The following is a 57671-nucleotide window of genomic DNA, read 5'->3' on the forward strand; positions in this document are numbered from 1 at the left end:
GGGCTGCTGGAGCACTATATTGGCAAAGCGGTCATTGACGCGGTGGTCGTTGGGCCAAAAGTCGACGTTAGCCGCGTGCAGTGCAAAGTGGTTGTTCAACAGCCGCTGGAAGCCGACGATATTCCTTACCGTCACGACCGCGCCCTGTTGCGTGCCGCGCTTGAAGAAGCCCTTCAGGCCTTTAATTAATATCTTAAGGTTGTCTTAAAAAACGTCAGGCAGCATAGCAAGCATCATTATTGCCGGATCTATCGCTATGCTTCGCCTGTTACGCTTCCGTCCTACCGTTAGCCGCTTAACCTATATTATTCTGTTCTCGCTTTATATTGCCCTGGCGCTGAATATCGATTTTTATCGCCAGGCCTATGCCCTCCTGCCGGTCAACAGCCTGCATAACGCGCTGGTCTTTTTGTCGATGCCGGTCGTAGCGTTTGCCGTGATGGCGATATTTCTGACGCTGGCCTCGATTATTCGTCTGGAAAAATTGGCTACTACGCTGTTTATTTTACTCAGCGCCTGCGCACAATATTTCATGATGAACTTCGGCATCATTGTCGACCGCTCGATGGTCACTAATGTTCTCGACACTACCTCTGCGGAAAGTTACGCCCTGCTCTCCGGACAAATGATTGTCGTGCTTGGATTTACCGCACTGCTGTTTATCGCATTGGCGTGGTGGATAAAAATCAAACCGGCAGCAAATTTGTGGCGCGGAACGTTAACGCGAGCGGTAACGTTGGTTGTTTCAGCAGTATTAATCCTGCTGGTGGCCGCGCTGTTCTATAAAGATTACGCCTCGCTGTTTCGCAATAATAAAGAGCTGGTGAAATCCCTTAATCCGTCCAACAGTATTGTGGCGATGAACTCCTGGTATTTTCACCATCAGATGGGCAATTTACCGCTGGTCAAAATTGGCGAAGACGCGAAGCAAAAAGCGGTCATGAAAAAAGGCCCACGCAAGAATCTGACCATTTTAATCGTCGGTGAAACATCCCGTGCAGCCAATTTCTCGCTGGGTGGCTACGACCGCGAAACCAACCCATTACTCGCCAAAGATAACGTGGTCTATTTTCCGAAAACCAGTTCCTGCGGCACTGCCACTGCTGTTTCCGTCCCCTGCATGTTCTCCAATATGCCGCGTACCGGTTACGATGAATCACTGGCGCACCACCAGGAAGGGTTATTGGATATTATCCAGCGCGCAGGCATTCAGGTGCTGTGGAATGATAATGACGGCGGCTGTAAGGGTGCCTGTGATCGCGTGCCGCATCAGGATGTCACCGACTTGAAGCTGCCTGGCGAGTGTATTGACGGCGAATGCTACGACGACGTGCTGTTCCACGGCCTGGAGCAGACTATTGATAATATGCGCGGTGACGGCGTGATTGTCCTGCATACGATTGGCAGCCACGGACCAACCTATTACAACCGTTATCCACCAGCATTCCGTCGCTATACGCCGACCTGCGATACCAGCGAAATACAATCCTGTTCTCAGGAACAACTTAAAAATAGCTACGACAATACGATTTTGTATGTCGACTATATTGTCGATGAAGCGATTAAATTACTGCAATCAAAACAAGACAAATTCACCACTAGTCTGGTTTATCTTTCCGACCACGGGGAGTCATTGGGTGAGAACGGCGTTTATCTGCACGGGTTGCCGTATACCATTGCGCCAGAAACGCAGAAACACGTGCCGATGCTGGTATGGTTATCCGATGATTATCAAAAACGCTATGGCATAAATTACAGTTGCTTGCAAAAACAGGCCAAAGAAAATGACTACTCGCAGGATAATCTGTTCTCTACAATGCTCGGTATGACCGGCGTAGAAACGCAGGAATATCGCGCCGCAGACGATATCTTAGCCACGTGTAAACAGGGGCAAAACGGATGAAAATATTAGTCGTTGAAGATGATGCACTGTTATTACAGGGGCTGATTCTGGCAATGCAGAGCGAAGGGTATGCGTGTGATGGCGTTACCACGGCGCAACAGGCTGCGCTGAGTCTGGCGAACGGGCACTACAGCCTGGTGGTGCTTGATTTGGGTTTGCCGGATGAAGACGGGCTGCATTTTCTAAGCCGTATGCGCCAGGAAAAACTGAGCATTCCGGTGCTCATCCTCACCGCCCGCGACACTCTGGAGGATCGCATCAGCGGTCTGGATACCGGTGCCGATGATTATCTGGTGAAGCCGTTTGCGCTGGAGGAACTTAATGCCCGTATTCGTGCGCTGCTGCGACGCAATCTAAATCAGGGCGATAACGAAGTGACCGTGGAAAATCTGCGTCTCAACGTCACCCGCCGTCAGGTGTGGCTGGATGGCGAGATTCTGGAGCTGACGCCAAAAGAGTACGCCCTGCTGTCGCGTCTCATGTTAAAGGCGGGCAGCCCGGTACACCGTGAAATTCTCTACAACGATATCTACAACTGGGATAACGAACCGGCGACCAATACGCTGGAGGTGCATATTCACAACCTGCGCGATAAGGTGGGGAAAGCCCGTATCCGTACGGTACGCGGCTTTGGCTATCAGTTGGTTAACTCCAGTAAGGCAGAATAAGGAATGGCATTTTTTTCCGTTCGCAAATGGCCGATGCGCCATCAACTGCTGCTCGCCATTGGGGTAATTCTGGTGGTCTTCCAGCTAATCAGCGTGTTCTGGCTGTGGCATGAGAGCAAAGAGCAGATTGAGCTGGAAGTGGCGATGCTGATTAACAATCACAATAATGCAAAGCATATTCGCCACGAAGTGCGCGAGGCGATTGCCAGCCTGCTATTGCCGAGCCTTGTGATTATCAGCCTCGCATTGTACTTGTGTTTACAGGCGGTCAAACGTATTACCCGCCCGCTGGCCAATCTGCAAAAAGAACTTGATGCGCGAACCCCGGGAAATTTGCAGCCAATCTATCTGCAGCAGACCACGGTTGAGGTGGAGGCGGTGACCAACGCCATCAATCAACTGGTGCAAAATCTGACGCAGACGCTTGATCGCGAGCGCTTGTTTACCGCCGATGTTGCCCATGAACTGCGAACGCCGCTTGCAGGGTTAAAACTGCATCTGGAACTGCTGGAAAAGACGCAGAACCTGAATCTTGCGCCGCTGGTACAGCGTTTGGATCAGATGACTGAGAGCGTGGCGCAACTGCTGCTTTTAGCGCGGGTGGGCCAATCCTTTTCGGCAGGCAGTTACCAGCGGGTGGATCTGCTAAGTGATGTGATTGAGCCGATACACAGTGAGCTGGAAACCATGCTGGCGGCTCGGGCACAAAAGCTGGTTATTGACCATCCCCCATCGTCAGTGACCGTTTCCGGTGACGCGACCTTATTGAGGTTGCTGGTGCGTAATTTACTGGAGAATGCGCATCGATATAGTCCGGAAGCGTCAACGATTACCCTGTCGCTGGTCTCCACAACACGTCCGACGTTAGTGGTTGAGGATGAGGGGCCGGGGATTGATGAGTCGAAAGTCGGGGAGTTAAGTCAGGCATTTGTGCGAATGGACAGCCGTTATGGCGGAATTGGTCTTGGACTCAGCATCGTTACGCGCATCGCCCAGCTTCATGAAGCGGCATTCTTCTTGCAAAACCGCGAGACCGGCAACGGAACGCGAGCATGGGTAGAGTTTCAGCCACCGAAGAATTAACGCGAGTCAGAAGGTCATTATCCACTGACAGGCAAAACCGGCGACAATGGCAACGGAGATCATCACGGTAAACAGCTGCTGGGAATTCAGAGGAAACATGGCGCTATCCTTATTGATTTTACGGATAGTATGAGCGGGATTTATTAAGTGAACATTAAGGTTTGCGTCCGCGAGCGTGATGTTGCCCATATTTGGCACCGAGCCTTCCCGGGGGCGGCTTGCGCCTTGCCCGGGCTACAAATGACGTAGCCCGGCTGAACGAAGTGACGCCGGGGTTGGTACCGGCCGACTATCAGGATGTGGCGATAAACAATTCGCGTAGCTTGTGCAGGCGGTCGCGGGCTTCTGCTGCTTCTTCGAACTCGAGGTTCTGCGCATGTTTCATCATTTGCGCTTCCACGGCCTGGATTTGCTGCTGCAGCGCTTTCGGCGTCAGCACCGGTGCATCTGCCTCAACAACCGACGATGCGCCTCGTGACTTACCGCGGCCTTTGGCTTTGGTCTTCGCCAGCCCCTCACCCATCGACAGAATATCAACCACGTCTTTGACAAGACCCTGCGGCACGATGCCGTGTTCGACGTTGTACTGATGCTGTTTCTCACGACGACGTTCGGTCTCACTAATAGCTTTCGCCATCGACGCGGTGATTTTATCGCCGTAGAGAATTGCCTTACCGTTAATATTACGCGCTGCACGACCAATGGTCTGAATCAACGAACGTTCGGAACGCAGGAAACCTTCTTTGTCAGCGTCAAGGATTGCCACCAGCGAAACTTCCGGCATATCCAGCCCTTCTCGCAGCAAGTTGATACCCACCAGCACGTCGAATTCCCCCAAGCGCAGATCGCGGATGATCTCCATACGCTCGACGGTGTCGATATCAGAGTGCAGATAACGCACCCGCTCTCCATGTTCTTCGAGATAATCCGTCAGATCTTCCGCCATACGTTTGGTGAGCGTGGTGACCAGCACACGTTCGTTAATCACCGCACGTTTACGGATTTCTGATAACAGATCGTCAACCTGCGTGCCCACCGGACGTACTTCAATAATCGGGTCAAGCAGCCCGGTTGGGCGCACCACCTGATCAATGACGTCGCCACCGGATTTCTCCAGCTCATAGTTGCCCGGCGTCGCGGAAACATAGATGGTTTGCGGTGCCAGCGCTTCAAACTCTTCAAACTTTAATGGACGGTTATCGAGCGCAGACGGCAGGCGGAAACCATACTCGACCAGCGTCTCTTTACGCGCCCGGTCGCCTCGGTACATGCCGCCAATTTGCGGGATGGTGACGTGGGATTCATCTACCACCAGCAGACCGTCAGCCGGCAGGTAGTCAAACAGCGTCGGAGGTGGCTCGCCCGGCCCGCGCCCGGAGAGATAGCGAGAGTAGTTTTCAATGCCTGAGCAATAGCCCAACTCATTCATCATTTCGAGGTCAAACTGAGTTCGCTGGCTGATGCGTTGCTCTTCCAGCAGCTTGTTGTTTGCCAACAACACCTGACGTCGGTCAGCCAGTTCGACTTTGATTTCTTCCATCGCCTGCACGATACGCTCGCGTGGGGTTACGTAGTGGCTTTTCGGGTAAACCGTATAACGCTGGAGCGTTGACTCCACGTGCCCGGTCAGCGGGTCGAACAGCGACAGTCGCTCAACCTCTTCATCAAACAACTCGACGCGTAGCGCAAGATCGTCCGATTCAGCCGGGAAGATATCGATAACCTCGCCGCGCACGCGGAAAGTACCGCGCTGGAACGCCTGATCGTTGCGGGTGTACTGCAAATCCGCCAGTCGACGCAGAATGGAACGCTGATCGATAATGGTGCCCACCGTCAGATGCAGCATCATTTTCAGATACAGGTCGGGATCGCCCAGACCGTAGATGGCCGATACCGAAGCCACCACGATAACATCGCGACGCTCGAGCAGCGCCTTGGTGGCGGACAAACGCATCTGGTCGATGTGTTCATTCACCGCGGAATCTTTTTCGATAAAGGTATCGGAGCTGGGAACGTAGGCTTCCGGCTGGTAGTAATCGTAGTAGGAGACAAAGTACTCCACCGCGTTTTCCGGGAAGAACGCTTTCATTTCACCGTACAACTGCGCCGCCAGGGTTTTATTCGGTGCCAGTACCATGGTTGGACGCTGGAGGTCTGCAATGACGTTAGCCACGGTAAAGGTCTTCCCTGAACCGGTCACGCCGAGCAGCGTCTGGTGCGCCAGACCGTCTTCTAGCCCCTCTTTCAGACGTGAAATGGCCACCGGCTGATCGCCGGAAGGACTAAACGGGGAATGCAACTTAAAGGGTTTACTCATGGGCAACGCTACCTGATAACTGATGGCCGGGCTGGAGATTAATTCTACTCGCCGCTTGCACAATTGCCAATAAAAAATACTGGATATAAAACCAGTGATACATTATCGTATTTTGCATAATTGGGATGATGACCCGCAAGAATGGATGAAATTTATCCGCTGACCAGATAAAACACCAGCCGGATCAGGTTATCCCCAGAACATTTTCTCTTTTAACATTTGTCAATATAGGTCATGAAAGTTTTATGGCAACCACCGGCACTTTTTATGACACCATTGCTTTTATTTATCTTATTGATAATAAAGTAAAACTCACAAAAGACGCGTTTCACACCAATTCGGGCGAAAGCCGCATGCTCTCTCGTTCACCGCGAGTTTTCTAACCCTAATACACAGGGTTATCCACAGGAATAGTGGATAACTACCTCTAGCCCGTATCCCCCGCCACCCGGCGATTTGCGCAACATCGTGTCAATGCTGATGCAAAAAAATATTTTACTCTCGATATTGATGTGTATCAGCGAAATGTCACCTCTATTTTTAGGTACAACAGACATGATTCCCTTACGTTTTTTGCGGAGTATCACTTACGAATGAAGATAACCCGCTGAGAATACTCAACGGGTCAAAGGGGGATTTACAGGACGCGGAGATCGAGATACTGGCCGAGCGGTTGGTTAGTAATATCATCGCCTAACCATGGGATTTCACCCATCATCGGAGCCGGGATCATCCGTTGCAGCGTACTGAGGTACTCCGCATGCCGACGGCCCGGCGGGGTGACATCGTTCGCAATCCAGCCCGCCAGTTTTAAACCCGCTTGCTGCACTGCCTGAGCCGTCAACACCGCATGGTTGATACAACCAAGTTTCACGCCGACCACCAGAATGACCGGCAGTTGTTCCATCTTTACCCAGTCTGCTAGCGTCAGCGTCGGTGAGAGTGGCGTAAACCAGCCGCCAGCCCCTTCCACCAACACCCAGTCAGCCTGCGCCTCCAGTGCACGTAGTCCCGACGACAAGACGCTGGCCTCAATCGGACGTTGCTCATCAGCGCTGACGATATGCGGTGAGGTAGGTTCAGCGAAGGTATAAGGATTCACCGCGTCGTAGCTTAAGGGCACAACGCTGTTATGTTGCAGCGCCAGGGCGTCGCTGTTGCGCAACCCGTCGGTTGTCATTTCACTGCCGGACGCCACCGGCTTGTAGCCTGCGGTACGTCGTCCCTGTAAACGCGCGGCCTGCAACAATGCGGTACTGGCGACGGTTTTACCCACTTCCGTATCGGTTCCGGTAACATAGTAGCGTTCAATCACGAACGATCACTCCTGTAAAAAGATGGTAAGTCAAAGGACATTCGCCCCCCTGCGACGGCCATGCCAGCTGCAATTGTTGCAGTCTTCCGCGCGTCAGCGTCTGGTTACTGCGCCCCTGGTGAAGGTGCGTCGCCCCTATTCCCTTCAACGAGCGCATCGCGCTTAAGGCATCGGGGAAGTCCAATGTGTGCGTTGTGACCGTAGCGTGGTGACGATAATGCCCTACGGCGTCACGCAGCGTTTTTTCCGCCAGAAAACGGTTGGCGTGACTGTGATTGTCAATTGCCTGCCAGGCCTGGTTCAGTTCCGGTAACGACCCGGCGGTGAGGGTCGTAAACGCCAATACTCCGCCGGGGCTAAGCTGCCGATACAGACTGTCGAGGGCCACGCGGATATCGCTACACCACTGCACGGCCAGATTGCTCCACACCAGTTCAAAACCGTTTTCCAGTGGGGGGATATCTTCAATATCTGCCTGCAAATAGCGGTCTGCTGATTGTTGCGCACGCGCGTGTTGCAGCATCTCATCGGAGAGATCCAGCGCCGTGACGTGGCTTCCCTTATCACGCCAGTAACGGCTGTAGCTGCCCGGCCCACATCCCGCATCCAGCACCCGGGCAAACGCCTGGGATGGAAGTTGCGTCAGAAGATGCGCCGCACTCAAGCGTTGCAGCTCATCATGCTGATGATAGTGGGCCGCCGCGCGACCAAATGCGGCGGCGACGGCCTGTTTATCAACGCTCGCCATGTAACACCTCCAGCAGATGGGCAATATCCTCTGATTTGTGCGCCGCGGTTAGCGTCAGACGCAGACGCGCGGTACCTGCGGGAACGGTCGGCGGGCGGATGGCCGTCACCCAGCAACCCTGTTCGCGTAGCTGTTCCGCCAGTTGTAGGGTGTGCTGATTATCCCCCACAATCAGCGGCTGGATAGCGCTCTGCGAGTCGGTCAGGGGATATGCCAGACCACCAGCGCCGTGGCGAAAATCCGCCACATGCTGTGCCAGCGTTTCACGTCGTTGCTGTCCGTCATCGCTCTGAATAACCGCGAGCGCCGCCTGTAATGCCAGCGCCTGGGCGGGCGGCATGGCGGTGCTGTAAATCAGATGACGGGCGAATTGCAGGAAGTAGTCGGCAACATCGTGGCTGCACAGTACCGCCGCACCGCTCAGGCCAAAGGCTTTGCCAAAGGTGACAATCAGCAGTTCAGGATGAACGCCCTGCTGCTGACAGCTACCGCGCCCATTTTCGCCGTCAACGCCAATACCGTGGGCATCGTCAACCATCAACCAGCCATTGGCTTCCCGTGTGGCACGAGCGATATCAGCCAACGGTGCGCGGTCGCCGTCCATGCTAAACACCCCTTCCGTCACCACCAGTTGCTGGCCAGCAACGGGCGCGGCAAGCAGACGGGCAAGATGTTGGCTGTCGTTGTGCTGAAAACGACGGAGCTGGGCCGGGCTCTGCGCTGCGGCTTCCAGTAGCGACGCATGGCTCAGACGATCGGCAACAATCCGGTCCTCTCGCCCCGCCAGCGCGGCAATCACCGCCTGGTTGGCGGCAAAACCGGAGATAAACAGCAGTGCGCGGTCATAACCCAGCCAGTCGGAAAGCTGTTCTTCCAGGTGTTGATGCGCCTGGTGGTAGCCGGTGACGTGACCCGAACCGCCCGATCCCACGCCGTACAAATCAGCCCCCTGCTGCCAGGCGCGCACCACCTGCGGATGCTGACTCAGCCCCAGATAGTCGTTGCTGGAAAAGTTACGGTAGCGGCGGTCACCGCGTACCAGCCAACGTCCCGCGCCCTGCGCCAGTGGCTGACGCTGGCGAAACGCCTGTGCCTCACGACGCTCTGCTACAGCATGCTCAATTCGGCTTTGCCAACTCATACCGCCGCCGCGTTGTAATATTCCTCGGTATCTGGCGTCTTCAGTACCTGCTCCAGACGCTGCTGCTGTTCGTTGTCACCGACGCTCACCATCGTCTGCTGTGGGTTAAGCCCCAGCTTACGGAACAGTTGCAGGTCTTTGTCCTCTTCCGGGTTCGGGGTGGTCAGCAGTTTGCAGCCGTAGAATACCGAGTTGGCTCCGGCCATAAAGCACATCGCCTGAGTCTGTTCGTTCATCTGTTCGCGACCGGCGGAGAGACGCACGTGCGAGGTCGGCATCATGATGCGCGCTACCGCAATAGTACGAATAAAATCAAAGGCATCGACATCGTCGTTATCTGCAAGCGGCGTGCCTTTCACCTTCACCAGCATGTTGATCGGCACGCTTTCCGGCGGCGTTGGCAGGTTAGCTAATTGCAACAGCAGACCGGCGCGGTCAGTGACGGTTTCACCCAGCCCGACAATACCGCCAGAGCAGACTTTGATCCCGGCATCACGCACTTTGCCCAGCGTATCCAGACGCTCCTGATAGCTGCGGGTGGTGATGATATTGCCGTAGAATTCCGGCGAGGTATCGAGGTTGTGGTTGTAGTAATCCAGCCCCGCTGAAGCCAGACGTTCCGCCTGGGTGTCAGACAGCGTGCCCAGCGTCATACAGGCTTCCAGCCCCATTTCCTTCACGCCCTGTACCATCTGCTCAAGATAGGGCATATCGCGTTCGTGCGGGTTTTTCCACGCCGCACCCATACAGAATCGGGTTGAACCCGCAAGCTTAGCCTTTCGCGCAGAGTCCAGCACCTGCTCCACTTCCATCAGGCGTTCGCTTTCCAGACCGGTTTTGTAGCGCGAGCTTTGCGGGCAGTATTTGCAGTCTTCCGGGCAGGCGCCGGTTTTAATCGACAGCAGCGTGCTCACTTGCACTTGCTGTGGGTCGAAATGTTGACGGTGAACCTGCTGCGCTTCAAACAGTAAGTCCAGCAGCGGTTTTTCGAAAAGAGCGGTAACTTGCGACATTGTCCAGCGTAAAGGGTGAGCCATTGGCTTCTCCGGGGGTTTTGTTAATTTTCGGATCGGTTTATACTCGTAAACCTAAAACTTTTCAAAATGGTTTACAAGTCGATTATGACAACGGACGATCTCGCCTTCGATCAGCGCCACATATGGCACCCCTACACTTCCATGACCGCTCCGCTACCGGTGTATCCGGTGGTCTCCGCCGAGGGTTGCGAACTCCAACTTGCCAATGGCGACCGGCTGGTTGATGGCATGTCATCATGGTGGGCGACGATTCACGGCTACAATCACCCGCGTCTGAATGCGGCCATGAAAGCGCAAATTGACCAGATGTCGCACGTGATGTTTGGCGGTATTACCCATCCTTCCGCCGTGGCCCTGTGCCGTAAACTGGTGGCGATGACGCCTGAGCCGCTGGAGTGTGTGTTCCTCGCCGACTCGGGTTCCGTGGCGGTAGAAGTGGCAATGAAGATGGCGTTGCAGTACTGGCAGGCCAAAGGCGAGTCGCGTCAGCGTTTCCTGACCTTCCGCAACGGCTACCACGGCGATACCTTCGGCGCGATGTCGGTTTGCGATCCAGACAACTCGATGCACAGCCTGTGGAAAGGCTATTTGCCTGAGAACCTGTTTGCGCCGGCCCCGCACAGCCGCTTTGATGGCGAGTTTGAAGAGTACGACATGGTGACGTTTGCGCGGCTGATGGCGGCGCATCGCGGGGAAATTGCCGCGGTGATCCTTGAACCTATCGTGCAGGGTGCAGGCGGAATGCGCATGTACCATCCAGAGTGGTTAAAACGCATCCGTAAGATGTGTGACCGTGAAGGCATTCTGTTGATTGCCGATGAAATCGCCACCGGCTTTGGTCGTACCGGGAAGCTGTTCGCCTGCGAGCACGCGGGGATCAGCGCCGATATTCTGTGTTTAGGTAAAGCCCTGACCGGCGGCACCATGACGCTCTCAGCGACCATCACCACCCGTGAGGTGGCGGAAACGATCAGCAACGGCGAAGCAGGCTGCTTTATGCACGGGCCGACGTTTATGGGCAATCCGCTGGCCTGCGCCGTCGCCACCGAAAGCCTCGCCATTCTGGAAACCGGCGAGTGGCAAACCCAGGTCGCCGCCATTGAACATCAGCTCAAACGCGAGCTGGCACCTATCGGTGATTCGCCACTGGTTGCCGACGTCCGTGTGCTGGGCGCGATTGGCGTTGTCGAGACGCGTTACCCGGTGAACATGGCTCTGTTACAGCGTTTCTTCGTCGAACAAGGCGTATGGGTGCGTCCATTTGGTCGCCTGATTTACCTGATGCCGCCTTATCTCATCAGCAAAGCGCAACTCACCCGTTTGACCCGCGCCGTTTGTTTAGCTGTCGAACAGGAAACATTTTTTATCCAATAAGCAGCAGCCATATAGGATGATTAACGCTACACTCCTTTGTTAATCAGTAGATTAACAAAGGAGGCAGTCGATGAAATTAGTCAGCCATGACCTGCGTGACGGCGAAAAACTTCCACAGCAGCAGGTATTCAACGGGATGGGTTATGAGGGCGATAATATTTCTCCCCATCTGGCATGGGACGACGTGCCTGCCGGAACCAAAAGCTTTGTGGTGACCTGCTACGATCCGGATGCGCCAACCGGTTCCGGCTGGTGGCACTGGATTGTCGCCAATCTTCCCGCTGATACTCGCGAACTGCCCACTGGTAGCGGCTCGGGAATGGTGAATTTACCTGCTGGTGCACTGCAAACCCGCACCGATTTCGGTAAAGCCGGTTACGGTGGCGCGGCTCCGCCAAAAGGCGAAACTCACCGCTATATCTTTACGGTGCATGCACTGGATGTCGATAAAATCGACGTTGACGAAGGTGCCAGCGGAGCGATGGTCGGGTTCAACGTTCACTTCCACAGTCTGGCGAGTGCAACGATTACCGCGCTTTTTAGCTAATCACATTCACATCTTTAAGCCCTGCAAGGGAAACTTTGCGGGGCTTTTTTACATCTGTCGTGCAGCGAGTTGTAATTTTATGACGTAAACAGTGCCAGGAATGGGGAAAACGATGAGAAGTACGACGAGGAGAAAAACATCTTGTGAATACGATCACAATTCAAATACAAAGACGCAAAAAATAAAGGTGATATTAATCACAAAAAATCCGTCAACAGCGGCGATTTTTTAACTTTGTAGGCGAGTTACAAGCCTTTATGTGATCAAGGTCACTCAAAACAAGCTTTGACAGGGGGGCGAATAGTGATCTTAATCACAAATCCCCCTCGAGTACGCGAGATGAAAACGGCGTGATAGAGTCGATTTTGCATACAGAACGACTGGATGGTTTTTGGCGAAACCACCACAACTATGACGACGCGTAACGTCTTTACGCGCACCACGAGGGGTGTTTTATGTTATCACCAGATATCAAGGTCAAGGTACAGAATTTTGGCCGTTTTCTCAGCAATATGGTGATGCCCAATATTGGCGCATTCATTGCCTGGGGTTTGATTACCGCATTATTTATTCCAACAGGCTGGCTGCCTAATGAAACGTTAGCCAAGCTGGTTGGCCCAATGATCACCTATTTGCTGCCGCTGTTAATCGGCTATACCGGTGGTCGTCTTATCGGCGGCGAGCGCGGCGGCGTGGTCGGTGCTATCACCACCATGGGCGTTATCGTCGGCGCAGATATGCCGATGTTTATGGGCGCGATGATTGCCGGCCCGCTCGGCGGCTGGGCGATTAAGCGCTTCGACCGCTGGGTTGACGGTAAAATCAAAAGCGGCTTCGAGATGCTGGTGAACAACTTCTCTGCCGGTATTATCGGTATGCTGCTGGCGATGCTCGCCTTTATGGCGATTGGCCCAATGGTTGAAGTACTGTCGAAAGTGCTGGCATCGGGCGTTAACGTGATGGTGCAAAATAACCTGCTGCCGCTGACCTCGGTGTTTGTTGAACCGGCAAAAATTCTGTTCCTCAATAATGCGATTAACCACGGTATCTTCTCACCATTAGGTATCCAGCAGGCGACGGAAACCGGCAAGTCTATCTTCTTCCTGATTGAAGCCAACCCGGGCCCGGGTCTGGGCGTCCTGTTAGCGTATATGTTTGTTGGCAAGGGCAGCGCGAAGCAGTCTGCGGGCGGTGCGGCCATTATTCACTTCTTCGGCGGAATTCACGAAATCTACTTCCCGTACGTGCTGATGAACCCTCGCTTAATTCTGGCGGTGATTCTGGGCGGCATGACCGGCGTGTTCACGCTGACTTTATTCAACGCAGGTCTGGTCTCCCCTGCTTCGCCGGGCTCCATCTTTGCGGTGTTGTTGATGACGCCAAAAGCCTCATTGATTGGCGTAGCGCTGTCTATTTTGGCCTCAACGCTGGTTTCCTTCCTCACCGCTTCCATGTTGCTTAAACGCGTTCGTGTGGGTGATGAAGAGAGTAACGGTCTGTCTGAAGCCACTCGCCGCATGCAGGCCTTGAAGCAGCAGTCTAAATCCGGCGGCAAACCAACTGGTGAGCAGCCGCAGCCGGCACCGGCTCTTGATTTGTCTAAAGATTTGCAGCATGTGCGTAAGATCATTGTGGCCTGTGATGCGGGTATGGGATCGAGCGCCCTCGGTGCAGGCGTGCTGCGCAAAAAGGTGAAAGATGCAGGTCTGACCCATATTTCAGTCACCAACTGCGCGATCAACAGCCTGCCTGAAGATGTCGATCTGGTGATAACCCATCAGGATTTAACCGAACGCGCCATGCGCCATGCACCGCACGCCATGCATATTTCGCTGAGCAACTTCCTGGATAGCGGGCTGTACACCGATTTAACCACTCGCCTGATGGTGGCAAAACTGCCTCCTGCAGCGAACGATAATCGACTGATTAACCAAACAATCATCGCCGCCAATGACGAGGCATTTGATGCCAGTGAGCGCGATGAGAATCTGTTCAAACTGAGCGCTGACAACATCTTCCTCAACTTAACCGCCGACAATAAAGCGCAGGCCATTCGCTTTGCCGGTGAAATGCTGGTCGCTGGCGGCTACGTTGAGCCGGACTACATTGATGCCATGCTGGCGCGGGAAGCATTAACCACCACCTACCTGGGAGAGTCTATCGCCGTCCCACACGGCACCGTAGAGGCCAAAGACCGCGTGCTTCATACCGGGATTGTCATTTGCCAATATCCACAAGGCGTTCGATTCGGCGACGAGCCCGACGATATTGCCCGACTGGTTATCGGCATTGCCGCCCGCAATAACGAGCACGTTCAGGTTATCGCCCGCCTTGCCAACGCGCTGGATGATAAAGACGTTATCGAGCGTCTGACGCAGACCACCAGCGTCCAGGAAATCTTGCAGATCCTGTCAGGCGAGCAAGCAGCATAAGGTTGTGGGGGCCACCCGCCCCCGCTACGGATAGTCTTTTTTTGGAGTCCTATTTATGAAAGCAATTCATTTTGGTGCAGGGAATATTGGTCGCGGCTTTATTGGCAAACTGCTGGCAGATGCGCAGGCAGAAGTCACCTTTGCCGATGTTAACCAGCCGTTAGTCGATCAGTTAGCCCATCAGCAGCACTATCAGGTCAACGTCGTAGGCGAAAACGCCCGCATTGAGCAGGTTAGTCATATTCGCGCCATCAACAGCAACAGCCCGGACGCCATTCAACAAGTTGCCCAGGCCGATATGATAACCACCGCCGTCGGCCCACAGGTTCTGAGCAAAATTGCCAATACGCTGGCGCTTGGACTCATCGCACGTCACGCCAGCGGCAACGATCGACCGATGAATATCATTGCCTGCGAAAACATGGTGCGCGGCACCAGCCAGCTTAAAACGCATGTGCTGGAGGCCATTCCCGCAGAGCTTCATGCCTGGGTGGAAGAACACGTTGGTTTTGTGGATTCTGCCGTCGATCGCATTGTTCCTCCCAGCCTTGCGGCGAACGACGATCCACTGGAGGTGACGGTGGAGACTTTCAGCGAGTGGATTGTCGACAGTACCCAATTCAAAGGTCAGTTGCCGGACATTGCAGGAATGGAACCCACGTCCAATCTGATGGCCTACATTGAGCGTAAACTTTTTACGCTTAACACCGGTCATGCGATTACCGCTTATCTTGGGCAGTTGGCGGGACATAAAACCATTCGCGATGCCATTCTCGACCCGGCTATTCGTCAGGTAGTGCAACGCGCAATGACAGAAAGTGGCGACGTGCTGATAAAGCGCTATGGCTTCGATCCGGCGCAGCATGCGGCCTATATCGATAAAATACTGACCCGCTTTGAGAACCCGTATTTGCACGATGATGTCGAACGCGTGGGCCGTCAGCCGCTGCGCAAATTAAGCGAGGGCGATCGTTTAATTAAGCCACTGCGTGGGACGCTGGAGTATGGCCTCCCCCACGAAAACCTGCTGACAGGCATTGCGGCGGCATTAAGCTATCGCAGCGAGAATGACCCGCAGGCGCAAGAAATGACAACTTTATTACGCGAGAATGGCGTCGCCGATACCGTTGTTCAGGTTTGTGGCCTGAACGACCAGCCAAAACTTGTCGCAAAGATAGCGAATGTGTATAACGCCATGCAACGCAAGGCATGATGCCACCCATGTGGTTGGCGCTGCCGGTATTCGGCAGCGCCAGATAGGAAGGGTTAGATGAAACACAATCGCCTGCGCTTAGCCGCGCAAACAGAGATAAAAGAGCATCATCCGAAAGCTCCCGCACCAGGCAAGCCGCGGGCACCGGAATATGAAACCACGATGATGACCCCAATGGACGAATCTGATCTATATAAAAATCAGGCTGTTGAAAACCGAATTCTGGAGCGGTTAAACGCGCGCCAGACGCTCACCGGCTTTATTCAGACCGCCGTGGGGTTGCTCGCGGAAGCGGTGGATTTACTGATTCTGCAAGCCTTTCGCAAAGATGACTACGCCGTGAAATATGCGGTAGAACCGCTACTGGAAGGCACTGGGCCGTTAGCAAATTTGTCGGTGAGGCTCAAGCTTATTTATGCGCTGGGCGTCATCAGCCGCGATGAATACGAAGACGTTGAGCTTTTAGTCGCGCTGAATGGCGAATTGCTTAATGAAAACAAGATCTACAGCTTTACCGATGATGAGATTCTGGGGCCAATCAGCATGCTGCACTGCATGACGGCGCTCCCCCCGCAGCCGACGCTGCATCTGCCAGAAGATGTTGTGGATGATTCACTCATCACCATGCAAGAGCAACGCTATCAACAAATGGTGCGTTCTACGCTGGTGCTGAGCATCACCGATTTAGTCACCAGCTTAACGCATAAGAAAGCATTTTAATGGGCAACAGGATGGCGTAATGCAGTCCGGGGACAGACTGATTCTGCCGTTAAGATGACGCTATTCTTTGTCAGAAGTCACCTTGTCGTTTTCCGCACACCTAAGTCGCCAAAAAAACAGGCGATTTTTGTCAGTTTATCTTCCCGTTTCGCCCAACTTAGTATAAAAAGGCTGCTTTTACAGGATTCCCATTCACTTAATTAGCCTGGAGCAACATGAACATTTTATCGGTTTCTCGTCTGGCGCTGGCATTGGCTTTTGGCGTGACACTGACGGCGTGCAGCTCAACGCCTGCGGATCAGCGTCCATCTGACCAGTCCGCACCTGGAACGTCTTCCCGTCCGGTACTGTCAGCAGATGAAGCGCAGAATTTTACTGCCGCACGTTATTTCTCATCGCTTGATCCTAAGGCTGCCGCCTGGTCTCCATCCTCGATCTCCATTCCGGCAAAGGCTGACTTCGTTGTTGGGCCTGCGGGAACGCAGGGTGTGACGCATACCACCCTTCAGGCTGCGGTTGATGCCGCCATTACTCGCCACAGCAGCGCACGTCAGTACATTGAAGTTCTGCCGGGTGAATATCCGGGTACCGTGTATATTCCGGCAGCCCCTGGCAGCATTACCATTTACGGTACTGGCGAGAAAGCGTCTGACGTGAAAATCGGCCTGGCCATTGACTCTGAAATGGACACAACGACCTGGCGTCGTCTGGTGAACCCAGGCGGTAAATACATGCCAGGCAAACCGGCGTGGTACATGTTCGATAACTGCCAGAGCAAGCGTAGCGCCACCATCGGCGTGATGTGCTCCGCAGTCGTCTGGTCACAAAACAGCGGTCTGCAGATGCAGAACCTGACCATTGAAAACAACCTGGGTGACAGCGTGGATGCGGGTACGCACCAGGCCGTTGCGCTGCGTACCGATGGCGACAAAACTCAGTTGAACAAGGTCAATATTCTGGGTCGTCAGAATACCTTCTTCGTCACCAACAGCGGCGTTGATAACCGTCTGCAGAATAACCGCCAAACCCGTACGCTGGTCAGCAACAGCTACATTGAAGGCGATGTGGATATCGTTTCCGGTCGCGGCGCAGTAGTGTTTGATAACACCGACTTCCGCGTGGTGAATTCCCGCACTCAGCAGGAAGGTTACGTGTTCGCCCCGGCTACGCAGTCCAACATCTTCTACGGCTTCCTGGCCACCAACAGCCGCTTTACCGCAGCCGGTGACGGCGTGGCGCAGCTGGGACGTTCTCTGGACGTCGACAGCAATACCAACGGTCAGGTTGTGATTCGCGATAGCGTGATTAACGAAGGCTTTAACGGTGCAAAACCGTGGGCTGACGCCGCCATGTCAAAACGTCCATTCAGCGGCAATACCGGCGCGAAGGATGAGAAAGGCGAGATGAAACGCGATCTGAACGACCGTAACTTCAACCGCATGTGGGAGTACAACAACCGCGGCGTGGGAAGTCATGTGATGGCGGAAGCTAAGCAGTAATTTAGCGTCATTGATTAAGGGCTCATGGTTATCATGAGCCCTTTTTTTGGCCTGCGAAAATTGCCGAACAACACCGTCGCGTAGGCCTGATAAGCGTTGCGCCATCAGGTATTGCCAAATGGCGGCGTGTGCCTTATCCGGCCTACCTTATCAATGTGCGTTAATCACGACCCACATTGGGCCCTGACCTACCGCATAACGCCCTTTCTCCTGCAACAGTCCCTGCTCGCCGGTGATTTCATACACCGCGATATGGTGCGATTTCTGCCCAGCAGCCACCAGATATTTTCCGCTGTTGTCGATGTTAAAGCCGCGCGGCTGAGTTTCGGTTGGCTGGAAACCTTCTAATGACAGCACGCTACCATCAACTGATACGCTAAATACGGTAATCAGGCTAGAAGTACGGTCACAGGCGTACAGGTGACGACCATCCGGGGTAATATGGATATCCGCCGCCCAGCGCGTATCAGAGAAGTCGGCTGGCATCATATCCAGCGTTTGTACGCACTCAATTTTGCCGTGCGGATCTTTCAACTCCCAGACGTTAACGGTGCCGTTCAGTTCGTTTACGCAATAGGCGTACTGCTCATTCGGGTGGAACACCAGGTGGCGAGGGCCTGCACCTTCCACGGTGGTCACTTCCGCAGGAGTTTGCGCAGATAAGAAGCCATCGTCGCTTAAGGTAAACAGGCAAATACGATCTTGCTTCAACGCGGGAACCCACAGAGTACGGTTATCCGGGGAGATGTTCGCTGAGTGGCAACCATCGAGACCTTCCTGCACCGTTACGGTATCGCGCGGCAGACCGTCTTCCAGACGGATCACGCTCACGTTGGCCTGGTTATATGAGGCACTAAAGACGAAGTTGCCTTTGCGATCGGTGGAGATATGCGTCGGGCTGCCCGGCAGCGGGGCTTCGGCGGCAAAGGTCAGCGCACCATCGTCCGGGGCAATACGGTAAGCCAGTACGCGAAATTCCGGGCGCACGCCAACATACAAGAAACGTTTATCAGGGCTTACGACCATCGGCTGTACCTGACCTGGAACATCCACCACCTGAACCAGCTTAAGGCTACCGTCATGGTTCAGCGTCCAGACGTGGATCTGCTGACTTTCCGGGCTGGCGGTATAAACGGTCTGTTTCATGACTACTCCTTTTAGGAAAACGTAGAATTGCGGCGAAGTTTCGCAGCCTGCTTCACATCATTTTGCCGCACAGGTATCTCGGTGTACCATCCTGAACAGCGAATTTTCTCTTTAACTCGAGACATAACTATGACTGCACGTGTAATTGCCCTGGATCTAGACGGAACGCTCCTGACACCAAAGAAAACCCTGCTGCCTTCTTCTGTGGAAGCGCTGAATCGCGCCCGCGCCGCAGGGTATCAATTAATGATTGTGACCGGTCGTCACCACGTTGCTATTCATCCTTTTTATCAGGCACTGGCGTTAGATACACCTGCAATTTGTTGTAATGGCACTTATTTGTATGATTACCAAGCGAAAAAAGTACTGGATGCCGATCCGATGCCGGTAGAAAAAGCCCAGCAACTGATTACATTGCTGGATGAACACCAGGTTCACGGCCTGATGTATGTCGACGATACCATGATGTACCAGCATCCTACCGGCCACGTTATCCGCACCAGCAACTGGGCACAGACGCTGCCGGAAGATCAGCGTCCATCATTTACTCAGGTGGATTCTCTGGCTCAGGCCGCGCACGACGTCAAAAACGTGTGGAAATTCGCCCTCACCGATGAAGATGGCGAAAAATTGCAGAACTTTGCTAAACACGTTGAGCAGACGCTGCAACTGGAGTGCGAATGGTCATGGCACGATCAGGTGGATATTGCCCGCCAGGGTAACAGCAAGGGCAAACGCCTGACCCAGTTTGTCACGTCACAGGGCTGGTCCATGCAGGACGTGATTGCTTTTGGCGATAACTTTAACGATATCAGTATGCTGGAAGCTGCCGGAACCGGCGTGGCGATGGGTAATGCCGATGACGCAGTAAAAGCCCGCGCCAACGTGGTGATCGGCGAAAACACCACGGATGCTATCGCCGATTTTATCTATAAAAATCTGCTGTAATCAGGCGGTGATCGACACGCTTTTGACCTGTGCATAGAGCCACTGGCCTGGTTTCACCGCCAGGTCATCTCTGGCCCACGGGCTGATGCGTGCCCACAGCGTACGCCCACTGACATCGAGCTGAACTTCCACCTGACCGTTATTATCAAAGCACTGCATCACTTTGGCATGCAGTACGTTACGGATACTGGTGTGCTGCGAGGGCTGGAATACCAGCGACACATCGGTAGCCTGAATGCGCACGCGCACGGCGCTTTGCAGCGGCTTATCGAGTTTATTCACCCAAATATGCTGGTCACCCAATGCCAGCGCGGTCATCGCGTAGTGCGGATGATGCTCCAGCACCGTGACGCGAAGAATACTGCTTTGCTGATCCTGCGGCAGCCAGGGATGCATCACGCTGCTGCCCCACACATCTTCCAGATTACCAAAGGCTTTGACCTGTCCGCCTTCCAGCACCAGCACTTTATCGGCCAGATGCAGGATTTCGTCCAGCGAGTGGCTGACGTAAAGCATCGGGATATTAATCTCCCGCGCCAGCCGTTGCAGGTACGGCAGCAGCTCGCGTTTACGCGGAATATCGAGCGATGCCAGCGGTTCATCAAGCAACAGCAGTTCCGGCGCGGTCAATAACGCCCGACCAATCGCCACACGTTGCTTCTCACCGCCGGAAAGGCTACCGGGCAGACGGTCGAGCAACGACTCAATGCCGAGCAGTGCCACCAGCTTATCAAACTGTTCAGCCATGCTTTTCGCCATGCCATAGCGCAAATTGCCGCGTACCTTATAGTGCGGGAAGAGTCGCGCATCCTGAAAAACATAGCCGATACGCCGCTTCTCAGGGGCCAGACACACGCCCTGCTCGACATCATTCAGTACACGGTCGTTGAGAACAATGCGCCCCTTCTGCGGCTGGGTCAGCCCGCTAATCGCATTGATAAGCGAAGTTTTACCCGCCCCAGAAACGCCGAACACGGCAGTAATACCGGATGCAGGCAGAGATTCGTTAATTTGCAGGCAGTGCGTGCCCAACGTCTGGCTAAAGTTCAGTTCCAGCATCGGTTACGCTCCTATCCGTTGACGGCTAAGACGCGCGAGCCATTCAGAAATCATCAGGGAAATCAGTGCCAGAACAATAGAAATCAGACACAGACGCGCCGCTGCGCTTTCGCCACCGGGGGTCTGAATCAACGTATACATGGCAGAAGGAATGGTGCGGGTTTCGCCGGGAATATTGGACACAAAGGTAATCGTCGCTCCGAACTCGCCCAGCGAGCGGGCAAAGGCCAGCACCGTACCGACGATAATACCGGGCAGCATCAGCGGCAGCGTAATGGTACAAAACACTCGCCAGCGTCCGGCACCCAGCGTTCGTGCGGCCTGTTCAAGCTTGACGTCAACGCCTTCCAGCGCGAGGCGAATCGCCCTGACCATCAGCGGGAATGACATCACCGCCGCCGCCATCACCGCACCGCGCCAGCTAAAGGCAAAGGTGAGACCAAACCAGTCATACAACCAGCTACCGATAAAACCGCGTCGCCCCATCGCTATCAGCAACAGGTAACCCACCACCACCGGTGGCAGCACCAGCGGTAGATGGATAAGGCCGTCGAGCAACGCCTTTCCGGGGAAGTTGCGGCGCACCAATAGCCAGGCAAAGAAGATCCCAAACGGCAGGCTAAAAACCACGGCCAGGGATGACACTTTCAGGCTCAGCAGAACCGCTTGCCATTCGGGATCGGACAATATCATTAGCGAGTTGTGAATCCGTAACGTTTAAAGATTTCAGACGCCTGCGGCCCTTTCAGGTAGTCATAGAACGCCGAGACGGTTGCATTTTTATGGCCATCGGTAATGGCAATAGGATATTCGACCTTCTTATGTGAATCTTCCGGGAAGGTGCCGACAACTTTAACACCTTTGCTGGCAACTGCGTCAGAGCCGTAAACGATACCCAGCGGTGTTTCATTACGTTCCACCAGCGCCAGTGCGCCGCGCACATCTTCAGCTGGTGCCAGTTTTGGTGACAGGGTTTCCCATGCGCCCAGTTTTTGCAGCGCTTCTTTAGCGTAAATGCCCGCCGGGACATGTTCCGGGTCACCGACCGCCAGACGGCCATCTTTCAGCAGGCTGGTCCAGTTGGTTTTCGCATCGATGGTAATATCACTCTGCGCGCTGGCTTTTGGCGCAACGACTACCAGGCTGTTGCCCAGTAAAGTTTCGCGTGTGGCGGTATCAATCGCCTTTTTATCCACCGCGTAGTCCATCCATTTCTGGTCAGCGGAGATAAACAGGTCAGCCGGCGCACCCGCTTCAATCTGGCGGGCCAGCGTCGAAGAAGACGCAAAAGAAGAAACCACGTCGACGTTCTTCTCTTTTTTGTACTCTTTAGCAATATCCTGCATCGCGTTTGTTAACGACGCAGCGGCAAATACGGTAATTTTAGCGTCATCCGCCAGCGCCTGACCCGCAACACAAACCGTTAATGTCGCCCCAGCAAATAAGCGTAACCATGAACCTGTCATTTGAAACTCCTGTGAATACCGTTGTATACAAAAAAATACAGCGCTGAGTATAGGGGTTTTCTGACATTAATGCATTACAGATACATGAATGATGAGATTTATTACAGGAAGTTATCGGCAGAAGAAGGGAATGCTTAATAGCAAAACGCCCGACAAATGCGGGCGTTTTGGGGGAAATCAGTGAGTTTTCTGGTCGCGATCTTTGTGACCGACGCCGGAGAAGATGTTAAACACTTCACCCAGACCGTAAATCAACCCCAGGATGATAGCCATCACTACGGGCACCATGATTACGGCAAATACCAGACTTTTCAACAGCTCTAACATGGTTAACTCCAGACATTGTGATGCGGCTATTGTAACCGTATAACGCAGAAATACACTCCCTTTTGTGCGGTGTGCTTTGCGTGAGCGCCCATTTGGGTCAGAATACCCTTTTTCTTGCCAGGATACTCTTATGCAAGCCGAAATCCTTCTTACCCTCAAGCTCCAGCAGCGCCTGTTTGCCGATCCGCGCCGCATCTCGCTACTCAAACAAATAGCACAGACCGGCTCTATCAGCCAGGGGGCTAAAAATGCGGGAATCAGCTATAAGAGCGCCTGGGATGCGATTAATGAGATGAATCAACTCAGCGAGCAGTCGCTGGTTGACCGCGCCACCGGAGGCAAAGGCGGTGGCGGCGCGGTGTTGACCCGCTACGGCCAGCGCCTGATCCAGCTTTACGATCTGCTGGCGCAGATTCAGCAAAAAGCGTTCGATGTTTTAAGCGATGATGATGCTCTGCCGCTGGACAGCCTGCTGGCCGCCATCTCCCGCTTCTCCCTGCAAACCAGCGCCCGTAACCAATGGTTCGGTACAGTCACTCAACGCGACCACCAGCAGGTACAGCAGCACGTCGAAGTTCTATTGGCTGACGGCACGACCCGTCTGAAAGTCGCCATTACCGCCCAGAGCGGCGAGCGCCTGGGGCTGGATGAAGGTAAAGAGGTCCTGGTGCTACTGAAAGCACCGTGGGTCAACGTCACGCGTGACCCGACCGTTGCCGCCGAAGCCGACAATCAACTCGCCTGCCGAATCAGCCATATTCAGCGTGGTGGAGGCCAGTGTGAAGTCCTGATGGCGCTGCCAGATGGGCAAACCCTGTGCGCCACCCTGCCGCTCACCGAGGCCCAAACGCTGGAAGAAGGTGCTGACGTAATAGCATTCTTTAACGCCGATCGTATCATTGTTGCCACGTTATGCTGATGGCATTGACATTGTGAGCCTGAAGACGTATCCCTGATGTATAACGCTGCAAAAAACGGGATACATCATGTCATCATTGCAAATTTCGCAAGGCACGTTTCGTCTTAGCGACACAAAAACATTAAAAATTGAGCATCTGACACTGCGTGCCGGAGAAAGCTGGGCATTTGTTGGCAGTAACGGCAGTGGAAAATCTGCGCTCGCCCGCGCGCTGGCGGGCGAACTGCCACTGCTTTCCGGTAGCTGCGAAGGCCAATTTACCCGCATCACCCGCCTTTCCTTCGAACAGTTGCAAAAACTGGTCAGCGATGAGTGGCAACGCAACAATACCGACATGCTGAGCCCTGATGAAGACGATACCGGGCGCACGACTGCGCAGATTATTCAGGACGAAGTGAAAGACCCGGCACTGTGTGCCGCGCTCGCTGGGCAGTTTGGCATCAGTCATCTGCTTGAGCGCCGCTTCAAGTATCTTTCTACCGGCGAAACGCGCAAAACCCTGCTGTGTCAGGCACTGATGGCGCAGCCGGATCTGCTGATCCTCGATGAACCGTTTGATGGGCTGGACGTTGCGTCTCGCCGCCAGCTTGCTGATCACCTGGCAACGCTGCACGAGGCGGGCTACACGCTGGTACTGGTGCTTAACCGCTTTGATGATATCCCTGACTTTGTGCCCTTTGCTGGGGTACTGGCAGATTGTACGTTGACGGAAACGGGTGAAAAAAAGGCGCTACTGGCGCAAACGCTTATCGCCCAACTGGCACACAGTGAAAAACTCTCTGGCATGGCATTACCCGAGCCGGATTCCCCATCAGCCCGGCTTTCTCTGCCCGACGACCAGCCGCTTATCGTGCTCAATGATGGCGTAATTTCCTATAACGACAGGCCCATCATCAACCATCTGAGCTGGACGGTCGCCCCTGGCGAGCACTGGCAGATTGTCGGGCCAAACGGCGCAGGAAAATCAACGCTGTTAAGTCTGGTGACCGGCGATCATCCGCAGGGTTATAGCAACGATCTGACGCTGTTTGGCCGCCGTCGCGGCAGCGGTGAAACTATCTGGGACATCAAAAAACACATCGGCTATGTTAGCAGTAGCCTGCATCTGGATTACCGCGTGAGTACCAACGTGCGTAACGTCATCCTCTCCGGCTATTTCGACTCCATCGGGATTTATCAGGCCGTTTCCGACAAGCAGCGCAAGCTGGTTGATGAATGGCTGCATATCCTTGGCATGGACGCTCGCACCGCAGATGCCCCATTCCATAGCCTCTCCTGGGGACAACAACGCCTGGCGCTGATTGTTCGCGCTTTGGTAAAGCACCCGACGTTATTAATTCTTGATGAACCGCTGCAAGGGTTGGACCCACTCAATCGTCAAGTTGTACGCCGCTTTATTGATGTGCTGATTGGTGAGGGGAAAACGCAGCTGCTGTTTGTCTCGCACCATGCGGAAGACGCGCCAGAATGTATTACACATCGGTTGGAGTTTGTGGCCAACGCAGAGGGATATCGCTATGCGCTAGGCCCGATATAAGCGCTATCGAAGCCTGATGGCACTGCGCTTATCAGGCCTACTCCTGGAGTAGCCCGGCCAAGCGAAGGTACAAACCGGGAACATGGGTAACACTTTAGACCGGATACATGGGTAACAGTTATAACTGGCATAGAAGAGGAGACTCACTATGCCCTGGACTGAGACCCGACCCATGCAACGTCTTGATTTTATCCGTGCCAGCATCGCTGGTACGGAGCCCTTTTCATCCCTTTGCCGTCACTTTGGCATCAGCCGTAAAACCGGCTATAAGTGGCTCGAACGTTTCGACCCATCTGACCCCGCCTCCCTTTTTGACCGCTCCCGCGCGCCGCATTCTCATGCCCGGATGGTGACGACAGATATCATCACGCATCTGACTGAATTGCGGCAAAAACATCCCGACTGGGGACCCAAAAAGCTGCGCATGTGGCTTCTTAATCATCACGTAGATTTTCCGGTTCCGGCTGCCAGTACTATTGGTGATGTCCTCAAGCGCGAAGGACTGGTGCCGGACAGAAAGCGGAAACACAGAACGCCCGGTAACCGACAGCCTCTCACCACCATCCGGGAAATCAATCAGGTCTTGAGCGCTGATTTTAAAGGAAAATTCAGACTGCTGAGCCGGGAATATTGCCATCCGTTTACGCTGACAGATAACCACAGCCGTTACCTTCTGAGCTGTCAGAGCAGCAATCATGAGAACACCGCCTTTGCCCGACAGTGTCTCACCGGAGCGTTCCTGGAATATGGTCTGCCGGGTGTTCTGCGGACCGATAACGGACAACCTTTTGCAGGTGTTGGCGTGGCGGGGCTCAGCCGCCTGTCAGTCTGGCTGATTAAACTGGGCATCAGACCCGAGCGCATCAGGAAGGGGCATCCGGAGGAAAATGGTCGCCATGAGCGGATGCACCGTTCCCTGAAAAGTGCACTGAAGCACGGGAATATCTTCAGAACACAGGAAGAGCAGCAGGCCTGGTTCAGTCACTTCCGGGAAGAGTTCAATCATGAGCGACCGCATGAAGCGCTGGGAGGGAGTACGCCCGGTCAGGTATGGCGGCCTTCAGCGAGGGGCTCGGACGGAAAGGTACCGGAGTATGAGTGGCCGACAGGCGCACGGCTGTACAGGGTCATGTCAAAGGGTGTGATACATATCGGGAAAGAGGTGTTCCTGAGCGAAGCGCTACTCGGAGAATACATCATGCTGGAAGGAAAAGATGATGGAGTTGAGGCCATCATCTTTAACGGAATGACGCTTGCTTACTATGACCGGAAAACGCAGAGTATTATCCGGATAGACTAGGAAAGTGTTACCTATGTTCCCGGTCTGAAGTGTTACCTATGTATCCGGTCGTACAGAAGCGCCGCCGGGTTAACACGATACAACACAGCACATGTGCCCCCCCCCCTCTTTTTCAGACTATTTTCACCCTGCACCGCTTTCTCCTTTGATTTATAATGCAAACCGATGAGGTTGTTGTCCTGATTCCAGTAGTGTAAACGATTCCACTAATTTAGCCCATGTCACACTTTTGGCTTCTCTGTTATGCTAAGGTTCTTATATGCCATAAGCTTAACGGAGCTAAAAATGAAAGTATTGGTTACAGGTGGTAGCGGTTACATTGGAAGTCATACCTGCGTGCAACTGCTGCAACAAGGCCACGACGTGGTCATCCTCGACAACCTGTGCAACAGCAAACGCAGCGTCCTGCCAGTCATCACCCGTCTGGGCGGTAAGCAACCGTCATTCGTCGAAGGGGATATTCGCAACGAAGCATTGATGACCGAGATCCTGCGCGATCAGGCTATTGAAGCGGTGATCCACTTTGCAGGGCTTAAAGCCGTGGGCGAATCCGTACAGAAGCCGCTGGAATATTACGACAACAACGTCAACGGTACTCTGCGTCTGATTGCCGCCATGCGCGCAGCCAACGTGAAAAACTTCATTTTCAGCTCCTCCGCAACCGTCTATGGCGACCAGCCTAAAATCCCTTATGCCGAAAGCTTCCCAACCGGTACGCCGCAAAGCCCGTATGGCAAAAGCAAACTGATGGTGGAACAAATCCTCGCCGACCTGCAAAAGGCCCAGCCAGACTGGAGCATTGCGCTGCTGCGTTACTTTAACCCGGTTGGCGCACACCAATCTGGTGATATGGGCGAAGACCCGCAGGGCATCCCGAATAACCTGATGCCGTATATCGCGCAGGTTGCAGTAGGTCGCCGCGAATCGCTGGCTATTTTCGGCAACGACTACCCAACGCTTGATGGCACCGGCGTGCGTGACTACATTCACGTGATGGATTTGGCTGACGGCCACGTCGCGGCAATGGAAAAACTGGCAAACAAAGCTGGTGTACACATTTACAACCTCGGCGCAGGCGTCGGCAGCAGCGTGCTTGATGTGGTCAACGCATTCAGCAAAGCCTGCGGTAAACCGATTAACTACCACTTCGCTCCCCGTCGTGATGGCGATCTTCCAGCCTACTGGGCAGATGCGACAAAAGCGGATAACGAGCTGAACTGGCGTGTAACCCGTAACCTTGATGAAATGGCGCAGGACACCTGGCACTGGCAGTCCCGTCATCCACAGGGATATCCAGACTAAGGATTTTGTGATGACACAATTTAACCCCGTCGACCATCCACACCGCCGTTTTAATCCGTTAACCGGCCAGTGGATCCTTGTATCACCGCATCGTGCAAAGCGCCCATGGCAAGGGGCGCAAGAGATCCCAGCAAAACAAACGCTGCCCAAACACGATCCGGATTGCTTTTTATGCCCGGGTAATACCCGGGTGACGGGCGACAAAAACCCTGACTACACCAGCACCTACGTCTTTACTAACGATTTTGCAGCATTGATGACCGATACGCCGGATGCGCCGGAAAGTGATGATCCGCTGATGCGCTGCCAGAGCGCTCGCGGCACTAGCCGGGTTATCTGCTTCTCGCCGGATCACAGTAAAACGCTGCCGGAATTGAGCCTCGACGCCCTGCAATCGGTGGTGAAAACCTGGCAAGAACAGACGGCGGAACTGGGACAGAAATACCCGTGGGTACAGGTCTTTGAAAACAAAGGCGCGGCGATGGGTTGCTCGAACCCGCACCCGCACGGCCAGGTCTGGGCAAACAGCTTCTTGCCGAACGAGATCGACCGCGAAGACCGTCTGATGCGTGAATATTACGCGCAGCACAACGCGCCGATGCTGGTGGATTACGTCACCCGCGAGCTTGCCGACGGCAGCCGTACCGTGGTGGAAACTGAGCATTGGTTAGCGGTCGTACCTTATTGGGCTGCATGGCCGTTCGAAACACTGCTGTTGCCAAAAGCCCACGTGCTGCGCATCACCGAGTTAACCGATGCTCAGCGTGACGATTTGGCACTGGCGTTCAAAAAACTCACCAGCCGTTACGACAACCTGTTCCAATGCTCCTTCCCCTACTCAATGGGCTGGCACGGCGCACCGTTCAATGGCGAAGAGAATGCACACTGGCAGCTGCACGCGCACTTCTATCCGCCGCTGCTGCGTTCCGCCACCGTGCGTAAGTTTATGGTCGGGTACGAAATGCTGGCAGAGACCCAGCGTGACCTGACGGCAGAACAAGCCGCTGAGCGCCTGCGCGCTGTCAGCGACATCCACTTTCGCGAATCCGGAGAATAACAATGAGTCTGAAAGATAAAACACAAACCCTGTTTGCTGAAAAATTTGGCTACCCTGCTACTCACGTGATTCAGGCTCCGGGCCGCGTTAACCTGATTGGCGAGCACACTGACTATAACGACGGCTTCGTGCTGCCGTGCGCCATTGATTACCAGACCGTAATTAGCTGTTCACCGCGTGATGACCGTCTGGTCCGGGTGATTGCCGCCGACTACGACAATCAAATTGACGAGTTTTCTCTCGACGCGCCTATCGTCGCTCATGACACCCAGCAATGGTCAAACTACGTGCGCGGCGTGGTGAAGCACCTGCAAAAACGCAATAACGGGTTTGGCGGCGCCGACCTGGTCATCAGCGGTAACGTGCCACAGGGCGCGGGCCTAAGTTCTTCCGCATCTTTGGAAGTGGCGGTCGGTACCGTCTTCCAGCAGCTGTATCATCTGCCACTTGATGGCGCACAGATTGCGCTGAACGGCCAGGAAGCGGAAAACCAATTTGTCGGCTGTAACTGCGGCATCATGGATCAGTTGATTTCAGCGCTGGGCAAGAAAGACCACGCGCTGCTGATCGACTGCCGGACGCTGGGCACCAAAGCAGTCTCGATGCCAGAAGGCGTTGCGGTCGTCATCATCAACAGTAATTTCAAACGCACTTTGGTCGGTAGCGAGTACAACACTCGCCGCGAACAGTGTGAGATCGGCGCACGTTTCTTCCAGCAGCCAGCACTGCGTGATGTGACTATCAACGAATTTAACGCGGTAGCCCACGACCTTGATCCTATCGTAGCCAAACGCGTTCGCCACGTGCTGACTGAAAACGCGCGTACCGTGGAAGCGGCCTCAGCATTGGAAAAAGGCGATCTGTTACGTATGGGTCAGTTGATGGCTGAATCTCACGCCTCTATGCGTGATGATTTCGAAATCACCGTGCCGCAAATCGATACCCTAGTCGAAATTGTGAAAGCGACCATCGGCGATAAAGGCGGCGTGCGTATGACCGGCGGCGGTTTCGGCGGTTGTATCGTAGCTCTGATCCCTGAAGCACTGGTTTCAACCGTACAACAGGCGGTTGCCGAGCAATACGAAGCCAAAACCGGTATCAAAGAGACGTTCTATGTCTGTAAACCTTCACAAGGAGCAGGTCAGTGCTAACTCAATCCACTACGCTGGCTAAAGATGGCCAGCCGTATCAACTGATCACGTTACGTAACGCCAATCACGTTGTCGTGACCTTAATGGACTGGGGCGCGACGCTGTTGTCCGCGCAAATCCCTATGCAAGACGGCAGCGTACGCGAAGCGCTGTTAGGCTGCGCGACGCCTGAACAATACCCTGAACAGGCAGCTTTTCTGGGCGCATCTATTGGTCGCTACGCTAATCGTATCGCCAACAGCCGATTTCAGCTTGACGGAAAAACGGTCACCGTTTTACCCAGCCAGGGTGAGCACCAGCTGCACGGCGGGCCGGAAGGTTTTGATAAGCGCCGCTGGGCTATCGCCTCGCAAACAGCAACAGAGGTGGTATTTACCCTGACCTCAGCCGATGGTGATCAAGGTTATCCGGGTGAGCTCAAAGCGACGGCAACTTACCGCCTGACCGAGGATAACCGTATCTCAATTGAGTACCGCGCGACGGTCGATAAAGCCTGCCCGGTCAACCTGACCAACCATGTTTACTTCAACCTCGACGGCGCACAGACCGATGTTCGTCATCATACATTGCAGCTGTTGGCGGATGAGTATCTGCCGGTAGATGAGAGCGGAATTCCTCATGACGGGTTAAAAGCGGTTGCTAATACCAGCTTTGATTTCCGCCAGCCGAAAACCGTCGCGCAAGATTTCTTGAGTGATGACGACCAGAAAAAGGTCAACGGGTACGATCATGCATTCCTGCTGCAAGCGCAGGGTGATGCAAGTCTGCCCGTCGCCAATGTCTGGTCGCAGGATAAGAAGTTGCAGATGGCGGTCTACACCTCGGCGCCGGCAATCCAGTTTTACGCCGGTAACTTCCTGGAGGGCACCCTCTCCCGCACAGCACAGCCGTATGCCGCGTGGCAGGGTCTGGCGCTGGAAAGTGAGTTCCTGCCGGATAGCCCAAATCATCCTGAATGGCCACAACCAGACTGTGTGCTGCGCCCGGGTGAAGAGTACATCAGCCTGACGGAATATCAGTTTATCGCGTTGTAAGTTAGCGCATGAATAGCGCCGCACAGCCCGGGGGGCGGAATTAATGCCTCGCCCGGGCTTTCGCCTGTAGCCCGGCCAAGCGAAGCGCCGCCGGGAATCCCTCGTTCCACCGCTCCTTCTCGTCGATATTTTCGCCATTTCGCTGAAAGCATCGCCATACAAAGACAAAAAAATAACGCTGAGTTCACATGTGCCTTACACTGGGGCACTATTTTCGCTATGGTTATGCATAAGCGTTGCTGCCGAGCCAATCGCAGTAATATAATGAGAATTATTATCATTCAATAAAGCTTGAGGAGTGAAAGTATGGCTGTAACTAAGCTGGTACTGGTTCGTCACGGTGAAAGTCAGTGGAACAACGAAAACCGCTTTACCGGTTGGTACGACGTTGATCTGTCTGAGAAAGGCGTTAGCGAAGCAAAAGCGGCAGGTAAACTGCTGAAAGCAGAAGGCTTCAGTTTTGATTTTGCTTACACCTCCGTGCTGAAACGTGCCATCCACACTCTGTGGAACGTGCTGGACGAATTAGATCAGGCCTGGCTGCCGGTTGAGAAATCCTGGAAACTGAACGAGCGTCACTACGGGGCGTTGCAGGGTCTTAACAAAGCCGAAACCGCTGAAAAATACGGTGACGAGCAGGTAAAACAATGGCGTCGTGGCTTCGCTGTCACCCCACCAGAGCTGACCAAAGATGATGAGCGCTACCCGGGTCATGACCCACGTTACGCGAAACTGACCGATAAAGAGCTGCCAACCACAGAGAGCCTGGCGCTGACCATCGAACGTGTTGTGCCTTATTGGGACGAAACCATTCTGCCACGCCTGAAAAGCGGTGAGCGCGTGATTATCGCCGCTCACGGTAACTCCCTGCGTGCGCTGGTGAAATACCTGGACAACATGGGCGAAGATGAAATCCTCGAACTGAACATCCCAACCGGCGTACCGCTGGTGTATGAGTTTGACGAAAACTTCAAGCCGATTAAACGTTACTACCTGGGTAACGCTGATGAGATCGCAGCAAAAGCAGCTGCGGTAGCTAACCAGGGTAAAGCGAAGTAATTTTCGCTGTGGGTTAAATGAAAAAAGCGTGGGAAATCCCACGCTTTTTTATTTCGGTGCGTCCCCGGCGGCGCTTTGCCTGGCCGGGAAACATATCAGCTTCGACGCGCTTTTACCGCGTTTGCCAGTTGGCGCAGGATAGTGTCAGTGTCATCCCAGTTGATGCACGCATCGGTGATGCTCTTACCGTAAACCAGTGGTTCACCGCTATCCGGGTTCTGATTACCTTCCACCAGATGGCTTTCGATCATCACGCCCATAATCGCTTTCTCGCCGCTCGCCACCTGCTGGCAAACGTCCGCCCCCACTTCCATCTGCTTTTTGTACTGCTTGCTGGAGTTGGCATGGCTGAAGTCAATCATGATTTGCGCAGGCAGGCCCGCTTTCGCCAGCCCCTCTTTCACCGCTGCTACGTGGGAAGCACTGTAGTTTGGCTCTTTACCGCCACGCAGAATGATATGGCAATCACCGTTACCGCTGGTGTTCACGATCGCCGAATGACCCCATTTGGTCACCGACAGGAAGCAGTGCGGCGCACCGGCAGCATTAATCGCATCAATTGCGACCTTAATCGTGCCATCCGTACCATTTTTGAAGCCGACCGGACAAGAAAGACCGGAAGCTAGCTCGCGGTGAACCTGTGATTCAGTGGTACGTGCGCCAATCGCGCCCCAGCTCATCAAATCGGCCAGATATTGCGGGGTGATCATATCAAGGAACTCACCCGCCGCAGGCAGGCCGGTATCGTTGATGTCCAGCAGCAATTTACGGGCAATACGCAGGCCGTCATTAATCTGGAAGCTGTTATCCATATGCGGATCGTTAATCAGCCCTTTCCAGCCTACGGTGGTGCGCGGTTTTTCAAAATAGACGCGCATGACAATTTCAAGTTCGCCCTGCAATTCCTCGCGAATCTTCAGCAGACGCTGAGCGTACTCTTTTGCTGCAAGGGGGTCATGAATAGAGCATGGACCTATCACCACCAGTAGACGATCGTCTTCGCCTTTCAGGATCTGATGGATCGCCTTACGCGCATGAGAGACAGTGTTCGCGGCGTTTTCAGTGGCGGGAAATTTTTCAAGGAGTGCTACAGGAGGTAATAACTCGTTGATCTCTTTAATGCGTAAATCGTCGTTCAGATAATTCATGACTATTCCAGTGTTGCCATACTTATATTGATGAGTGCAATCCCTTCAATCTATATCGTCATTCAAAAAGTGTAAACAGGATTTTACACTTTTACCGGAGAATAACTAAAAAACCCCTACAAAATGGAGTTTAATTTCATTAAAAAGAAGGTTAAACGCCTAATATCAGAATAAGACGCTACCAACACACTAAAAAACAATATATTTCAATTAAACACCCACGCTCATGCACTATTTTCACCCCACGAACATCGTCAGCTATTTTTGTGCGCAGAAAGCAAAGATCTGCAATGATGTCAGATAGTCGCATTCGAAATTGGGAAGGATGAACTTCATGTCACATGGGCAGGATCCGCATTCACACGCAGCTGCAAAGGATGGTAATGCCCGTCGTTTGCAGCTGGCTTTTGGCGTTACCGCCGGATTTATGGTTATCGAAGCTATTGGCGGTGTCATTTCCGGTTCACTGGCGCTGCTGGCCGATGCCGGCCATATGTTGACGGACTCGGCCGCCCTGCTGTTTGCCCTGTTGGCGGTCCACTTCGCCCGCCGTCCTCCTGGCGGTCGCCATACTTTCGGCTGGCTTCGACTAACAACTATCGCCGCCTTCGTTAATGCCATTGCCCTGCTGTTTATTATTATTTTAATCGTCTGGGAAGCGGTGAAACGTTTCTACACCCCACAGCCGGTGGCGGGTGCCACCATGATGGTCATCGCTGTTGCTGGGCTATTAGCGAATATTCTGGCGTTCTGGATACTGCATCGTGGCAGTGAGGAAAAGAACCTGAACGTGCGTGCGGCGGCACTGCATGTGATGGGCGATCTATTGGGCTCGGTTGGCGCGATTATTGCCGCAGTCGTTATCATGACCACTGGCTGGACACCTATTGATCCGATTCTGTCAGTCCTGGTTTCATGCCTTGTGCTGCGCAGTGCATGGTCGCTGCTAAAAGAGAGTCTGAATGAACTGCTGGAGGGAGCTCCACGGACGATTGACGTGGCAGCATTAAAACGCAATATGCGCCGCTCACTACCGGAAGTGCGCGATGTCCATCATGTGCATGTCTGGTTAGTGGGCGAAAAACCGCTGATGACGTTGCACGTGCAGGTGGTGCCACCACACGATCATGATGGCCTGCTGGATAAAATTCATCATTTTCTCGAAGAACAATATCAGATAGAGCATGCGACCGTGCAGATGGAGTATCAGCCTTGTAGCGGCCCGGAATGCCGCCTTAACGAGGCGCATTCCGGACACGAACATCATCACCACCATTAATGGATTAACGCGCGAGAGCCTCGCTCACGCGCGCTTTTCATCCACATCCGGCTACCGTTAAGCGCAATAAAGGTCAGGATCAAATATTCCAGCGCCATGGCATAAACGCCCTGAAGGGCAAAGATAGCCACACTGATCACGTTAATCACGACCCACAGCAGCCAGTTCTCGACGTATTTGCGCGTCATCAATACCATCGCGGCAATCGACAATACCATCATGCATGAATCCCAGAATGGGAAAGCATCCGGTTGTAGCACCGGCATCGACACATTCATACCCATACTCTGCATAACGCCGACGGCGACTTGCGTTAAGACGGCAAAAACAGGATCGATATAGACGGTCATCAGGCCAATCGCAATGACACAGGCCGCAAGCCAGGCCATCGCTTTAGGCAACGGCAGCCAACGAATTTGCAGTTCAGCTTCATTCTGACTGGTTTGGCGTGACCAGGCGTACCAGCCATAAAGGTTGGCCGCAAAGAAGAAAAGCTGTAGTAGAAGGCTTGCGTACAGTTGGATCTGGAAAAAGATGATCGCAAACAGCGTGACGTTAATCAGCCCAAACAGGTAGTTAACGATCTTCTCAAGGCTTGCCAGCCAGATACACAGCAGGCCCGCAATCGTGCCGATGGCTTCAATCCATGACAGATCATAGCCTCCAGCCCCCAGCGGGATATGCACAAGAATATTTTGCGTACTTAAAAAATCCATTTTAACTCCAGCGTATTAGACGGTTACCCACGAAGTGTAGCCGCAAAATCCAGCATCCGGTTAAGCGGAATTAACGCCCCTTGTCGCAGCGCTTCATCCACATGAATTTCATGCGCAGCGCCGCCATTCTCCAGGCTTTCGGCAATAGCCTTAAGGCCATTCATCGCCATCCACGGACAGTGTGCGCAGGTACGGCAGGTCGCCCCTTCCCCGGCCGTCGGCGCTTCGAACAATTCCTTATCCGGAACGGCTTGCTGCATTTTATAGAAGATTCCGCGATCGGTAGCCACGATAAGCTGCTGGTGGGGTAACGTTTTCGCTGCATTGATGAGTTGGCTGGTGGAACCTACCGCGTCGGCCATATCGACAATCGCCTGCGGTGATTCTGGATGCACGAGCACCGCCGCCTGCGGATAAAGTGCTTTCATGCGTTCCAGCGCCTGGGTTTTAAACTCATCGTGAACGATACAGGCACCTTGCCAGCACAGGATGTCTGCACCCGTTTGTTTTTGCACGTAGTGGCCAAGATGACGATCCGGTGCCCAGATGATTTTCTCACCCAGGCTGTCGAGATGTTCAATCAGTTCAACGGCAATGCTGGATGTCACCACCCAGTCGGCACGCGCTTTCACCGCCGCTGAAGTATTGGCATAGACCACGACGGTGCGATCCGGGTGTGCGTCACAGAACTCATTGAACGCATCAATGGGACAGCCAAGGTCCAGTGAACACTCCGCATCCAGCGTTGGCATCAAGATCGTTTTTTCAGGACTGAGGATTTTCGCGGTTTCGCCCATAAAACGCACGCCCGCTACCAGCAGCGTTGAAGCAGGATGTTTTGCACCAAAACGCGCCATCTCCAGAGAATCAGATATACAGCCACCGGTCTCTTCCGCCAGCTGTTGAATTTCGGGATCGGTGTAGTAGTGCGCCACCATGACGGCATCACGTTCCTTGAGCAACCGCTTGATTTTCTCGCGATAAAATCGTTTTTCATCGAGACTTAGCGGAACAGGCTTAGGCGGGAATGGGTAAATTGCGGCTTCTGGGTCAAACATCACGCTCATCATGCTTCTCGTTTTACTGGCTTAACGAAATAAACGGTTATTCGGCGAAGATTCGCCGCTACCACGGCAATATGTTTTATATGCTAAACAAGATAGCCGATTACGTGAGAAAAGTCGTGGTGAATTTTGTGCCCTTCCCCTGGTGTCGATACTTCGCATCTCGTCCAGGCTACAGGTAAACGCAAAGGTAGCACGGTCGAGCGTCAGCGACGTCGGGGATGCTCTAAAGGTGGGTATCAAATCGCAGATAGCAAAAAGGCGCCTTTAGGGCGCCTTTCTACACTGGTGGGGCGTGCAGGATGACTCGACTTCGTCTCGCCCTACGGGCCGTTGCTAAAGCAACGTTATCCTTCACGTTTAACATCTACGTATGATGTTAGATTTGGTGGGGCGTGCAGGATTCGAACCTGCGACCAATTGATTAAAAGTCAACTGCTCTACCAACTGAGCTAACGCCCCCATTTGGGGTGTACTACTTTAATCTTTTCAGGATGGTGGGGCGTGCAGGATTCGAACCTGCGACCAATTGATTAAAAGTCAACTGCTCTACCAACTGAGCTAACGCCCCATTAGGGTGCCGCCTGAAAGATTTTTACTCGGAACCACCATTAAGATGGTGGGGCGTGCAGGATTCGAACCTGCGACCAATTGATTAAAAGTCAACTGCTCTACCAACTGAGCTAACGCCCCGAGTGGTGGGTGATGACGGGATCGAACCGCCGACCCCCTCCTTGTAAGGGAGGTGCTCTCCCAGCTGAGCTAATCACCCGATACTGCGCTGGATACTACATCTACTGCTTTCACCGTGCCCACCATAATGATGGTGGGGCGTGCAGGATTCGAACCTGCGACCAATTGATTAAAAGTCAACTGCTCTACCAACTGAGCTAACGCCCCGGTGGTGGGTGATGACGGGATCGAACCGCCGACCCCCTCCTTGTAAGGGAGGTGCTCTCCCAGCTGAGCTAATCACCCAATACGACGCTGGATACTGCTTTAAGTGGTGGGGCGTGCAGGATTCGAACCTGCGACCAATTGATTAAAAGTCAACTGCTCTACCAACTGAGCTAACGCCCCACTTTTTTCGTCACTTTCAGGCTGTTCGATATCCCTTGGCAACGGCGGCATATATTACTGAATTCAGAATTCTGCGCAACAAAAATTTCGACAAAGATCACTTAACTGCTTATGTTTCATGCGGGAAGACCAGAAATAACACGATTTCTGGTCTTACTTCACGCATTACAGCCCGCTAAGACGTTTTTGCGCTTGCTTCGCACCGTCGGTCCCCGGGTACTTGCTGACAACCTGCTGGTAAACCGCTTTCGCTTTTGCGGTATCCCCTTTGTCTTGCATGATCACCCCAACCTTAAACATTGCATCAGCCGCTTTAGGCGACTTCGGATAGTTTTTCACCACCGATGCAAAGTAGAACGCTGCGTCATCTTTTTTACCCTTGTTGTAATTCAACTGTCCTAGCCAATAATTCGCATTTGGCTGATAGGTTGAGTCAGGGTACTTCTTGATGAAGTTCTGAAATGCTGCAATCGCATCATCCTGGCGAGCACTATCCTTCACCAGCGCGATAGCCGCGTTGTAATCGGTATTGGCATCACCTGTCTGTGCAGGTGCGCCTGAAGCCGCTGTATTACCGCCAGCAGGTGCTGGTGCTGCCGTCGTATTGCTTTGGTCACCCGAAGCCGACTGCGTCTGCGCACCACCGCTGCTTAAGCTGTCAATTTGCAGCATGATCTGTTTTTGACGATCCACCACCTGATTCAACTGATACTGACTTTCCTGGATCTGACCACGAAGGGCGTCAATATCGGTCTGGTTATCGGAGAGTTGTTGCTGGAGTTGGGTCAAAAGCTGACTGTGAGCATTGGAAATACGCTCGAGTTGAGTGACACGGTCTTCGACCGAGCCTGAGCCGACACTACTGATTGGCGCCTGCGCAAAAGCGGCCCAGGGGGCCGCTATGCCAACCAGTAACGACAGACTCAACATGTGATGTCTGAAGTTACTGCTCATGCAATTCTCTTAGTAAACCAGTACGGCACGACGGTTTTTGGAATAAGCCGCTTCGTCGTGACCCAGTACTGCAGGTTTTTCTTTACCGTAAGAAACGATGGAGATCTGGTCAGCTGAAACGCCTTTACCCTGCAGGTACATTTTAACAGCGTTAGCACGACGTTCACCCAGGGAGATGTTGTACTCAGGAGTACCACGTTCGTCCGCGTGACCTTCTACGGTGACTTTGTAAGACGGGTTGCTACGCAGGAAGTTCGCGTGAGCATCCAGCATTGCAGCGAAGTCAGAACGGATATCGTACTTGTCGAGATCGAAGTAGACGATGTTGTTCTGCTGCAGCTGCTGCATCTGAAGACGCGCTTGCTCTTCAGAAGACATGTTGCCGTTACCGTTAGCATCCATACCAGTGCCGGCACCCAGCATGCCTTCGCCGCTCTGGTCATTGCTAGCGTTCTTGTTAGAAGAACATGCCGCGATTGCCATAACAGGCAGAGCGATCATCAGCCCTTTCAGCACTTTGTTCAGTTGCATTTCTATGATTCCTTTAGTAATCAATTGTTTAATTATTATTACAGATACGGCGACCAGGCAGGGAATTTGACCTGTCCATCAGTTGCCGGAAGACGCGCTTTGAAACGCCCATCTGTAGAAACCAGATTCAGCACGGATCCCATCCCCTGAGAAGAGCTGTAGATTACCATAGTGCCGTTAGGTGCCAGACTTGGCGTTTCGTCCAGGAACGTTGACGACAGTACTTGTACGCCACCCGCTACCAGATCCTGCTTAGCAATGTGCTGCTGGCCGTTAGCCGAGCTGACCATTACCATTAACTTACCGTCGCTGCTGACATCAGCATCCTGGTTCTGTGAACCTTCCCAGGTAATACGCTGCGGAGCACCGCCGTTAACATTAACTTTATACACCTGCGGACGACCGGCCTGGTCAGACGTAAAGGCCAGATTCTGGCTGTCCGGGAACCATGTTGGTTCGGTGTTGTTGCTGCGACCATCGGTCACCTGACGGATCTGACCGGAGCCGATATCCATCACGTACAGGTTCAGACTACCGGTTTTAGACAAAGCAAACGCCAGTTTACTGCCATCCGGAGAGAACGATGGTGCACCGTTGTGACGCGGGAATGACGCAACCTGACGAACAGCGCCGTTTGCCAGAGTCTGGATAACCAGCGCTGAACGACCGCTTTCGAAGGTAACGTAAGCCAGTTTAGAACCGTCTGGAGACCATGCCGGTGACATCAGCGGCTGTGGAGAACGGTGAACCACAAACTGGTTATAACCATCGTAATCAGAAACGCGCAGTTCATACGGGAACTGGCCGCCGTTGGTCTGAACGACATAAGCGATACGAGTACGGAATGCGCCTTTAATGCTGGTCAGCTTCTCGAACACTTCGTCACTCGCAGTATGACCTGCATAACGCAGCCACTGTTTGTTCACTTTGTAAGTGTTCTGTGCCAATACGGTACCTGGTGCGGCACCGGTATCAACCAGTTGATAAGACACACTATAGCTGCCGTCAGCGTTCGGGGTTACCTGACCGACAACAACGGTATCGATGCCCAGCGCAGACCAGGCCGCAGGCTGAACTTCCTGAGCGGAACCCGGCTGCTGTGGCAGACGAGATCTGTCTAATGGGTTAAATTTCCCGCTGTTACGCAGGTCAGCGCCAACAATGCCGCCAATATCTTCAGGCGCAGCCCCTGGCCCCGCCCACTTGAATGGAACAACACCAATCGGGCGTGCTGAGTCTACCCCTTGGGTAATCTCGATACGTACTTCTGCGTGCAGCACAGCTGCCCACAGCATCAGAAAACCAAATGCTACTCGTAATGCCTGCTTCATCATTTCTCCCTTATCCAGGCGGAAAGCCCACGATAATTTAGCAGAATGTTAACAAACTAAAATATACAAAACTACCAGAATACTGTCTCAACCTTAGACTGTTTTCCCCGAATATTCGGGGAATTCATTACAGTTTGAAATCCAGCTTGGCATCTTTAATTTTTTCATAAACAGCCTGGCTAGGCGGTTTAGGAATCTTGGCTGTTTTCGCAGCAGTCAGTGCAGCCTGGCACAAAGCAGGGTCTCCCCCCTCCTCCGTCACATCCAGCAATAAACCATCGGAAGCAAGCTTGATATGCAGTACGCAGGATTTACCCGCAAACATATCCGCGCCGTATAAACGGCTTTGGATTGCATTACGAATTTGAGTTGCATAAGCACTGATATCAGAGCCTGAAGCCCCACCATTCGCCCCACTTGTTCCACTATCTTTTGCTGGTTGCCCACTACCTTTTGCACCACCACCCGATTTCGGCGCATTCTTACCTGAGCTAAGATCGCCCAGCAGATCGTCAACTCCAGAAGCGGCAGCGGCTTTTTCGGCAGCGGCTTTCTTGGCTACGGCCTTATCAGCTGCTGCTTTATCTGCTGCAGCTTTCTTATCCGCAGCCGCTTTCTCGGAAGCCGCCTTTTTGTCTGCCGCCGCTTTCGCAGCAGCAGCGGCTTTAGCAGCTTCAGCTTTTTCTGCAGCGGCGGCGGCTTTGTCAGCAGCCGCTTTTTCTGCTGCAGCCTTTTTCTCAGCGGCAGCTGTCGCTTTCTTCTCAGCATCTGCAGCGGCTTTCGCAGCAGCAGCTTCAGCGACTTTTTTAGCATCTGCTGCAGCTTTCACCGCTTCAGCTTCCGCTTTTTTCTGTGCATCGGCAGCGGCTTTCTTCACAGCTTCCGCAGCAACCTTCGCCTGCGCATCTGCTTTTACTTTAGCATCCGCTGCGGCTTTAACAGCAGCTTCCGCCGCTTCTTTGGCCTGAGTATCCGCCTTCGCTTTAGCATCAGTAGCCGCTTTCGCTGCTGCTTCTTCAGCCTGTTTTTGCTGTTCCTGTGCCTGCTTCGCCGCATCCTGCGCCTGTAAACGCTCTTTCTCCAGCGCTTTTAGACGTTCCTGCTCAGCAGCTTGTTTTTCACGCAATTCTTCAGCCTGCTGCTGGGCCTGTTTCTCACGCTGCTCTTGCGCACGTTTAGAACTGGCCTGCTGCTGCTGTGTACGATTATAGTTCTCGACGACCGCACCGGGATCGACCATAACCGCATCGATCGACGAACCGCCGCCACCGCCGGCTGCAGCGTCTATGTGCTCATCGAACGAACTCCAGATCAGCGCTGCAAAAAGAATGACGTGCAGCACTGCTGAAATAATTATCGCTCGTTTAAGCTTGTCGTTTTGCTCGGTTGCCTTTGACACTCTCGGTTCCCAAAACTTTTCACCCATTACCCTACCGCACGCGACGTAGATTGTTCCCAACCCACGTCAGCCTGTGCGGCATGTCAGCGATTAAATCGGTTGGGTCATTAACCCGACCGATTTCACCCCAGCGCTGTGTAACAGGTTAAGCGCTTTAATTATTTCATCATAAGGCACGTCTTTCGCGCCCCCAATTAAGAAGACCGTTTTCGGATTCGCCTGCAAACGACGCTGCGCTTCAGCAACCACCTGTTCAGGCGGCAGCTGCGGCATCTTCTCTTGACCAACGTTCACGCTGTATTGTCCTACACCGGACACCTCAACAATGACCGGTGGTTCATCATTGCTGCTAACAGCCTGTGATTCGGTTGCATCAGGGAGATCCACTTCCACGCTCTGCGTAATGATCGGCGCTGTCGCCATAAAGATCAGCAGCAGCACCAACAACACATCCAGCAGCGGAACGATGTTAATTTCGGACTTCAGTTCGCGACGTCCGCGTCCACGTGCTCTGGCCATGGCTTACCCCTTGTTGCTCTCGCTGACGGTAAAAGCCTGACGGTGCAGAATGGCGGTGAACTCTTCCATAAAGTTGTCGTAGTTCAGCTCCAGCTTATTCACGCGCTGGTTTAGACGGTTGTACGCCATAACCGCAGGAATAGCCGCAAAGAGACCGATAGCCGTGGCGATCAACGCTTCCGCGATACCAGGAGCCACCATCTGCAACGTTGCCTGTTTTACCGCACCGAGTGCGATAAAGGCGTGCATGATCCCCCAAACAGTACCAAACAGACCGATATACGGGCTGATTGAACCCACGGTGCCGAGGAAGGGAATGTGTGTCTCCAGCGTTTCCAGTTCACGGTTCATGGAGATACGCATTGCACGTGACGCCCCTTCCACGACCGCTTCAGGTGCATGGTTGTTAGCACGATGCAAACGAGCAAACTCTTTAAACCCGCTATAGAAGATTTGTTCAGAGCCCGCTAAATTCTCACGGCGCCCCTGGCTCTCCTGATACAGGCGAGACAGTTCGATGCCGGACCAGAATTTATCTTCGAACGCTTCAGCCTCGCGGGTTGCCGTGTTAAGGATGCGCGTTCTCTGGATAATGATGGCCCAGGATGCGATTGAAAAACCAATCAAAATCAGCATGATAAGTTTAACCAGAAGGCTTGCCTTCAGGAACAAATCAAGGATGTTCATGTCAGTCACTGCTTAAACTCCGCGACAATAGACTTGGGAAGCGCACGAGGCTTCATGATGAGTGGATCAACACAGACAATCAGGACTTCAGCTTCGTTCAGTACCTTATTTTCCGCGTTGACTATTCGCTGCGTGAATACCATTGAGGTACCCCGCATTGATGTAATTTCTGTCTGGACTTCGAGCATATCGTCGAGTCGCGCCGCTGCAAAGTATTCCAGCGTCATTTTACGCACGACAAAGGCCACGCGTTCAGCCAGCAGAACCTGTTGGCTGAAGTGATGGTGACGCAGCATCTCTGTGCGTGCTCTTTCATAGAAAGCCACATAGCTGGCGTGGTAAACCACACCCCCAGCATCGGTATCTTCGTAGTAGACCCGTACTGGCCATCGAAACAGCGTTGTATTCACTTTACGTCCCGGTAATGCAAAATAATTTTTGGGTTTTTGAACTTCGCTACTATACGCGCGGGAATGATGGTTTGGAATGGGGAGAAGTAAACGGAGAGTAAATTTTTATGGGCTTGTGCAAGCCCATCATTATCAGGCGAGAATTTTCACTGGTAAAAGAAAAATATCAGCCCGGCAAATAATACCAAATCAGCGATGAGTGGACAGAAAATCCCCTGCCAGTGAATCGAGCGTGGGCGGAATCCCACCCCGTGAATCACCCCTGCGCACACCGACCACATCAGCAGAAAACCATGCCAGATTTCCAGCTCGCTGGTCTTCGCCGCAAAACGCGTCGGATCCCAGAAAATGCAGCCCGCCAGTGCGAGAGCCATAATAAGGGAAAGCGCCCGCAAGGGGCGCTTATCCATTATCGCGTACAACGTTGCGATAATTTTTTTCATCAGTGCTTTTCTTCACCCGCGTTGGTCGCTTCAACGTGCTCAAGCGCCAGGGCGGTGATCACGCCGAATGCACAGGCAAGAAGCGTTCCCAAAATCCATGCGAAATACCACATATTCAGCTCCTTACTTAGTACAGAGAGTGGGTGTTACGTTCGATATCTTCTTTGGTAATGCGACCGAACATTTTCCAGTAACACCAGCTGGTGTAGGCCAGAATAATCGGTACGAAGATAATCGCTACGTAGGTCATCAAGTTCAGCGTCAGCTGGCTAGATGTTGCATCCCACATGGTCAGGCTCGCATTCATCATTGTGCTAGAAGGCATGATGAACGGGAACATCGCAATGCCGGCAGTCAGAATGATGCACGCCAGGGTTAACGAGGAGAACAGGAATGCCCATGCACCCTTGTCTGCCTTGGTGAACACAATGGTCAGCAACGGCAGCACCACGCCCAGAGCAGGAATCGCCCACAGCGCTGGCATGTTGTTGAAGTTCACCATCCAGGCACCCGCTTCACGTGCAACTTCTTTAGTCATTGGGTTCGATGGGCCTGCGTGATCCATAACGGATTTCACGACATAACCATCAATACCGTAGTAGACCCAGACGCCAGCCAGAGCGAAGCACACCAGCGTCACCAGAGCCGCCACCATTGAGACATTACGAGTACGCAAGTGCAGTTCACCCACGGTACGCATCTGCAAATAGGTTGCGCCCTGCGTTAGGATCATCCCGACGCTCACGATACCCGCCAACAGACCAAACGGGTTCAGCAGTTGGAAGAAGTTACCGGTGTAGTACAGGCGCATATATTCGTCCATATGGAACGGTACGCCCTGCAACAAGTTACCAAACGCCACACCAATCACCAGCGGCGGCACGAAGCTACCGATGAAGATGCCCCAGTCCCACATGTTGCGCCAGCGGTTGTCTTCAATCTTCGAGCGGTAGTCAAAACCGACCGGACGGAAGAACAAGGATGCCAGCACAAGGATCATCGCCACATAGAAACCGGAGAACGCGGCGGCATACACCATCGGCCACGCTGCGAACAGCGCACCACCGGCGGTAATAAGCCACACCTGGTTACCGTCCCAGTGTGGGGCGATGGAGTTAATCATGATCCGACGCTCGGTGTCATTACGACCGAGGAAACGGGTGAGCATGCCCACCCCCATGTCGAACCCATCGGCGACGGCAAACCCAATCAGCAAGATGCCGATCAGTAGCCACCAGATAAAACGCAATACTTCATAATCGATCATTTGACGACTCCTGTCTTAGCGTGCCGGCTGAGTAGTCGCGGTAGACTGCTCATAGTGGTAACGACCGGTTTTCAGGCTGCTTGGTCCCTTACGGGCAAATTTGAACATCAGATACAGCTCTGCTACGAGGAACAGGGTGTACAGACCACAAATCAGCAGCATCGAGAAGATCAGGTCGCCTGCGGTCAGGCTGGAGTTAGCGACTGCCGTTGGCAGCACCTCACCAATCGCCCACGGCTGACGGCCGTATTCCGCAACGAACCAACCGGACTCAATCGCAATCCATGGCAGCGGAATCGCATACAGCGCAGTGCGCAGCAGCCATTTTTTGGTGCCAATCTGGTTACGAATAACAGTCCAGAAGGACGCGGCAATAATCGCCAGCATCAGAATGCCGCACGCCACCATGATACGGAAGGCGAAGTACAGTGGCGCAACGCGTGGAATAGAATCTTTGGTTGCCTGAGAAATCTGAGCTTCGGTCGCATCCGAAACATTTTCGGTATAGCGTTTGAGCAGCAGACCATAACCCAGGTCTTTCTTGATGTTGTTAAACTCATCGCGAACCGCCTGGTCTTTCGAGCCACCGCGCAGCTGTTCCAGCAGCGAGTAAGCCTTCATACCGTTACGGATACGCTCTTCGTGTTGCACCATCAGGTCTTTCAGACCGGTCACCTGCTTATCAACAGAGCGGGTGGCAATGATACCGAGCGCGTAAGGAATTTGAATGGCGAAATGGTTTTCCTGCGCATCCTGATCCGGAATACCAAACAGGGTAAAGGCCGCTGGTGCTGGCTGAGTTTCCCATTCGGCTTCAATCGCAGCCAGTTTGGTTTTCTGTACGTCACCCATTTCGTAACCGGATTCATCACCCAGAACGATAACAGAGAGAATAGCCGCCATACCGAAGCTTGCTGCAATGGCGAAAGAGCGCTTCGCAAATGCGAAGTCACGGCCGCGCAGCATATAGTAGGAGCTAATACCGAGGACGAACATGGCACCACAGACGTAGCCAGAAGCGACGGTGTGGACGAATTTAACCTGTGCGACCGGGTTTAAGACCAGCTCGGAGAAGCTGACCATTTCCATACGCATGGTTTCAAAGTTGAAGTCGGAGGCAATCGGGTTCTGCATCCAACCGTTCGCCACCAGAATCCACAGTGCGGAGAGGTTGGAGCCAAGCGCCACCAGCCAGGTGACAGCCATGTGCTGGACTTTACCCAGACGATCCCAACCGAAGAAGAACAGACCTACAAAGGTAGATTCGAGGAAGAAGGCCATTAAGCCTTCGATGGCCAGCGGCGCACCGAAGATATCGCCTACATAGTGGGAATAGTAAGACCAGTTAGTCCCGAACTGGAACTCCATGGTCAAACCGGTCGCCACACCCAGCGCAAAGTTGATACCAAACAACTTGCCCCAGAACTTGGTCATATCTTTATAAATCTGTTTGCCGGAAAGGACGTAGACCGTTTCCATGATTGCCAGCAGGAACGCCATACCTAGCGTCAGCGGAACAAACAGGAAGTGGTACATCGCGGTCAAGGCAAACTGCAAGCGCGACAGTTCGACTATATCTAACATCATGACTCCTTGCTCATCGCATGAAGACTCCGAGATTGAACCCTTAGCTGGATTCAAACACATGCCCCAATACAAATTGATTTGTCCCCTTCCCTACTGCCGCCCCATGCTGAGGACAGAAAACGGTAATAAGTGAAAGTTACAAACGTGTTAATAAAAAACTCAATTGATCCCTAAAATATATTACGCTGTAAAACCCTTACAATAAACAGGTTTTTATTGGAGAAGTTTTACGTTTTTCGACGGTGATCAATTTATAGCGAATCAAGTGACTTTCAGCCAATTTGATCCACGACAATTTAACGGTTTTACCCACTTATATCCAGTCATTACATATTGATTTAAATCAACTTAAACTGGATTTGTTAATTTTGTTTTTAATTGGGTGGCGTGATGAATAAATTGTTAACGATGTGTATTTAATTTGAGCGCATCAGTTGCCAAATAAGGTGCAATTGAGCCTAAAGGTAATTGGATTTAACGCAAACACGCAAGGATAGTCAGAAATACCCCGCATAGTTCAAAGTAGACCCTTCGTCATTTTTTTCCACCCCTGGCGAAACCCCAAATCAAAAATAACAATTTGTTCACTTTAAATATTAATGCATTAACATTCACCGTATTCATCAATCATCCAGCTCACTACCACTTTAGGAGCAAAAATGATTGTTCGCGCAAAAAACAGTCGATAAAAGTCAACATAAATGGGCTGCTGTACATCAATGCAACAACGCCCTCGAAAAAATACACAAAAAAAGGCCGCCCAGGGGCGGCCAACCATGTCGAAACTAACATATAAGGCCCCCTCTTTCCCTGTACAAAGCGGGAATTCAGTGAGGGAGCAGAGAGGATTACTTGATGACTGACTTCAGCGCTTCGCCAATATCGGCCAAGCTGCGAACCGTTTTCACACCAGCTGCTTCCAGTGCCGCAAACTTCTCGTCTGCAGTACCTTTACCGCCAGCGATGATCGCGCCTGCGTGGCCCATACGCTTGCCTTTCGGCGCGGTCACACCCGCGATGTAACCGACAACCGGTTTGGTGACGTGTTCTTTGATATACGCAGCCGCTTCTTCTTCAGCGCTACCGCCGATTTCGCCGATCATCACGATAGCTTCAGTCTGCGGATCTTCCTGGAACAGCTTCAGGATATCGATGAAGTTAGAGCCCGGGATCGGGTCGCCGCCGATACCCACACAGGTGGACTGGCCAAAACCGTAATCGGTAGTCTGTTTAACCGCTTCATAGGTCAGCGTACCGGAACGGGAAACGATACCCACTTTACCCGGCTTGTGAATATGGCCCGGCATGATGCCGATTTTGCATTCACCTGGGGTGATAACACCTGGGCAGTTCGGGCCGATCATACGCACGCCGGCTTCATCCAGTTTTACCTTCACGGTCAGCATATCCAGCGTTGGGATACCTTCGGTGATGGTGATAATCAGTTTGATGCCTGCATCGATAGCTTCCAGGATGGAGTCTTTGCAGAACGGTGCCGGAACGTAGATAACAGTCGCCGTTGCGCCCGTCGCTTCTACCGCTTCACGCACGGTGTTGAATACCGGCAGATTCAGGTGCGTGGTGCCGCCTTTACCTGGGGTGACGCCGCCAACCATCTGCGTGCCGTAAGCAATCGCCTGTTCGGAGTGGAAAGAACCCTGGCTACCGGTAAAGCCCTGACAGATAACCTTGGTGTTTTTATCGATTAAAATGGACATTATTTCCCCTCCACTGCGGCAACAACCTGCTGTGCTGCGTCCGTCAGACTTTTCGCTGCAATAATATTCAGGCCGCTGTCAGCCAATTTTTTCGCGCCGAGTTCGGCGTTGTTGCCTTCCAGACGAACGACAACCGGGACGTTAACGCCCACTTCAGCTACTGCGCCGATGATACCGTCGGCGATCAGATCACAACGGACGATACCGCCGAAGATGTTCACCAGAACCGCTTTCACGTTGTCATCAGAGAGGATGATTTTGAAGGCTTCGGTCACGCGCTCTTTGGTTGCGCCGCCGCCAACGTCAAGGAAGTTAGCCGGTTCGCCGCCGTGCAGTTTAACGATATCCATGGTGCCCATTGCCAGGCCCGCGCCGTTAACCATACAGCCGATGTTGCCGTCGAGTGCAACGTAGTTCAGTTCCCACTGTGCAGCCTGCGCTTCACGTGGATCTTCCTGAGACTGGTCGCGCATTTCGCGCAGGTCAGCCTGGCGGAACAGTGCGTTGCCGTCAGCGCCCAGTTTGCCGTCGAGGCAGATCAGGTCGCCCTGTTTGGTGACAACCAGTGGGTTGATTTCGATAAGCGCCAGGTCGCGCTCAAGGAAGATGTTTGCCAGACCCATAAAGATTTTGGTGAACTGCTGAACCTGTTTACCTTCCAGACCCATTTTGAACGCCAGTTCACGCCCCTGGTAAGGCATAGGGCCTGCCAGTGGATCCAGTGCAACTTTGTGGATCAGATGTGGGGTTTCTTCCGCCACTTTCTCAATTTCCACGCCGCCTTCGGTAGACGCCATGAACACCACGCGACGAGAGCTACGGTCAACAACCGCGCCCAGGTACAGTTCTTTACCGATATCAGTCGCAGCTTCTACCAGAATCTGGTTAACCGGCTGACCGTGTGCATCCGTCTGATAGGTCACCAGACGTTTGCCCAGCCAATGCTCAGCGAAAGCGCGGATGTCTTCTTTGGAGTTAACGACCTTCACACCGCCCGCTTTACCGCGGCCACCAGCGTGAACCTGACATTTCACTACCCACGGGCCAGCGCCGATTTTTGAAGCGGCTTCTTCTGCTTCGCGCGGAGTAGTACAGGCATAACCCACCGGAGCCGGTAAGCCATAGCGGGCAAAGAGTTGTTTTGCCTGATATTCATGTAAGTTCATGTGTTCTATCCATCCTTCAGGTAATCATTATCTTAAACCGTAGGCCTGATAAGACGCGCTAGCGCCGCCATCAGGCATTGCATCAACGCCGGATGGCGGCGTAAACGCCTTATCCGGCCTACGGGCAGGTGATACTCTTATTTACTACACGTCCAGCAGCAGACGGGTTGGATCTTCCAGCAACTCTTTAATGGCTACCAGGAAGCCTACCGATTCGCGTCCATCAATCAGACGGTGGTCGTAGGACAACGCCAGGTACATCATTGGCAGAATTTCCACTTTGCCATCTACAGCCATCGGACGGTCTTTAATGGCATGCATACCCAGAATCGCGCTCTGAGGCGGGTTGATAATCGGGGTAGACATCAGGGAACCGAACACACCGCCGTTGGTAATGGTGAAGTTACCGCCAGTCAAGTCTTCTACGGTCAGTTTGCCGTCGCGGCCTTTCAGGGCCAGCGTTTTGATGTTCTTTTCAATGTCAGCCATGCCCAGTGCATCAACGTCGCGCAGAACCGGGGTTACCAGGCCACGCGGCGTAGAAACGGCCATACTCACGTCGAAATAGTTGTGGTAAACGACATCTTCGCCATCGATAGATGCGTTCACTTCTGGGTAGCGCTTCAGCGCTTCAACGACGGCCTTCACGTAGAAGGACATAAAGCCCAGACGGATACCGTGACGTTTTTCAAATGCGTCACCGTACTGCTTACGCAGGTCCATGATTGGCTTCATGTTGACTTCGTTGAAGGTCGTCAGCATTGCGGTTGAGTTTTTCGCTTCCAGCAGACGCTCGGCAACGCGTTTGCGCAGACGGGTCATTGGAACACGTTTCTCAGAGCGACCCGCCAGTGGCGCAACCGGAGCAGTCGTTGCCGCTGCCGCTGGTGCCGCCTCAGCTTTCGCTGGTGCTTTCGCTGGTGCTTTTGCCAGATGTTTCTCAACATCTTCGCGAGTCAGACGTCCGCCGACACCAGAACCTTTGATCGCATTCGCATCAAGGCTATGTTCAGCCAACAGGCGACGAATCGCTGGGCTTAAGGCCTCATTGTTTTGCTCTTCCAGCGACGCCTGTTGGCGCTGGGCTGGAGTCGATTCTTTGCTTTCTGTCTTAGCACTGCTTTCTTTACCCGCGCTGTTACCTTCACGCAGGCGACCCAGGATCTGACGGGAGGTCACGGTTGTGCCTTCATCTTCCAGAACGGCATCCAGAATGCCATCCGCCGACGCCGGTACTTCCAGTACCACTTTGTCAGTTTCGATTTCTACCAGCACTTCATCACGCACTACCGCATCGCCAGGTTTTTTATGCCAGGTTGCCACGGTAGCATCCGCTACGGATTCAGGCAGGTCGGGAACCAGAATATCTACGCTACTCATTTTGTATCCTTAATTAATCGACGTTCAGCGCGTCATTGACCAGATCTTGTTGTTGCTTCTGGTGAACAGACATATACCCTACCGCCGGCGAGGCGGAGGCTGGGCGACCTGCGTAACGCAGAGCGGCCCCAAATGGAATCACATCACGGAAATGATGCTGACTGCAGTACCAAGCGCCCTGGTTAAGAGGCTCTTCCTGGCACCAGACAAAATCATGGACGTGAGCAAAGGGTTTCAATGCTTCTTGTACTGCCTGGTGCGGGAACGGATACAGCTGTTCGACACGCACGATGGCAACATCTTTTTGATCGTTTTTGCGACGTTGTTCCAGCAGGTCGTAGTACACCTTACCAGAGCACAGTACGACGCGTTTCACTGCCTGCGGATCCAGTTCGTCAATCTCACCAATGGCTGGCATAAAGGTTCCGTTCGCCAGTTCGTCAAGTGAGGAAACCGCCAGCGGATGGCGCAGCAGCGATTTCGGTGACATCACCACCAGCGGACGACGCATACCGCGCAGTGCCTGACGACGCAGCATGTGATAAACCTGAGCCGGGGTCGATGGTACGCAAACCTGCATGTTTTGCTGAGCGCAAAGTTGCAGATAACGTTCCAGACGCGCGGAGGAGTGCTCCGGTCCCTGACCTTCGTAGCCGTGCGGCAGCAGCATCACCAGACCGCACATACGGCCCCATTTCTGCTCACCGGAAGAGATGAACTGGTCAATAACAACCTGAGCACCGTTGGCGAAGTCGCCGAACTGCGCTTCCCAGATGGTCAGCGTGCGCGGTTCAGCCGTCGCATAACCGTATTCAAAGGCCAGCACCGCTTCTTCAGACAGCACAGAGTCCCAAACCTTAAAATCGCCCTGCCCGTTGTGGACATGTTGCAGCGGCGTATAGGTTGAACCGTTAGACTGGTTATGAATCACCGCGTGACGGTGGAAGAAGGTTCCGCGACCGGCATCTTCGCCTGACAGACGAACCGGTACGCCTTCATCAACCAGCGTGGCATACGCCAGGTTTTCCGCGCCGCCCCAGTCAAACAATTTATCGCCCGCAGCCATGGACTGACGATCACCGTAGATCTTCGCGACACGGGACTGCATTTCAATCGCTTCAGGGATCGTACTGATACGGTTAGCCAGCTCCTGTAGACGCTTCATGTCAACCTTGTTCGGGTAGCTTTCATCCCACTCGTGGTTGAGGTACGGCGACCAGGTAAAGGAGTGCATGTTCATAGGACGCCACTCTTTCACCACGCATTCGCCCGCGTCGAGCGCATCGCGATACAGGTTAACCATCTCGGTGGCATCTTCCAGCGTCGCGACTTTCTCCGCTTCCAGCTTGTCAGCGTAGATTTTGCGCGGGGTCGGATGCTTTTTGATTTTCTGGTACATCAGCGGCTGGGTTGCACTCGGCTCGTCGGCTTCGTTGTGGCCGTGACGGCGATAGCAAACCAGGTCGATGAACACATCGCGTTTGAAAGTATTACGGAAGTCCAGCGCCAGACGGGTAACGAAAGCCACCGCTTCCGGGTCATCTGCGTTGACGTGAAAAATTGGCGCCATCACCATCTTACCGATGTCGGTACAGTATGGCGTTGAGCGTGCATCCAACGGGTTCGAGGTGGTGAAGCCAACCTGGTTGTTGATAACGATGCGAACGGTACCGCCCACTTCGTAACCGCGCGCTTTGGACATGTTCAGGGTTTCCTGAACTACGCCCTGCCCAGCGACCGCCGCATCACCGTGAATGGTGATTGGCAGAACCTGATTAATGCTTGGCTGTTCCAGGCGGTCAAGTCGCGCACGAACGGAGCCGATAACCACAGGACTTACGATTTCCAGGTGCGACGGGTTAAACGCCAGCGCCAGGTGAACCAGACCGCCTTCAGTTTCTATATCGGAAGAGAAGCCCATGTGGTACTTCACGTCGCCGGTGCCGAGGTGTTCTTTATGTTTGCCGGAGAACTCGTCAAACAACTCCTGAGACTGTTTGCCCAGGACGTTGATCAGGACGTTCAGACGACCGCGGTGCGCCATACCTAGCACCACTTCACGCGTGCCGCTCTTACCGGCATGGCGGATCATCTCTTTGAGCATAGGTACCAGCGCATCGCCGCCTTCCAGCGAGAAGCGCTTAGCGCCCGGGAATTTCGCACCCAGGTAGCGTTCCAGACCTTCAGCTGCGGTCAGTTCGCTCAAGAAGCGAGTCTTTTCTTCAGCGCTGAACGTGGCGTGCCCCGCTTCAAAACGCTGCTGAATCCAACGTTTTTCTTCGGTGCTGGTAATGTGCATGTATTCCGCGCCAATGTGGCCGCAGTAGGTTTGTTTGAGCGCTTCAATCAGCTCGCCCAGCTTCATCGTCTCTTTGCCGATAGCAAAGGAACCGACGTTAAAGCTTTCCTGGAAGTCAGCGTCCGTCAGATCGTGGAAAGCAGGATCCAGATCAGCAACGATATCTTGTTTCCACAGTCCCAGCGGATCGAGGATCGCATGCTGGTGACCACGGAAGCGATAGGCGTTGATAAGCTGCAGGACTTTAACCTGCTTAGCATTCGCATCTGGATCGGAAATAGAGGAGGAGTAACGTGAGGCATCCTTCGCCAGACGACGGAAATAATCACGTGTTGTGGAATGGAGTTGATCCGGTTTGACTCCGGTGCCAGGTAACTGCTGGAACGTCGAACGCCAGTTAGCGTCTACCGAGTCAGGGTCGGTTAAGAAGTCTTCATAGAGCTGTTCTATCCAGCTCTGGTTAGAGCCAGAGAGGTAAGAAGAGTCCAACCAGGCTTTCAAAGCGCTGTTCTGCATCGTGATCCCTTAAGCATTTTTATGCTTACTTCGCCGTGGATACTACCACGCACACCGCTGTGCGTGCCGGGGTTCACCTGTTGCGGACTGTCGTATCATCTGCGTCCGCTAAGGAACCTTTAAAAACTGTCTAATAATCTTCGCTGTTCAGGCTACGACTGCGTTACGGCCTTCACTCACTCTGAACATCTCGATTATTACCGCTCATATGGCAGTTTTTAGAGATTTCCTGCTATCTGTACCCTCTCCCTTAGGGAGAGGGTTAGGGTGAGGGGAACAGCGCTCCCCTCTGACTACTTATGCACTACGTTGCAGCAGCATCGACTTAATATGGCCGATGGCGCGCGTCGGGTTCAGCCCCTTAGGACATACACTGACGCAGTTCATGATGCTATGGCAGCGGAATACGCTGAAAGCGTCACTTAATCCTTCAAGACGGCTGTCGGTTTCGGTATCGCGGCTGTCAATCAGGAAGCGATACGCCGCCAACAGACCGGCCGGGCCGACGAACTTGTCCGGGTTCCACCAGAACGACGGGCAAGACGTCGAACAACATGCGCAGAGAATACACTCATACAAGCCATCGAGTTTCTCACGCTGCTCAGGCATCTGCAGATGCTCACGAGCCGGAGGATTTTGCCCATTATTCAACAAGTAAGGCTTAATCTTCTCATATTGTGCATAGAATTGCCCCATGTCTACCACCAAATCGCGGATAACCGGCAAACCTGGCAGTGGACGGATAACAATTTTCTTGCCCGGTTGATTCAGCGCAGAGATCGGCGTGATACAGGCCAGACCATTTTTGCCGTTCATGTTCAGGCCGTCAGAGCCACAAACCCCTTCACGGCAAGAGCGACGGAACGACAACGACGGGTCGGTTTCTTTCAGCTGCATCAGTGCATCGAGCAGCATCATGTCGCGACCTTCTTCCGCTTCCAGGGTGTAATCCTGCATGCGCGGAGCATCGTCTACGTCCGGGTTATAACGATAAACTGAGAATTCGAGTTTCATTGTCCTGTCTCCGCATTAATAAGTACGAATCTTCGGCGGGAATGCCGGACGCAGTTTTGGTTCCATATTGACGCTACGACGCGTCATGGATTCCGATTCTGGCAGATACAGGGAATGACACAGCCAGTTCGCATCGTCACGATCCGGATAGTCGAAGCGGCTATGGGCGCCACGGCTTTCAGTACGGAAGTTGGCAGACACCGCAGTCGCGTAAGCGGTTTCCATCAGGTTATCCAGCTCCAGGCACTCGACGCGTTGGGTGTTGAACTCGCTGGACGTGTCATCCAGACGGGCATTTTTCAGACGCTCGCGGATCGCTTTCAGCTGTTCAAGACCTTTCGCCATCGCATCACCTTCACGGAATACCGAGAAGTTATGCTGCATACATTCTTGCAGTGCTTTACGGATTTCGACCGGATCTTCGCCATCACGGTTACCGTTCCAGCGGTTCAGGCGTTCCAGAGAAGCATCAATCTCTTCTTCTGTGGCATCACGCAGATCACCCTGCTCGGCAATAGACTCTTGCAGATGCAGACCGACCGCACGACCGAACACCACCAGATCCAGCAGCGAGTTGCCGCCCAGACGGTTCGCGCCGTGTACCGATACGCAGGCGATTTCACCGACAGCAAACAGACCAGGAATCACCACGTCTTCACCCTGCTCGTTCACGGTCAGCGCCTGACCGCTTACGCGGGTCGGAATACCGCCCATCATGTAGTGGCAAGTTGGGATAACCGGAATCGGTTCTTTCACCGGGTCAACGTGAGCAAAGGTACGGGAGAGTTCAAGGATGCCCGGCAGACGGGATTCGAGAACTTCTTTACCCAGATGGTCGAGTTTCAGTTTGGCGTGCGGGCCCCATGGACCATCGCAGCCACGACCTTCACGGATTTCGATCATGATGGAACGTGCCACCACGTCACGACCCGCCAGGTCTTTCGCATTCGGGGCATAACGCTCCATAAAGCGCTCGCCGTGCTTGTTCAGCAGGTAACCGCCTTCACCACGGCAGCCTTCGGTGACCAGAACCCCTGCCCCGGCGATACCGGTTGGGTGGAACTGCCACATTTCCATATCCTGCACCGGTACACCGGCGCGGATTGCCATACCGACACCGTCACCGGTATTGATATGCGCGTTAGTGGTGGACTGGTAAATACGGCCTGCACCGCCGGTTGCCAGCACGGTAGCGCGGGCTTTGAAGTAAACCACTTCACCGGTTTCGATACACAGCGCGGTACAACCGACCACTGCGCCATCGGCGTTTTTCACCAGATCCAGCGCGTACCACTCAGAGAAAATAGTGGTGTGGTTTTTCAGGTTCTGCTGGTACAACGTGTGCAGCAGAGCGTGACCGGTACGGTCAGCCGCCGCTGCGGTACGTGCCGCCTGCTCGCCGCCGAAGTTTTTCGACTGGCCGCCAAACGGACGTTGATAGATGGTGCCATCATCCAGACGGGAGAACGGCAAGCCCATATGGTCCAGCTCCAGAATCGCTTCCGGGCCGGTCTTACACATATATTCAATCGCGTCCTGGTCACCGATGTAGTCCGACCCTTTTACGGTGTCGTACATGTGCCATTCCCAGTTATCTTCATGGGTATTACCGAGCGCCACGGTGATGCCACCCTGCGCTGAAACGGTATGGGAACGGGTCGGGAACACTTTAGACAACAGCGCACAGGTCTGTCCGCTTTGGGAAATTTGCAGCGCCGCGCGCATACCTGCGCCACCGGCACCAATCACAACAGCATCAAATTCTCTGACTGGCAGTTTCATCACACACCCCACACCACAACAAATCCATAGATAACGTAAACCAGCAGCGCAACAACAATAAGCAGTTGCAGCGTCAGGCGCAGAGCCAGTGGTTTAACGTAGTCGGTTAACACCTGCCACATGCCGATCCAGGCATGAATCAAGATTGAGAACAGAGCCAGCAAGGTGAACACTTTGGTGAACGCAGAGGCAAAGAAACCACTCCAGACTTCCCACGTGACGTCACCCGTAATCGCGAAGAAGCCAACCATATAGATAATGTAGAGCGTGAGGACAATGGCAGTGGCGCGGACCAGGATGAAGTCATGTACGCCGTTGCGTCCTAATGCTGAGGCGTTGCTTACCATACGAGGACTCCTGCAAGAATTGAAAGCACGACAGTAATAACAAAAGAAATCATCGCGGAGCGCTTACCAGCTTCCAGCGTTTCTTCGATATAACCAAAATCCATTAGCACGTGACGAATACCTACCACCGCGTGATACGCCAGCGCAGTCAAGATGCCCCACATAATGAATTTGGCGAAGAAGCCGCCCATGATGGAAGAAGCCGTCTGGAAGCCTTCCGGAGAGGAGAGACTGGTGCCCAGCAGCCACAGCAGAATACCGACCGCCACAAACGTAATCACACCGGATACGCGATGGAGAATGGACGCTATCGCTGTTATAGGGAACCGGATTGTTGTCAAATCCAGATTGACAGGTCTTTGTTTTTTCACATTTCTTATCATGAATAACGCCCACATGCTGTTCTTATTATTTCCTTCCTCCGGTCCGCAGGCGGGTCAAGCAGCGTCCTTTCTATAACTTCGCGTCATGGTTAAATCTGCTCACAGATGCTAAATCGACACGTTGTAACGCTGGGTGGCTCGGGATTGCAGGGTATTCCGGAGACCTGGCGGCAGTATAGGCCGTTCACAAAATCATTACAATTAACCTACATATAGTTTGTCCGGTTTTATGCAGAACAGTGATCATGCTCACGATTAAAACAATTATTTAAAAATTAACCACGTGATTTGACAAATATTAAACATTATTGTTACAACCATTACCTGTTAAGGCATATAATGCTCAAAA

The 57671-nt window shown here is 53.3% G+C and carries 52 protein-coding genes and 7 tRNA genes (1 of these 59 only partly in view); 20 read left to right on the forward strand and 39 right to left on the reverse strand.

Translation table 11 applies throughout. The annotated features are described in order from the left end of the window. From yvcK to pmrB, 4 genes are all read left to right on the forward strand, one after another. Positions 1-189: the final stretch of a uridine diphosphate-N-acetylglucosamine-binding protein YvcK gene (yvcK, locus tag U0026_RS15565; RefSeq protein WP_062774917.1), read on the forward strand. It extends 717 nt beyond the left edge of the window; 189 of the gene's 906 nt are visible here — the last part of the coding sequence; its start codon lies beyond the left edge, outside the window; it ends in the stop codon at positions 187-189. Positions 190-256: 67 nt separating this feature from the next. Next, positions 257-1903: a phosphoethanolamine transferase EptA gene (gene eptA, locus U0026_RS15570; protein WP_062774915.1), complete on the forward strand. Its 1647-nt coding sequence runs from the start codon at positions 257-259 to the stop codon at positions 1901-1903. Beyond that, positions 1900-2571: a two-component system response regulator PmrA gene (pmrA, locus tag U0026_RS15575; RefSeq protein WP_062774913.1), complete on the forward strand. Its 672-nt coding sequence runs from the start codon at positions 1900-1902 to the stop codon at positions 2569-2571. Before eptA ends, pmrA begins: the two co-directional genes overlap by 4 nt. Before the next feature lie 3 nt (positions 2572-2574). After that, positions 2575-3654, forward strand: coding sequence for a two-component system sensor histidine kinase PmrB (gene pmrB / locus U0026_RS15580; RefSeq protein WP_062774911.1), 1080 nt, complete (start codon positions 2575-2577; stop codon positions 3652-3654). 292 nt (positions 3655-3946) lie between these two features. Here pmrB and uvrB read toward each other — a convergent pair whose 3' ends face one another. The 5 genes from uvrB to bioB all read right to left on the reverse strand — a co-directional run bounded on the left by uvrB (position 3947) and on the right by bioB (position 10212). After that, positions 3947-5971: an excinuclease ABC subunit UvrB gene (uvrB, locus tag U0026_RS15585; RefSeq protein ID WP_062774910.1), complete on the reverse strand. Its 2025-nt coding sequence runs from the start codon at positions 5969-5971 to the stop codon at positions 3947-3949. A gap of 637 nt (positions 5972-6608) precedes the next feature. After that, a complete protein-coding gene (gene bioD, locus U0026_RS15590; protein WP_062774908.1) occupies positions 6609-7286 on the reverse strand; it encodes a dethiobiotin synthase in 678 nt (225 codons plus the stop codon). After that, positions 7279-8034, reverse strand: a complete 756-nt coding sequence (bioC, locus tag U0026_RS15595) for a malonyl-ACP O-methyltransferase BioC (protein WP_062774906.1) — start codon at positions 8032-8034, stop codon at positions 7279-7281. The genes bioD and bioC overlap by 8 nt, the downstream gene beginning before the upstream one ends. After that, the gene (bioF, locus tag U0026_RS15600) at positions 8021-9175 is read right to left on the reverse strand and encodes an 8-amino-7-oxononanoate synthase (RefSeq protein WP_062774905.1); all 1155 of its coding nucleotides are present in this window, start codon (positions 9173-9175) and stop codon (positions 8021-8023) included. Before bioF ends, bioC begins: the two co-directional genes overlap by 14 nt. Continuing rightward, complete coding sequence (bioB, locus tag U0026_RS15605; protein ID WP_062774903.1) at positions 9172-10212, reverse strand: biotin synthase BioB; 1041 nt, start codon at positions 10210-10212, stop codon at positions 9172-9174. The genes bioF and bioB overlap by 4 nt, the downstream gene beginning before the upstream one ends. A gap of 84 nt (positions 10213-10296) precedes the next feature. On the opposite strand from bioB, the gene bioA reads away from it, so the two are divergent. The 6 genes from bioA (at position 10297) to U0026_RS15635 (ending at position 17997) form a co-directional block, all read left to right on the forward strand. After that, entirely contained in the window at positions 10297-11586 is a 1290-nt protein-coding gene (gene bioA / locus U0026_RS15610; protein WP_062774901.1) for an adenosylmethionine--8-amino-7-oxononanoate transaminase, read from the forward strand. A gap of 70 nt (positions 11587-11656) precedes the next feature. Continuing rightward, a complete protein-coding gene (locus U0026_RS15615) occupies positions 11657-12133 on the forward strand; it encodes a kinase inhibitor (protein ID WP_062774899.1) in 477 nt (158 codons plus the stop codon). Positions 12134-12588: 455 nt separating this feature from the next. Next, positions 12589-14565, forward strand: a complete 1977-nt coding sequence (locus U0026_RS15620) for a PTS mannitol transporter subunit IICBA (RefSeq protein ID WP_062774897.1) — start codon at positions 12589-12591, stop codon at positions 14563-14565. A 55-nt stretch (positions 14566-14620) separates the two neighbouring features. After that, the gene (locus U0026_RS15625) at positions 14621-15778 is read left to right on the forward strand and encodes a mannitol-1-phosphate 5-dehydrogenase (protein WP_062774896.1); all 1158 of its coding nucleotides are present in this window, start codon (positions 14621-14623) and stop codon (positions 15776-15778) included. 57 nt (positions 15779-15835) lie between these two features. Continuing rightward, positions 15836-16498 (forward strand): MltR family transcriptional regulator, encoded by a 663-nt coding sequence (locus U0026_RS15630; protein ID WP_062774894.1) that lies wholly within the window; start codon positions 15836-15838, stop codon positions 16496-16498. 215 nt (positions 16499-16713) lie between these two features. Continuing rightward, positions 16714-17997, forward strand: coding sequence for a putative acyl-CoA thioester hydrolase (locus U0026_RS15635; RefSeq protein ID WP_062774892.1), 1284 nt, complete (start codon positions 16714-16716; stop codon positions 17995-17997). A 150-nt stretch (positions 17998-18147) separates the two neighbouring features. On the opposite strand, the gene pgl is transcribed toward U0026_RS15635, so the two are convergent. After that, entirely contained in the window at positions 18148-19143 is a 996-nt protein-coding gene (pgl, locus tag U0026_RS15640; protein WP_062774890.1) for a 6-phosphogluconolactonase, read from the reverse strand. 129 nt (positions 19144-19272) lie between these two features. On the opposite strand from pgl, the gene U0026_RS15645 reads away from it, so the two are divergent. Next, positions 19273-20091, forward strand: coding sequence for a pyridoxal phosphatase (locus U0026_RS15645; protein WP_062774889.1), 819 nt, complete (start codon positions 19273-19275; stop codon positions 20089-20091). On the opposite strand, the gene modC is transcribed toward U0026_RS15645, so the two are convergent. The 4 genes from modC to U0026_RS15665 form a co-directional block, all read right to left on the reverse strand. Continuing rightward, positions 20092-21150, reverse strand: a complete 1059-nt coding sequence (gene modC / locus U0026_RS15650) for a molybdenum ABC transporter ATP-binding protein ModC (protein ID WP_062774888.1) — start codon at positions 21148-21150, stop codon at positions 20092-20094. A 3-nt stretch (positions 21151-21153) separates the two neighbouring features. Next, complete coding sequence (gene modB, locus U0026_RS15655) at positions 21154-21843, reverse strand: molybdate ABC transporter permease subunit (RefSeq protein ID WP_062774886.1); 690 nt, start codon at positions 21841-21843, stop codon at positions 21154-21156. Then, positions 21843-22616 (reverse strand): molybdate ABC transporter substrate-binding protein, encoded by a 774-nt coding sequence (gene modA, locus U0026_RS15660; RefSeq protein WP_062774885.1) that lies wholly within the window; start codon positions 22614-22616, stop codon positions 21843-21845. The genes modB and modA overlap by 1 nt, the downstream gene beginning before the upstream one ends. 177 nt (positions 22617-22793) lie before the next feature. Then, positions 22794-22943 (reverse strand): AcrZ family multidrug efflux pump-associated protein, encoded by a 150-nt coding sequence (locus U0026_RS15665; RefSeq protein ID WP_073971125.1) that lies wholly within the window; start codon positions 22941-22943, stop codon positions 22794-22796. 130 nt (positions 22944-23073) lie between these two features. On the opposite strand from U0026_RS15665, the gene modE reads away from it, so the two are divergent. From modE to gpmA, 8 genes are all read left to right on the forward strand, one after another. Continuing rightward, positions 23074-23862 carry a molybdenum-dependent transcriptional regulator gene (gene modE / locus U0026_RS15670; RefSeq protein WP_062774883.1) on the forward strand — a complete coding sequence of 263 codons (789 nt, stop codon included), beginning with the start codon at positions 23074-23076 and terminating at the stop codon, positions 23860-23862. Between the two features lie 67 nt (positions 23863-23929). Continuing rightward, positions 23930-25399 (forward strand): molybdate ABC transporter ATP-binding protein ModF, encoded by a 1470-nt coding sequence (gene modF, locus U0026_RS15675; RefSeq protein ID WP_062774881.1) that lies wholly within the window; start codon positions 23930-23932, stop codon positions 25397-25399. Between the two features lie 172 nt (positions 25400-25571). Continuing rightward, positions 25572-26699, forward strand: a complete 1128-nt coding sequence (locus U0026_RS15680) for an integrase core domain-containing protein (RefSeq protein ID WP_241974008.1) — start codon at positions 25572-25574, stop codon at positions 26697-26699. 285 nt (positions 26700-26984) lie between these two features. Next, positions 26985-28001 (forward strand): UDP-glucose 4-epimerase GalE, encoded by a 1017-nt coding sequence (gene galE / locus U0026_RS15685; RefSeq protein WP_062774877.1) that lies wholly within the window; start codon positions 26985-26987, stop codon positions 27999-28001. 10 nt (positions 28002-28011) lie between these two features. After that, positions 28012-29058, forward strand: coding sequence for a galactose-1-phosphate uridylyltransferase (galT, locus tag U0026_RS15690; RefSeq protein WP_062774876.1), 1047 nt, complete (start codon positions 28012-28014; stop codon positions 29056-29058). 2 nt (positions 29059-29060) lie between these two features. Beyond that, positions 29061-30209: a galactokinase gene (gene galK / locus U0026_RS15695; protein ID WP_062774874.1), complete on the forward strand. Its 1149-nt coding sequence runs from the start codon at positions 29061-29063 to the stop codon at positions 30207-30209. Continuing rightward, positions 30203-31243, forward strand: coding sequence for a galactose-1-epimerase (gene galM / locus U0026_RS15700; RefSeq protein WP_062774872.1), 1041 nt, complete (start codon positions 30203-30205; stop codon positions 31241-31243). The genes galK and galM overlap by 7 nt, the downstream gene beginning before the upstream one ends. Positions 31244-31549: 306 nt before the next feature. After that, positions 31550-32302: a 2,3-diphosphoglycerate-dependent phosphoglycerate mutase gene (gene gpmA, locus U0026_RS15705; protein ID WP_062774870.1), complete on the forward strand. Its 753-nt coding sequence runs from the start codon at positions 31550-31552 to the stop codon at positions 32300-32302. A gap of 95 nt (positions 32303-32397) precedes the next feature. Here gpmA and aroG read toward each other — a convergent pair whose 3' ends face one another. Then, on the reverse strand, positions 32398-33450 hold the full coding sequence (aroG, locus tag U0026_RS15710) for a 3-deoxy-7-phosphoheptulonate synthase AroG (RefSeq protein ID WP_062774869.1): 1053 nt from the start codon (positions 33448-33450) through the stop codon (positions 32398-32400). Between the two features lie 334 nt (positions 33451-33784). Between aroG and zitB the strand changes: the two genes are divergently transcribed. Then, positions 33785-34729 (forward strand): CDF family zinc transporter ZitB, encoded by a 945-nt coding sequence (zitB, locus tag U0026_RS15715; protein WP_062774867.1) that lies wholly within the window; start codon positions 33785-33787, stop codon positions 34727-34729. Here the strand turns inward: zitB and pnuC are convergent. The 28 genes from pnuC to sdhC form a co-directional block, all read right to left on the reverse strand. Next, positions 34726-35445: a nicotinamide riboside transporter PnuC gene (gene pnuC / locus U0026_RS15720; RefSeq protein WP_062774866.1), complete on the reverse strand. Its 720-nt coding sequence runs from the start codon at positions 35443-35445 to the stop codon at positions 34726-34728. The two genes, zitB and pnuC, sit on opposite strands and share 4 nt — an antisense overlap. Before the next feature lie 23 nt (positions 35446-35468). Next, positions 35469-36512, reverse strand: coding sequence for a quinolinate synthase NadA (gene nadA / locus U0026_RS15725; RefSeq protein WP_062774864.1), 1044 nt, complete (start codon positions 36510-36512; stop codon positions 35469-35471). A 383-nt stretch (positions 36513-36895) separates the two neighbouring features. Beyond that, positions 36896-36971 (reverse strand) — tRNA-Lys (locus U0026_RS15730). Positions 36972-37004: 33 nt separating this feature from the next. After that, positions 37005-37080 (reverse strand) — tRNA-Lys (locus U0026_RS15735). Positions 37081-37126: 46 nt separating this feature from the next. Next, positions 37127-37202: transfer RNA gene (locus tag U0026_RS15740), tRNA-Lys, on the reverse strand. Positions 37203-37205: 3 nt separating this feature from the next. Next, a tRNA-Val gene (locus U0026_RS15745) sits at positions 37206-37281 on the reverse strand. 52 nt (positions 37282-37333) lie between these two features. Continuing rightward, a tRNA-Lys gene (locus U0026_RS15750) sits at positions 37334-37409 on the reverse strand. A gap of 2 nt (positions 37410-37411) precedes the next feature. Next, a tRNA-Val gene (locus tag U0026_RS15755) sits at positions 37412-37487 on the reverse strand. A 26-nt stretch (positions 37488-37513) separates the two neighbouring features. After that, positions 37514-37589, reverse strand: a tRNA-Lys gene (locus U0026_RS15760). A gap of 165 nt (positions 37590-37754) precedes the next feature. After that, complete coding sequence (cpoB, locus tag U0026_RS15765; protein WP_062775081.1) at positions 37755-38543, reverse strand: cell division protein CpoB; 789 nt, start codon at positions 38541-38543, stop codon at positions 37755-37757. A gap of 9 nt (positions 38544-38552) precedes the next feature. Further along, positions 38553-39074 carry a peptidoglycan-associated lipoprotein Pal gene (gene pal / locus U0026_RS15770; protein ID WP_061283404.1) on the reverse strand — a complete coding sequence of 174 codons (522 nt, stop codon included), beginning with the start codon at positions 39072-39074 and terminating at the stop codon, positions 38553-38555. 38 nt (positions 39075-39112) lie between these two features. Further along, positions 39113-40405 (reverse strand): Tol-Pal system beta propeller repeat protein TolB, encoded by a 1293-nt coding sequence (tolB, locus tag U0026_RS15775; RefSeq protein ID WP_062775083.1) that lies wholly within the window; start codon positions 40403-40405, stop codon positions 39113-39115. Between the two features lie 127 nt (positions 40406-40532). Continuing rightward, positions 40533-41804 carry a cell envelope integrity protein TolA gene (tolA, locus tag U0026_RS15780; protein ID WP_062775262.1) on the reverse strand — a complete coding sequence of 424 codons (1272 nt, stop codon included), beginning with the start codon at positions 41802-41804 and terminating at the stop codon, positions 40533-40535. Positions 41805-41894: 90 nt separating this feature from the next. Further along, positions 41895-42323: a colicin uptake protein TolR gene (tolR, locus tag U0026_RS15785; protein ID WP_035892731.1), complete on the reverse strand. Its 429-nt coding sequence runs from the start codon at positions 42321-42323 to the stop codon at positions 41895-41897. A gap of 3 nt (positions 42324-42326) precedes the next feature. Next, positions 42327-43019: a Tol-Pal system protein TolQ gene (gene tolQ, locus U0026_RS15790; protein WP_126440800.1), complete on the reverse strand. Its 693-nt coding sequence runs from the start codon at positions 43017-43019 to the stop codon at positions 42327-42329. Next, entirely contained in the window at positions 43016-43420 is a 405-nt protein-coding gene (gene ybgC / locus U0026_RS15795) for a tol-pal system-associated acyl-CoA thioesterase (RefSeq protein ID WP_035892730.1), read from the reverse strand. Before ybgC ends, tolQ begins: the two co-directional genes overlap by 4 nt. 146 nt (positions 43421-43566) lie before the next feature. Then, complete coding sequence (ybgE, locus tag U0026_RS15800) at positions 43567-43863, reverse strand: cyd operon protein YbgE (protein ID WP_062775084.1); 297 nt, start codon at positions 43861-43863, stop codon at positions 43567-43569. Then, entirely contained in the window at positions 43863-43976 is a 114-nt protein-coding gene (gene cydX, locus U0026_RS15805) for a cytochrome bd-I oxidase subunit CydX (protein WP_062775086.1), read from the reverse strand. The genes ybgE and cydX overlap by 1 nt, the downstream gene beginning before the upstream one ends. Positions 43977-43990: 14 nt before the next feature. Further along, a complete protein-coding gene (cydB, locus tag U0026_RS15810) occupies positions 43991-45130 on the reverse strand; it encodes a cytochrome d ubiquinol oxidase subunit II (protein WP_062775088.1) in 1140 nt (379 codons plus the stop codon). A gap of 15 nt (positions 45131-45145) precedes the next feature. Next, positions 45146-46714, reverse strand: a complete 1569-nt coding sequence (gene cydA, locus U0026_RS15815) for a cytochrome ubiquinol oxidase subunit I (RefSeq protein ID WP_062775090.1) — start codon at positions 46712-46714, stop codon at positions 45146-45148. An 851-nt stretch (positions 46715-47565) separates the two neighbouring features. Next, a complete protein-coding gene (gene sucD / locus U0026_RS15820; protein ID WP_062775091.1) occupies positions 47566-48435 on the reverse strand; it encodes a succinate--CoA ligase subunit alpha in 870 nt (289 codons plus the stop codon). After that, a complete protein-coding gene (gene sucC / locus U0026_RS15825; RefSeq protein ID WP_062775093.1) occupies positions 48435-49601 on the reverse strand; it encodes an ADP-forming succinate--CoA ligase subunit beta in 1167 nt (388 codons plus the stop codon). Before sucC ends, sucD begins: the two co-directional genes overlap by 1 nt. A gap of 144 nt (positions 49602-49745) precedes the next feature. Further along, positions 49746-50981 (reverse strand): 2-oxoglutarate dehydrogenase complex dihydrolipoyllysine-residue succinyltransferase, encoded by a 1236-nt coding sequence (gene odhB / locus U0026_RS15830; RefSeq protein WP_062775095.1) that lies wholly within the window; start codon positions 50979-50981, stop codon positions 49746-49748. A gap of 13 nt (positions 50982-50994) precedes the next feature. Then, positions 50995-53796 carry a 2-oxoglutarate dehydrogenase E1 component gene (sucA, locus tag U0026_RS15835; protein WP_062775096.1) on the reverse strand — a complete coding sequence of 934 codons (2802 nt, stop codon included), beginning with the start codon at positions 53794-53796 and terminating at the stop codon, positions 50995-50997. Between the two features lie 297 nt (positions 53797-54093). Continuing rightward, positions 54094-54810 carry a succinate dehydrogenase iron-sulfur subunit SdhB gene (sdhB, locus tag U0026_RS15840; RefSeq protein ID WP_062775098.1) on the reverse strand — a complete coding sequence of 239 codons (717 nt, stop codon included), beginning with the start codon at positions 54808-54810 and terminating at the stop codon, positions 54094-54096. A 15-nt stretch (positions 54811-54825) separates the two neighbouring features. After that, a complete protein-coding gene (sdhA, locus tag U0026_RS15845) occupies positions 54826-56592 on the reverse strand; it encodes a succinate dehydrogenase flavoprotein subunit (RefSeq protein ID WP_062775099.1) in 1767 nt (588 codons plus the stop codon). Beyond that, positions 56592-56939, reverse strand: a complete 348-nt coding sequence (sdhD, locus tag U0026_RS15850) for a succinate dehydrogenase membrane anchor subunit (RefSeq protein WP_062775100.1) — start codon at positions 56937-56939, stop codon at positions 56592-56594. Before sdhD ends, sdhA begins: the two co-directional genes overlap by 1 nt. Then, positions 56933-57337 (reverse strand): succinate dehydrogenase cytochrome b556 subunit, encoded by a 405-nt coding sequence (gene sdhC / locus U0026_RS15855; RefSeq protein WP_062775102.1) that lies wholly within the window; start codon positions 57335-57337, stop codon positions 56933-56935. Before sdhC ends, sdhD begins: the two co-directional genes overlap by 7 nt. Between the last annotated feature and the right edge of the window lie 334 nt (positions 57338-57671).

Source organism: Kluyvera intermedia, assembly GCF_034424175.1.
Lineage (GTDB): Bacteria > Pseudomonadota > Gammaproteobacteria > Enterobacterales > Enterobacteriaceae > Kluyvera > Kluyvera intermedia.

What these genes read in the sequence shown, in the direction of transcription:
- sdhD (WP_062775100.1), bottom strand. Translation starts at nt 56,939, where the DNA reads ATGGTAAGCAACGCCTCAGCATTAGGACGCAACGGCGTACATGACTTC.
- U0026_RS15630 (WP_062774894.1), top strand. Translation starts at nt 15,836, where the DNA reads ATGAAACACAATCGCCTGCGCTTAGCCGCGCAAACAGAGATAAAAGAG.
- bioB (WP_062774903.1), bottom strand. Translation starts at nt 10,212, where the DNA reads ATGGCTCACCCTTTACGCTGGACAATGTCGCAAGTTACCGCTCTTTTC.
- pmrB (WP_062774911.1), top strand. Translation starts at nt 2,575, where the DNA reads ATGGCATTTTTTTCCGTTCGCAAATGGCCGATGCGCCATCAACTGCTG.
- modB (WP_062774886.1), bottom strand. Translation starts at nt 21,843, where the DNA reads ATGATATTGTCCGATCCCGAATGGCAAGCGGTTCTGCTGAGCCTGAAA.
- cydX (WP_062775086.1), bottom strand. Translation starts at nt 43,976, where the DNA reads ATGTGGTATTTCGCATGGATTTTGGGAACGCTTCTTGCCTGTGCATTC.
- modA (WP_062774885.1), bottom strand. Translation starts at nt 22,616, where the DNA reads ATGACAGGTTCATGGTTACGCTTATTTGCTGGGGCGACATTAACGGTT.
- sucC (WP_062775093.1), bottom strand. Translation starts at nt 49,601, where the DNA reads ATGAACTTACATGAATATCAGGCAAAACAACTCTTTGCCCGCTATGGC.
- bioA (WP_062774901.1), top strand. Translation starts at nt 10,297, where the DNA reads ATGACAACGGACGATCTCGCCTTCGATCAGCGCCACATATGGCACCCC.
- aroG (WP_062774869.1), bottom strand. Translation starts at nt 33,450, where the DNA reads ATGAATTATCTGAACGACGATTTACGCATTAAAGAGATCAACGAGTTA.
- pmrA (WP_062774913.1), top strand. Translation starts at nt 1,900, where the DNA reads ATGAAAATATTAGTCGTTGAAGATGATGCACTGTTATTACAGGGGCTG.
- modE (WP_062774883.1), top strand. Translation starts at nt 23,074, where the DNA reads ATGCAAGCCGAAATCCTTCTTACCCTCAAGCTCCAGCAGCGCCTGTTT.
- nadA (WP_062774864.1), bottom strand. Translation starts at nt 36,512, where the DNA reads ATGAGCGTGATGTTTGACCCAGAAGCCGCAATTTACCCATTCCCGCCT.
- pgl (WP_062774890.1), bottom strand. Translation starts at nt 19,143, where the DNA reads ATGAAACAGACCGTTTATACCGCCAGCCCGGAAAGTCAGCAGATCCAC.
- cydB (WP_062775088.1), bottom strand. Translation starts at nt 45,130, where the DNA reads ATGATCGATTATGAAGTATTGCGTTTTATCTGGTGGCTACTGATCGGC.
- U0026_RS15645 (WP_062774889.1), top strand. Translation starts at nt 19,273, where the DNA reads ATGACTGCACGTGTAATTGCCCTGGATCTAGACGGAACGCTCCTGACA.
- tolR (WP_035892731.1), bottom strand. Translation starts at nt 42,323, where the DNA reads ATGGCCAGAGCACGTGGACGCGGACGTCGCGAACTGAAGTCCGAAATT.
- galT (WP_062774876.1), top strand. Translation starts at nt 28,012, where the DNA reads ATGACACAATTTAACCCCGTCGACCATCCACACCGCCGTTTTAATCCG.
- sdhA (WP_062775099.1), bottom strand. Translation starts at nt 56,592, where the DNA reads ATGAAACTGCCAGTCAGAGAATTTGATGCTGTTGTGATTGGTGCCGGT.
- bioF (WP_062774905.1), bottom strand. Translation starts at nt 9,175, where the DNA reads ATGAGTTGGCAAAGCCGAATTGAGCATGCTGTAGCAGAGCGTCGTGAG.
- U0026_RS15635 (WP_062774892.1), top strand. Translation starts at nt 16,714, where the DNA reads ATGAACATTTTATCGGTTTCTCGTCTGGCGCTGGCATTGGCTTTTGGC.
- U0026_RS15625 (WP_062774896.1), top strand. Translation starts at nt 14,621, where the DNA reads ATGAAAGCAATTCATTTTGGTGCAGGGAATATTGGTCGCGGCTTTATT.
- sdhC (WP_062775102.1), bottom strand. Translation starts at nt 57,337, where the DNA reads ATGTGGGCGTTATTCATGATAAGAAATGTGAAAAAACAAAGACCTGTC.
- modC (WP_062774888.1), bottom strand. Translation starts at nt 21,150, where the DNA reads ATGCTGGAACTGAACTTTAGCCAGACGTTGGGCACGCACTGCCTGCAA.
- eptA (WP_062774915.1), top strand. Translation starts at nt 257, where the DNA reads ATGCTTCGCCTGTTACGCTTCCGTCCTACCGTTAGCCGCTTAACCTAT.
- galE (WP_062774877.1), top strand. Translation starts at nt 26,985, where the DNA reads ATGAAAGTATTGGTTACAGGTGGTAGCGGTTACATTGGAAGTCATACC.
- ybgE (WP_062775084.1), bottom strand. Translation starts at nt 43,863, where the DNA reads ATGAAAAAAATTATCGCAACGTTGTACGCGATAATGGATAAGCGCCCC.
- U0026_RS15620 (WP_062774897.1), top strand. Translation starts at nt 12,589, where the DNA reads ATGTTATCACCAGATATCAAGGTCAAGGTACAGAATTTTGGCCGTTTT.
- gpmA (WP_062774870.1), top strand. Translation starts at nt 31,550, where the DNA reads ATGGCTGTAACTAAGCTGGTACTGGTTCGTCACGGTGAAAGTCAGTGG.
- uvrB (WP_062774910.1), bottom strand. Translation starts at nt 5,971, where the DNA reads ATGAGTAAACCCTTTAAGTTGCATTCCCCGTTTAGTCCTTCCGGCGAT.
- tolB (WP_062775083.1), bottom strand. Translation starts at nt 40,405, where the DNA reads ATGAAGCAGGCATTACGAGTAGCATTTGGTTTTCTGATGCTGTGGGCA.
- zitB (WP_062774867.1), top strand. Translation starts at nt 33,785, where the DNA reads ATGTCACATGGGCAGGATCCGCATTCACACGCAGCTGCAAAGGATGGT.
- odhB (WP_062775095.1), bottom strand. Translation starts at nt 50,981, where the DNA reads ATGAGTAGCGTAGATATTCTGGTTCCCGACCTGCCTGAATCCGTAGCG.
- modF (WP_062774881.1), top strand. Translation starts at nt 23,930, where the DNA reads ATGTCATCATTGCAAATTTCGCAAGGCACGTTTCGTCTTAGCGACACA.
- bioC (WP_062774906.1), bottom strand. Translation starts at nt 8,034, where the DNA reads ATGGCGAGCGTTGATAAACAGGCCGTCGCCGCCGCATTTGGTCGCGCG.
- sdhB (WP_062775098.1), bottom strand. Translation starts at nt 54,810, where the DNA reads ATGAAACTCGAATTCTCAGTTTATCGTTATAACCCGGACGTAGACGAT.
- sucA (WP_062775096.1), bottom strand. Translation starts at nt 53,796, where the DNA reads ATGCAGAACAGCGCTTTGAAAGCCTGGTTGGACTCTTCTTACCTCTCT.
- cydA (WP_062775090.1), bottom strand. Translation starts at nt 46,714, where the DNA reads ATGTTAGATATAGTCGAACTGTCGCGCTTGCAGTTTGCCTTGACCGCG.
- pnuC (WP_062774866.1), bottom strand. Translation starts at nt 35,445, where the DNA reads ATGGATTTTTTAAGTACGCAAAATATTCTTGTGCATATCCCGCTGGGG.
- U0026_RS15665 (WP_073971125.1), bottom strand. Translation starts at nt 22,943, where the DNA reads ATGTTAGAGCTGTTGAAAAGTCTGGTATTTGCCGTAATCATGGTGCCC.
- U0026_RS15680 (WP_241974008.1), top strand. Translation starts at nt 25,572, where the DNA reads ATGCAACGTCTTGATTTTATCCGTGCCAGCATCGCTGGTACGGAGCCC.
- cpoB (WP_062775081.1), bottom strand. Translation starts at nt 38,543, where the DNA reads ATGAGCAGTAACTTCAGACATCACATGTTGAGTCTGTCGTTACTGGTT.
- U0026_RS15615 (WP_062774899.1), top strand. Translation starts at nt 11,657, where the DNA reads ATGAAATTAGTCAGCCATGACCTGCGTGACGGCGAAAAACTTCCACAG.
- galK (WP_062774874.1), top strand. Translation starts at nt 29,061, where the DNA reads ATGAGTCTGAAAGATAAAACACAAACCCTGTTTGCTGAAAAATTTGGC.
- pal (WP_061283404.1), bottom strand. Translation starts at nt 39,074, where the DNA reads ATGCAACTGAACAAAGTGCTGAAAGGGCTGATGATCGCTCTGCCTGTT.
- sucD (WP_062775091.1), bottom strand. Translation starts at nt 48,435, where the DNA reads ATGTCCATTTTAATCGATAAAAACACCAAGGTTATCTGTCAGGGCTTT.